Annotated in this window: 49 protein-coding genes (1 of these 49 running past the window's edge); 32 read left to right on the top strand and 17 right to left on the bottom strand. The window is 62.7% G+C overall.

Features of this window, described 5'->3' with window-relative positions:
* Window positions 1-1,135, bottom strand: the 5' portion of a protein-coding gene (gene dacB, locus ACX80C_RS15835) for a D-alanyl-D-alanine carboxypeptidase/D-alanyl-D-alanine endopeptidase (RefSeq protein WP_459327415.1). The gene continues 287 nt to the left of window position 1, outside the view; the window shows 1,135 of its 1,422 coding nt (coding positions 1-1,135); its start codon is at window positions 1,133-1,135; the stop codon falls past the left edge of the window.
* A gap of 175 nt (window positions 1,136-1,310) precedes the next feature.
* On the opposite strand from dacB, the gene ACX80C_RS15830 reads away from it, so the two are divergent.
* The 5 genes from ACX80C_RS15830 (at window position 1,311) to ACX80C_RS15810 (ending at window position 4,981) form a co-directional block, all read left to right on the top strand.
* The gene (locus ACX80C_RS15830) at window positions 1,311-1,877 is read left to right on the top strand and encodes an inorganic diphosphatase (RefSeq protein ID WP_459327433.1); all 567 of its coding nucleotides are present in this window, start codon (window positions 1,311-1,313) and stop codon (window positions 1,875-1,877) included.
* A 76-nt stretch (window positions 1,878-1,953) separates the two neighbouring features.
* Entirely contained in the window at window positions 1,954-2,448 is a 495-nt protein-coding gene (locus ACX80C_RS15825) for an RDD family protein (protein WP_459327414.1), read from the top strand.
* Window positions 2,449-2,546: 98 nt separating this feature from the next.
* Complete coding sequence (locus ACX80C_RS15820; protein ID WP_459327413.1) at window positions 2,547-3,509, top strand: hypothetical protein; 963 nt, start codon at window positions 2,547-2,549, stop codon at window positions 3,507-3,509.
* On the top strand, window positions 3,506-4,294 hold the full coding sequence (locus ACX80C_RS15815; protein WP_459327412.1) for a hypothetical protein: 789 nt from the start codon (window positions 3,506-3,508) through the stop codon (window positions 4,292-4,294). The genes ACX80C_RS15820 and ACX80C_RS15815 overlap by 4 nt, the downstream gene beginning before the upstream one ends.
* A gap of 42 nt (window positions 4,295-4,336) precedes the next feature.
* Window positions 4,337-4,981: a hypothetical protein gene (locus tag ACX80C_RS15810; RefSeq protein WP_459327432.1), complete on the top strand. Its 645-nt coding sequence runs from the start codon at window positions 4,337-4,339 to the stop codon at window positions 4,979-4,981.
* On the opposite strand, the gene ACX80C_RS15805 is transcribed toward ACX80C_RS15810, so the two are convergent.
* Window positions 4,978-5,760 (bottom strand): IclR family transcriptional regulator, encoded by a 783-nt coding sequence (locus ACX80C_RS15805; RefSeq protein ID WP_459327411.1) that lies wholly within the window; start codon window positions 5,758-5,760, stop codon window positions 4,978-4,980. The two genes, ACX80C_RS15810 and ACX80C_RS15805, sit on opposite strands and share 4 nt — an antisense overlap.
* A gap of 119 nt (window positions 5,761-5,879) precedes the next feature.
* A complete protein-coding gene (locus ACX80C_RS15800) occupies window positions 5,880-7,256 on the bottom strand; it encodes a hypothetical protein (RefSeq protein WP_459327410.1) in 1,377 nt (458 codons plus the stop codon).
* Between the two features lie 164 nt (window positions 7,257-7,420).
* Between ACX80C_RS15800 and ACX80C_RS15795 the strand changes: the two genes are divergently transcribed.
* The 5 genes from ACX80C_RS15795 to ACX80C_RS15775 all read left to right on the top strand — a co-directional run bounded on the left by ACX80C_RS15795 (window position 7,421) and on the right by ACX80C_RS15775 (window position 13,696).
* Window positions 7,421-8,176 carry a helix-turn-helix domain-containing protein gene (locus ACX80C_RS15795; RefSeq protein WP_459327409.1) on the top strand — a complete coding sequence of 252 codons (756 nt, stop codon included), beginning with the start codon at window positions 7,421-7,423 and terminating at the stop codon, window positions 8,174-8,176.
* A 293-nt stretch (window positions 8,177-8,469) separates the two neighbouring features.
* On the top strand, window positions 8,470-9,333 hold the full coding sequence (locus ACX80C_RS15790; protein WP_459327408.1) for an ABC transporter permease: 864 nt from the start codon (window positions 8,470-8,472) through the stop codon (window positions 9,331-9,333).
* Complete coding sequence (locus tag ACX80C_RS15785) at window positions 9,326-10,222, top strand: carbohydrate ABC transporter permease (RefSeq protein ID WP_459327407.1); 897 nt, start codon at window positions 9,326-9,328, stop codon at window positions 10,220-10,222. Before ACX80C_RS15790 ends, ACX80C_RS15785 begins: the two co-directional genes overlap by 8 nt.
* A 31-nt stretch (window positions 10,223-10,253) precedes the next feature.
* A complete protein-coding gene (locus ACX80C_RS15780; protein WP_459327406.1) occupies window positions 10,254-11,906 on the top strand; it encodes an extracellular solute-binding protein in 1,653 nt (550 codons plus the stop codon).
* Window positions 11,903-13,696 (top strand): glycoside hydrolase family 35 protein, encoded by a 1,794-nt coding sequence (locus ACX80C_RS15775; protein ID WP_459327405.1) that lies wholly within the window; start codon window positions 11,903-11,905, stop codon window positions 13,694-13,696. Before ACX80C_RS15780 ends, ACX80C_RS15775 begins: the two co-directional genes overlap by 4 nt.
* A 264-nt stretch (window positions 13,697-13,960) precedes the next feature.
* Here ACX80C_RS15775 and ACX80C_RS15770 read toward each other — a convergent pair whose 3' ends face one another.
* From ACX80C_RS15770 to ACX80C_RS15760, 3 genes are all read right to left on the bottom strand, one after another.
* Entirely contained in the window at window positions 13,961-14,089 is a 129-nt protein-coding gene (locus tag ACX80C_RS15770; protein WP_459327404.1) for a hypothetical protein, read from the bottom strand.
* Between the two features lie 66 nt (window positions 14,090-14,155).
* Window positions 14,156-18,295: an endo-alpha-N-acetylgalactosaminidase family protein gene (locus ACX80C_RS15765; protein ID WP_459327403.1), complete on the bottom strand. Its 4,140-nt coding sequence runs from the start codon at window positions 18,293-18,295 to the stop codon at window positions 14,156-14,158.
* A 148-nt stretch (window positions 18,296-18,443) separates the two neighbouring features.
* Window positions 18,444-19,301, bottom strand: a complete 858-nt coding sequence (locus ACX80C_RS15760; RefSeq protein ID WP_459327402.1) for an HAD family hydrolase — start codon at window positions 19,299-19,301, stop codon at window positions 18,444-18,446.
* A gap of 802 nt (window positions 19,302-20,103) precedes the next feature.
* On the opposite strand from ACX80C_RS15760, the gene ACX80C_RS15755 reads away from it, so the two are divergent.
* Window positions 20,104-20,685 carry a hypothetical protein gene (locus ACX80C_RS15755; RefSeq protein WP_459327401.1) on the top strand — a complete coding sequence of 194 codons (582 nt, stop codon included), beginning with the start codon at window positions 20,104-20,106 and terminating at the stop codon, window positions 20,683-20,685.
* 265 nt (window positions 20,686-20,950) lie between these two features.
* Here the strand turns inward: ACX80C_RS15755 and serS are convergent, their stop codons facing one another.
* Window positions 20,951-22,225 carry a serine--tRNA ligase gene (gene serS / locus ACX80C_RS15750; protein ID WP_459327400.1) on the bottom strand — a complete coding sequence of 425 codons (1,275 nt, stop codon included), beginning with the start codon at window positions 22,223-22,225 and terminating at the stop codon, window positions 20,951-20,953.
* Between the two features lie 67 nt (window positions 22,226-22,292).
* Between serS and ACX80C_RS15745 the strand changes: the two genes are divergently transcribed.
* Window positions 22,293-23,396: a diacylglycerol/lipid kinase family protein gene (locus ACX80C_RS15745; protein ID WP_459327399.1), complete on the top strand. Its 1,104-nt coding sequence runs from the start codon at window positions 22,293-22,295 to the stop codon at window positions 23,394-23,396.
* Here the strand turns inward: ACX80C_RS15745 and ACX80C_RS15740 are convergent.
* The 4 genes from ACX80C_RS15740 to ACX80C_RS15725 form a co-directional block, all read right to left on the bottom strand.
* A complete protein-coding gene (locus ACX80C_RS15740; protein WP_459327398.1) occupies window positions 23,393-23,770 on the bottom strand; it encodes a hypothetical protein in 378 nt (125 codons plus the stop codon). The two genes, ACX80C_RS15745 and ACX80C_RS15740, sit on opposite strands and share 4 nt — an antisense overlap.
* Window positions 23,771-23,856: 86 nt before the next feature.
* Window positions 23,857-24,828, bottom strand: coding sequence for a DNA topoisomerase IB (locus ACX80C_RS15735; protein WP_459327397.1), 972 nt, complete (start codon window positions 24,826-24,828; stop codon window positions 23,857-23,859).
* A 33-nt stretch (window positions 24,829-24,861) separates the two neighbouring features.
* Entirely contained in the window at window positions 24,862-25,809 is a 948-nt protein-coding gene (gene pheA / locus ACX80C_RS15730) for a prephenate dehydratase (protein ID WP_459327396.1), read from the bottom strand.
* Window positions 25,806-26,126: a rhodanese-like domain-containing protein gene (locus ACX80C_RS15725; RefSeq protein WP_459327395.1), complete on the bottom strand. Its 321-nt coding sequence runs from the start codon at window positions 26,124-26,126 to the stop codon at window positions 25,806-25,808. Before ACX80C_RS15725 ends, pheA begins: the two co-directional genes overlap by 4 nt.
* An 82-nt stretch (window positions 26,127-26,208) precedes the next feature.
* On the opposite strand from ACX80C_RS15725, the gene ACX80C_RS15720 reads away from it, so the two are divergent.
* The 3 genes from ACX80C_RS15720 to ACX80C_RS15710 all read left to right on the top strand — a co-directional run bounded on the left by ACX80C_RS15720 (window position 26,209) and on the right by ACX80C_RS15710 (window position 29,891).
* Complete coding sequence (locus ACX80C_RS15720) at window positions 26,209-26,961, top strand: Type 1 glutamine amidotransferase-like domain-containing protein (RefSeq protein WP_459327394.1); 753 nt, start codon at window positions 26,209-26,211, stop codon at window positions 26,959-26,961.
* On the top strand, window positions 26,958-28,361 hold the full coding sequence (locus ACX80C_RS15715) for an amidase (RefSeq protein ID WP_459327393.1): 1,404 nt from the start codon (window positions 26,958-26,960) through the stop codon (window positions 28,359-28,361). The genes ACX80C_RS15720 and ACX80C_RS15715 overlap by 4 nt, the downstream gene beginning before the upstream one ends.
* A gap of 63 nt (window positions 28,362-28,424) precedes the next feature.
* Window positions 28,425-29,891, top strand: coding sequence for a peptide MFS transporter (locus ACX80C_RS15710; RefSeq protein ID WP_459327392.1), 1,467 nt, complete (start codon window positions 28,425-28,427; stop codon window positions 29,889-29,891).
* A gap of 105 nt (window positions 29,892-29,996) precedes the next feature.
* Here the strand turns inward: ACX80C_RS15710 and ACX80C_RS15705 are convergent, their stop codons facing one another.
* Window positions 29,997-30,152: a hypothetical protein gene (locus ACX80C_RS15705; RefSeq protein ID WP_459327391.1), complete on the bottom strand. Its 156-nt coding sequence runs from the start codon at window positions 30,150-30,152 to the stop codon at window positions 29,997-29,999.
* Window positions 30,153-30,426: 274 nt separating this feature from the next.
* On the opposite strand from ACX80C_RS15705, the gene ACX80C_RS15700 reads away from it, so the two are divergent.
* The 4 genes from ACX80C_RS15700 (at window position 30,427) to ACX80C_RS15685 (ending at window position 35,486) form a co-directional block, all read left to right on the top strand.
* Complete coding sequence (locus ACX80C_RS15700; protein WP_459327390.1) at window positions 30,427-31,770, top strand: choice-of-anchor B family protein; 1,344 nt, start codon at window positions 30,427-30,429, stop codon at window positions 31,768-31,770.
* A gap of 120 nt (window positions 31,771-31,890) precedes the next feature.
* A complete protein-coding gene (locus ACX80C_RS15695) occupies window positions 31,891-32,424 on the top strand; it encodes a hypothetical protein (protein ID WP_459327389.1) in 534 nt (177 codons plus the stop codon).
* A gap of 75 nt (window positions 32,425-32,499) precedes the next feature.
* The gene (pgm, locus tag ACX80C_RS15690; protein WP_459327388.1) at window positions 32,500-34,131 is read left to right on the top strand and encodes a phosphoglucomutase (alpha-D-glucose-1,6-bisphosphate-dependent); all 1,632 of its coding nucleotides are present in this window, start codon (window positions 32,500-32,502) and stop codon (window positions 34,129-34,131) included.
* A 26-nt stretch (window positions 34,132-34,157) separates the two neighbouring features.
* Complete coding sequence (locus tag ACX80C_RS15685) at window positions 34,158-35,486, top strand: uracil-xanthine permease family protein (RefSeq protein WP_459327387.1); 1,329 nt, start codon at window positions 34,158-34,160, stop codon at window positions 35,484-35,486.
* A 1-nt stretch (window position 35,487) separates the two neighbouring features.
* Here the strand turns inward: ACX80C_RS15685 and ACX80C_RS15680 are convergent, their stop codons facing one another.
* From ACX80C_RS15680 to ACX80C_RS15670, 3 genes are read right to left on the bottom strand one after another with little or no spacing between them, the layout of a single operon-like run.
* Entirely contained in the window at window positions 35,488-36,948 is a 1,461-nt protein-coding gene (locus tag ACX80C_RS15680; protein ID WP_459327386.1) for an arylsulfatase, read from the bottom strand.
* A gap of 58 nt (window positions 36,949-37,006) precedes the next feature.
* Complete coding sequence (locus ACX80C_RS15675) at window positions 37,007-38,038, bottom strand: LacI family DNA-binding transcriptional regulator (RefSeq protein WP_459327385.1); 1,032 nt, start codon at window positions 38,036-38,038, stop codon at window positions 37,007-37,009.
* 10 nt (window positions 38,039-38,048) lie between these two features.
* Window positions 38,049-39,284 carry a Gfo/Idh/MocA family protein gene (locus ACX80C_RS15670; protein WP_459327384.1) on the bottom strand — a complete coding sequence of 412 codons (1,236 nt, stop codon included), beginning with the start codon at window positions 39,282-39,284 and terminating at the stop codon, window positions 38,049-38,051.
* 276 nt (window positions 39,285-39,560) lie between these two features.
* Here ACX80C_RS15670 and ACX80C_RS15665 point away from each other — a divergent pair, with 276 nt between their 5' ends.
* From ACX80C_RS15665 to ACX80C_RS15650, 4 genes are all read left to right on the top strand, one after another.
* Window positions 39,561-40,808, top strand: a complete 1,248-nt coding sequence (locus tag ACX80C_RS15665; RefSeq protein ID WP_459327383.1) for an ABC transporter substrate-binding protein — start codon at window positions 39,561-39,563, stop codon at window positions 40,806-40,808.
* A gap of 64 nt (window positions 40,809-40,872) precedes the next feature.
* Window positions 40,873-41,823, top strand: a complete 951-nt coding sequence (locus tag ACX80C_RS15660; RefSeq protein ID WP_459327382.1) for a carbohydrate ABC transporter permease — start codon at window positions 40,873-40,875, stop codon at window positions 41,821-41,823.
* Window position 41,824: 1 nt separating this feature from the next.
* Entirely contained in the window at window positions 41,825-42,676 is an 852-nt protein-coding gene (locus tag ACX80C_RS15655; RefSeq protein WP_459327381.1) for a carbohydrate ABC transporter permease, read from the top strand.
* 72 nt (window positions 42,677-42,748) lie between these two features.
* Window positions 42,749-43,441, top strand: coding sequence for an aspartate/glutamate racemase family protein (locus tag ACX80C_RS15650; protein ID WP_459327380.1), 693 nt, complete (start codon window positions 42,749-42,751; stop codon window positions 43,439-43,441).
* Between the two features lie 64 nt (window positions 43,442-43,505).
* Here the strand turns inward: ACX80C_RS15650 and ACX80C_RS15645 are convergent, their stop codons facing one another.
* The gene (locus tag ACX80C_RS15645) at window positions 43,506-44,288 is read right to left on the bottom strand and encodes an IclR family transcriptional regulator (protein WP_459327379.1); all 783 of its coding nucleotides are present in this window, start codon (window positions 44,286-44,288) and stop codon (window positions 43,506-43,508) included.
* A gap of 86 nt (window positions 44,289-44,374) precedes the next feature.
* Between ACX80C_RS15645 and ACX80C_RS15640 the strand changes: the two genes are divergently transcribed.
* The 4 genes from ACX80C_RS15640 to ACX80C_RS15625 are packed head-to-tail and all read left to right on the top strand — an operon-like array spanning window position 44,375 to window position 48,548.
* Window positions 44,375-45,415 (top strand): 2-dehydro-3-deoxygalactonokinase, encoded by a 1,041-nt coding sequence (locus ACX80C_RS15640; RefSeq protein ID WP_459327378.1) that lies wholly within the window; start codon window positions 44,375-44,377, stop codon window positions 45,413-45,415.
* Window positions 45,412-46,029, top strand: a complete 618-nt coding sequence (locus ACX80C_RS15635; RefSeq protein WP_459327377.1) for a 2-dehydro-3-deoxy-6-phosphogalactonate aldolase — start codon at window positions 45,412-45,414, stop codon at window positions 46,027-46,029. The genes ACX80C_RS15640 and ACX80C_RS15635 overlap by 4 nt, the downstream gene beginning before the upstream one ends.
* Before the next feature lie 45 nt (window positions 46,030-46,074).
* Window positions 46,075-47,226, top strand: coding sequence for a galactonate dehydratase (gene dgoD / locus ACX80C_RS15630; protein ID WP_459327376.1), 1,152 nt, complete (start codon window positions 46,075-46,077; stop codon window positions 47,224-47,226).
* A gap of 5 nt (window positions 47,227-47,231) precedes the next feature.
* The gene (locus tag ACX80C_RS15625) at window positions 47,232-48,548 is read left to right on the top strand and encodes an MFS transporter (protein WP_459327375.1); all 1,317 of its coding nucleotides are present in this window, start codon (window positions 47,232-47,234) and stop codon (window positions 48,546-48,548) included.
* Between the two features lie 70 nt (window positions 48,549-48,618).
* Here ACX80C_RS15625 and ACX80C_RS15620 read toward each other — a convergent pair whose 3' ends face one another.
* On the bottom strand, window positions 48,619-49,488 hold the full coding sequence (locus tag ACX80C_RS15620; protein ID WP_459327374.1) for a helix-turn-helix domain-containing protein: 870 nt from the start codon (window positions 49,486-49,488) through the stop codon (window positions 48,619-48,621).
* A gap of 237 nt (window positions 49,489-49,725) precedes the next feature.
* On the opposite strand from ACX80C_RS15620, the gene ACX80C_RS15615 reads away from it, so the two are divergent.
* The 5 genes from ACX80C_RS15615 to ACX80C_RS15595 all read left to right on the top strand — a co-directional run bounded on the left by ACX80C_RS15615 (window position 49,726) and on the right by ACX80C_RS15595 (window position 57,620).
* The gene (locus tag ACX80C_RS15615; RefSeq protein WP_459327373.1) at window positions 49,726-52,917 is read left to right on the top strand and encodes a DUF5107 domain-containing protein; all 3,192 of its coding nucleotides are present in this window, start codon (window positions 49,726-49,728) and stop codon (window positions 52,915-52,917) included.
* 65 nt (window positions 52,918-52,982) lie between these two features.
* Window positions 52,983-54,035 (top strand): substrate-binding domain-containing protein, encoded by a 1,053-nt coding sequence (locus tag ACX80C_RS15610; protein WP_459327372.1) that lies wholly within the window; start codon window positions 52,983-52,985, stop codon window positions 54,033-54,035.
* 81 nt (window positions 54,036-54,116) lie between these two features.
* Complete coding sequence (locus ACX80C_RS15605) at window positions 54,117-55,721, top strand: sugar ABC transporter ATP-binding protein (RefSeq protein WP_459327371.1); 1,605 nt, start codon at window positions 54,117-54,119, stop codon at window positions 55,719-55,721.
* Between the two features lie 4 nt (window positions 55,722-55,725).
* Window positions 55,726-56,763, top strand: a complete 1,038-nt coding sequence (locus tag ACX80C_RS15600) for an ABC transporter permease (protein ID WP_459327370.1) — start codon at window positions 55,726-55,728, stop codon at window positions 56,761-56,763.
* A complete protein-coding gene (locus ACX80C_RS15595; RefSeq protein ID WP_459327369.1) occupies window positions 56,763-57,620 on the top strand; it encodes an aldose epimerase family protein in 858 nt (285 codons plus the stop codon). Before ACX80C_RS15600 ends, ACX80C_RS15595 begins: the two co-directional genes overlap by 1 nt.
* Window positions 57,621-57,671 lie beyond the last annotated feature (51 nt).

The raw sequence follows: 57,671 nt of genomic DNA, 5'->3' as shown, positions 1-57,671 counted from the left end.
GGTTGTCGCTGCGGAGCAGGATCCGCACCACCCCGGCGAGTTGCTGCGGCGTGACCCGGTTGCGTGGGGAAAGGCCCGACGCGTCCCCGAACACCATGCCCTCGGTCTCCAGTTCGAGGCCGTTGATGACCTCCGCGATCGTCTCGAGTCCACCACCGAATGATGCCGGCCGCCCGCTCGCTTCCGCGGCAAGCCTGGCCAGGACCTCCGCGAGGTAGTTGTCCGAGGTGAGGAGCATGTGCTCGACCTGTTCCTCGACGGTGCCGGATTCAACTGCCGCCAGAAGCGTCGCCTCCTCGGAGGCAGCCCGGCGCTCAATGCCTTCAGCGACTTCGACGCCTTCGCTGATCAGCGCGTCCCGGAAAGCGGCGGCGGCCACCAGGGCGGCATCGTCTGCGCGCGCACCGCCCTGCTTCGACTCATCCAGCCAGGAGGAGTTGATGGCGAGCGGGTAAATCGGCGCAATCTCGCCGGCCTGGATGTCACCCTCCTGCCAGCTCGCATTCAGCACCGGGCCGACGAAGAGGGTGTCATCGAGGACCAGTTGATAGGGGCCGCCGCCCCCAAGCGCCTCGGCAGTCCTGGCCGCAAGCGTGGCAAGACCCGCGCGTCCCACAACGGCCTCCGGGTTGGACTCCCCCGAGCCCAGCAGGGTATCCCCGCCCGCCTTCAGCACCAGCACGTTGCCTGTGCCGGCGCGGTGAACTGAGGTGGTGAGGCGGCGGTCGGGATCGATCCTGGCAAGCACGGCGGTGGCCGTGAGCAGCTTGATGTTCGACGCCGGTAGCTGCAGTTCGGCACCGCCCTGATCAAAGAGGGACTCACCGGTTGCAGCGTCCAGGACAACGCCGGTCACCGGTGTGTCTCCCGGGACCTGCAGTGCTTCGTTCAGCAGCGGCGCGAGCACTTCCGGCGCCGGGACCGGCGCCCCGGAGTCGAGGCGGCTGACGAGCGTTGGCGCCGTGACGTCTTCGGGAGCCTGCTGGATGGCCGGAACGCTCGGTTCGGGCTCCGGGGCGTGCTCCTGGAGCGCCGCTGCGAGCTGGGGCCCATAGTGGACACCTAAGGGAACCGCGAGCACGCCTAGGACCACGACGAGCAACATCGCGGTGAGCACCCGCGTACTGCGCTTCAATGGAGTCCTCTCGGGGGCATACGCAATGGGCATGGGCGAACAGCGCGGTCACGGAATCGGTGATGTACGCGCGCGGCCTATATCTTTAACAGTAGACCGGGGCGTGTCCGGATATTGTTAAATCTCTCCCGCGCCCATCCAGTTCCTTTCCCTGACAGCAGGAGTTCCCATGTCAATGAAGCTCGACGTCACCATCGAGATCCCCAAGGGATCGCGCGTCAAGTACGAGATCGACCACGAAACCCACCGCCTCCGCCTGGACCGCGTGCTCTTCACCTCGATGCAGTACCCCACGCACTACGGCTACTTCGAGAATACTCTCGGCGAGGACGGCGATCCGCTGGACGCACTGGTGCTGCTGCAGGACTTCGACCTTCACCCGGGCGTTCTGGTGGAGTCCCGCCCCATCGGCGTGTTCAACATGGTCGACGACGGCGGCGGCGACGCCAAGGTGCTCTGCGTCCCGGTTGATTCCCGCTTCGATCACATTCAGGACATCAAGGACGTTTCGCAGTACCTGCTGGACGAGATTGAGCACTTCTTCCGCAAGTACAAGGATCTTGAGCCGGGCAAGTGGGTTGAGGCCGCGGACTGGGATGGCCGGGAGGCCGCTGAGGCCGAGGTGGAGGCGTCCCTGAAGCGCTTCGAAGCCCTCGGTGAAGCCAGCGAAGAGGACGAGCCCCAGGGCCGTTCGGTCGAGGCTGACGCTGACAACGCCGACAACGAGCCGCAGGGCCGCTAAAGACCAGTACGACGGCGCGCGGCCTGCGCAGGTGGGTGCGCGCCGTCGTCGTTCTGTGAAGTCCAGAAGGGGAACCATGAGCCAGTCCACCCAACGCAAGCCCCTTCCTCCGTGGCGCGAGGGAAAGTTCAAGGACGGCCGGCCGTTCGTTGAAGCGACGAGCGGCCAGCGGGTGGGCAAGTACGCACTGGACGTCCTGGTAATCCTGGTCCTCTTTGTGGTGCTCTTCTTTGTGCTCGCTGTCATCGCCGCCGCGGCGGGGCTTTCCGGTGACGCCGGCGCCGGAATTGCGTTTGGCGTTGCTTATGCGGTGAGTGCGCTCGGCTATGGATTCGTCGCCGGGTTCTCACGGACGCTCGGAGCGAAAGCAGCCGGTGTGCGCAATCTCCGCTATCGGGACGGCAAGGCCATGGGGCCGTTCCAGAGTGCCTGGCGGATGCTGGCACTTGCAGTGTTCTGGCCGTTCATCCTCTTTGGCGTGGTGGTGAGTCCGCTCAGCGGCTCACCTGGAATCGATGCCAACAAGACCCGCTTCCGCAGCTTCGTGGTGGCAGACGTCCGCACCCGCTGACTTCCAGCGGCTCCATGGGGAGCGCTGCCCATGGCACCGACCAGTGGGTGTTGGGTAGGTTCGAAACCTGTTCTCAGCAGTCTCACCAAAGGGCCTCCATGTCGGAATTACTCGGCGCCAACGTCGAAGAGCTTGAATCGCTCGCGGAGCGTTTCTCGCAATCGGCCGAGACTTTGCGCGGCATCCGGTCCACGCTGACCGTCGGCGTCATCAACAACACCGGATGGGCAGGCCCTGACGCCGAGTCCCTTCGCTCATCCTGGGACAGCCACCAGATGGCCATCATGCTCGCGGCCAACACCCTTGACCGCGGCTCACGCGACCTCCTGGAGCAGGCACGGCAGCAGGAGACCGCGAGCGACGCCGGCAGCGGAGCGATCGGCGGCTCATCCGGAGCGCCGGGGTTCCCTGGGACACCCGCGGGTCACACGGACGAGGACTTCAGCATCTGGGAAGCCCTCGGGCAGGTGGCCGGCTTCGGGATGGACATCAACAAAATGTTCAAGCTCTCCGACATCCAGAAGTTCATCGCGAACTCCCGCATCCTCGACATTACGGATATGCGGAACATCTCCCTGGCGAGTGAATTCCTCGATGAGGCCTCGAAGTTCACCAAATGGTCGCGGTTCGCCGGCCCACTGCTGGCACCCCTCGGCATTGCGGGCGGCATTCACGACGTCTTCAATCCCGATCACGAAGGTTGGCGGGGTGTTGGTGACCGGGTGGCCGGCGGCGTCGGTGCGTTCGCTTCGGGCGGTACCCTGCTCCTGGCCGCAGGAGCGCTGGGGCCGGTGGGGGCCGCCGTCGTCGTCGGGGCCGGCCTGGCGGCGGGTGCGTGGGCACTCGGCAATTATGTCTACGACAATTGGGACAACATCACTGAATGGACATCGAACGCTTGGGATGCAACCACAGACTTCGTCGGGGACACGTGGGACGGGGCTACCGACATCGCCGGTGACGCGTGGGAGGGTGCCACGGATCTGGCCGATAGTTTGAGTGACGGTGTCGGCGATTTCGTTGAGGATCCGATCGGATCAATTGGAGGACTGTTCTCATGACCACGCAGCCAATCGAGTGGACCACCCGCGACGTGGAGAGCGCGCGCAAGGTCCTGGCGCTCTCGTTCGAGGAGAGCGAGGATCTGCCCACGCTCACGGATGAGGAGATCGTGGCGCTGGATGGGATCGAGCGCGACCAGTTCGTTGCACTGCCGTTCCTCGAGAAGCATGAGGAGCAGAAGTACCTTGCGGCCACCGTCGCCTTGCGGTCCCTGATGTCGAAGGGCATCGCGTTCCCGGTGGTTGAGGAGGGCTACAACGAGCCCACCCGACTCAATGCCACCGAACCCGTCACCGGAATAATGACCCTGCGCCGCACGGCAAGCCGCATTGTCACCGGGCAGCGGACGTCCCAGGCTGGGCGGCACTGGCTTTTTGCCTACATTCACGACGAGATCGTGTTGGAAGAAGAAGTGAACGACGGCGGCATCCACGGCTTCGTGGTCTACCCCGCTTCCCGCCTGGCCGAGCGGCTCGCTGTGCTGGGCGACCCGGAGCAGGTCGCCGCGAACGACGACGAACCAGTAGTGCTTGCGCGCGAAGAGTTCGAGAAGTCCGGTGCGCCGATGCTGGAGCAGAGCCGTGCCGTTACGGTTTACACCGGCGCTTCGGGCGGTGCAGACACGTTCACCAACCTCACCGTGTACACCGGTGCGGACTCCGTAAAGACGCTCGCCGCTATTGAAAGAGACGGCGCTGTGGACTTCACCATCGCAGAGGTTTCCGGGGCATCGCTGCGGGCTGCACTGCAGTCCGTTGTGGACGACCCTTCCGAATCAACGTAAATCGGTTGATTCGGCGTTGCCCTCCGGCATACTGGGGGCATGCTGTTCGTGGTGACCATCAACCAGCGCGATTCCCGCGAGGTGGGTGATCTCGTGCCCGAGCTGCTGCGGGAGTTTCGGTTCCTTGACGCCGTCGTGCCGTTTCAGCGCTCCGTCGGGGATGAGCTTCAGGGCGTGGTGGACAACGCCGTTGCCGCAGTTGACGTGGCGTTGAAGGCGATCCGGTTCCGGCGTTGGCACGTGGGCATCGGCGTGGGCGAAGTACACATGCCCCTGCCGGAGCGGATTGTTGACGCTGAGGGTTACGGCCTGGTGTACTCGCGTCGGGCGGTGAACCGGGCGCAGAAGACCGGCGAGCGCATTCCCCTGGTAGTCGAGGGACCCGATTCTGACGTCGCGGCCGAAGCAGAAGCAGTGCTGCGGCTTCTGGGCCAGATTGTGTACACGCGCACGGAAGCTGAATGGAACGTGCTGGACCTGATGACGCCGGGCGCGCGCGGGCAGCAGAAGTTCATTGCGCAGGAGCTGGGCATCACCACGCAGGCGGTGAGCAAGGCCGTGATCCGTTCGCACTGGGTCGAGGAGTGGGCCACGCGTCCGGCAGCCGCGCGGCTGCTCGACCTCGCATACGGGCCGGTGGCGCTGCCCGTATGCGACGCTGGCTTACTAGCTTCCGGGTCGTATTAGCCGGTGCTCTTATACATTCCCGGTGATGCACCGTGGCCGTTTGAATCCTCAATGGTGTCTGCGACCGAACGCAACCGGACGAGCAATTCCGGCACCTCGCCGGTGCGAAAACGTCCAGCCACGCCTATTGCCGCGTCCTCGCTGTCGAGGGCGATTGCGAGTGTTCGCATACCGGCGTTGTCCGGCGTCTCGGTCAACGCGTATCCCTGCTCACGCACCAGAGCGAGGATTTGGATGAGCCCGCCGCGCCCTTCCAGTTCAACCCGGCGCCGAGGCACCGGAACAGCACGACGCCGCGCCTCGTTCGCGTAAAGGTCCTTCACCTCGTCTTCGGAAAGCCGCGCAAGCAACGCCTGCCCGAGGCCGGAGACTTCCGCCGGATAGAGGGGCTCCCGGCCGAGCGCGTCGCCCGGTCGGTCGCCGCGCCGACCATGATAGAGGTAGCAGACTTCGTCTTCCCACCGCACGCCCATCGCTACCTGCATGCCCGTGTCCAGAAGTGACTCGAGCGGTTCGAGGGAACGACGGATCAATCCGGACCCGCGCAAACTCTGCGCCGCAAGCACATGTACTGCCGGTCCTGGAAGGTACTTGCGCTGCTCGTTTTGATGGGCGAGGCCCACAAAAGCGAGCGTTTTCAAGAGCCGATTGACGCGTGTCGGTTCCATGTCGAGCATTCGTGCGAGCTCCCGTGAACCGATGGGTTGGGCGTGGGCAGCCAGTGCCTGCAGACAAACCAACCCGTCAATGAGTGATTGGTTCGGTTGCGCGGGCTTCACGCTGCCATCTTAGTTCTTCCAGCCAGGCTGGTTGGCCACATCAGGCACCGTGCCTTTAAATGGACTCCGGCCACCGCACCGGCAGTGTGCGCGGGTGCGGTGGCCGGCGCCACCGTCTGTTAGGTGTAGACCAGCTGAGCCGTGACCTCGCAGTCTGCTGAGGCCACCAGCCGAACCCAGTGGGCGCTGAAGCCGGTGGGAAAGGTGAATGCTTCATAGCCATTCGCGCCGACCGTAATTGTGCGGTAACGCTTGAAGGCTCCCGTGCCCATGAAGTCGACCTCAACATGGAAGTCCACCGGCTCGTTGTTTTCGTGGCTCAGGTGCAGGCACTTGTGCTCGAATCCGGTCATCAGATAGGGATCCGAGGGGTCATCAGCCTTGACCTCAGTCTCCCACCAGGGGCCGCCCCAGCCCTGCGGCTTTCCCCAGCTCCATAGATCGTCAGTCTTGCCGAACCACAGGTTCGCCTGCGCCTGTCCGGCTACCGGGTTGGCGTCGAAGATGGGCGTGGTCTGGTCGCCGGCAAGAACAAGCATGCCGTTCCACGACGTGAAATCGCCAATGATTCGTAGGTGCGAGGAGATCGGACGGATGCCCCACACCGCGTTACCGTGAACCAGTGAAGGCAGTTCGTAGAACATGCCGCTCGCGTCCATCAGCAGCCGCTCGGATTCCACCTCGCGGATGCGCGGCCATTCCGTGGTGAAAGCGTGGTCCTGTGTGTGAGTGGACTTCGGCAGCCGGTACACCTTCCACCCGGTCGCAGGAAGGTACACATGGAACAGGGCAGACGCACGGTCCTGCCCCACCGCATACAGAGCATCGCTCATGCCGTTCGCGCTGGCGAGGGTATTGAACTGCGTTTTCGCAAGGGTGGTCCAGGTGGTGCCATCCCACTCCGCGAGCCGCCCTTCGCTCTCGCCCGTGGGGAAGTCAGCCTCGTAATAGGAGTTGTTGACGACGACAACGCGCCCGTGCCGCGTGTAGGCATCCTTGAAGTGCGCGTAACCCTCCACGCCGAGCTCCAGGCAAAGGTTCGCCAGCTCCTTCACATCGAAGGTGTGGACGTCAACTTCGAAGAATTCGCCTTCCATACCGAGGACGTGCACCTTGTTCGCTGGGTCCGTCAAGTGCCGGCAAGTGGCTGTCAACCGCACGTCGACCAGTTCTTCAATGGTCTGCACGTTGCCCTCAGTGTCGATGACATGGGGGCCGATGAAGAGTTGGTTTGTTTCAGCGTGCACCATGCGGTTCGCATAGGTGCCCACAACGCTTTCCGGGTGCTTGGTGAGCGTCATGTCATCATCAACCGAGAACAGGCCCGTTCCTCCGCCCGTTTTCGCGGTGTGGGCAACATAGGTGACGAACCAGAGGCGATCAGCCCACGGCATCAGTGCGCCGATGCCCGTCTCGCTGCGCGGAACGTGATCCGCCTTGACGGCAAGGCGCGGCACGACGCCGCTGATTGCGCCGGAGATACCCTGCTGATTCATGCTGTTCAATCCTCTCGTCGCGGCTCGCGCCGTCGTCGTCATGGCCTCGCTGCTCCGCAAGGCGTGATGTTAGCTTCCACATGCGCGGACCGCTTTTTCAATCAGAGATCCGCTTTATGCAGGTTTTTATGCCTAACTATGCATAGAGCGCTTAGTATGCGTAGATGACGACGACGCGAATGCAGTCCCTCGGCAGGGGTCTGGCCGTGCTGTCCCAGCTTGTTCAGGCAGAAGGGCCACTCACGTCGACTGAGATCGCAAACAAGTGCGGCATGCATCAGACAACGGCGTCGCGTATTCTGGCGGACCTCATCGCTTCCGGTTTCGTCCGCAAGATCGGCTACCGGGAGTTCGCGCCGGATTACGGCCTGCTGGTGCTTGGCCTCGAGGCAGCGCGCCATTTCCCGGTGCTGTCACGTCCTCGGCTCGCGATGGAACGGGCAGCGGGCATGTGCGCGGGACTGACGGTCTCGTTGTGCATGCTGTGGCGTGGGCGCCTCCTCTACTTCGACCAGGCCGAGCGTGGGCTTGAGACGCAAATCTTCCATGGCAGCGGCTACGCCCTGCACCTGTCGTCACCCGGCCTGCTGTTCATGCTCGACCTGCCGCATGAGCAGGCACTCGCTGCGTTGAATGCTTCGCGCAGCCAGCACGGTTGGCAGCAACCGACCAGCGAAGTTGCGTCCACACCGGCGGGCGTACTCCATGCGGCTCGCGCACTCCACAGGGACGATTCGCTCGTTCTGTCGGGTTGGGCTGCGCCGGGACACGTGAGCGCCGCCATACGACTGGCTGACCATGAGGGCACTCCCCTTGCGCTCGCGGTTGCCGGTGCGGGGGACATCATGACGCCGGAATCTCTCCGACGGAGACTGCATGAGATACGTCGCTTGGTGGAGAGGTCGCTGCCGGCAGCCTAGTCCGTGCTCTCGAATCTATACCCGGGGGCTTGCAAGGCGCCCGCGGGCGCCGGCCGACCTTCACGCAGATAGATGTCTTCGACATCTCTCGCATGGGGTTGTAGGAATTCTCGTTGGTGCTATAGTTGCATCACTTTACTGCCATGTGAAATGCGACACGTCAGAGAGGGTTCAATGTGTTGACTACGAATACGCCGGTCCACGGTTCCCAAAGGACCCAGCCCGGCGCTAGGGACGACCGGCCGAGGCGGCGCAAGCTGGCGCGGATCGCGCGCGAGAAAACATTGTTGGTCATGATCCTTCCGGCAACTTTGTTGATTCTCGTATTCACCTACATCCCGCTACTCGGCAATGTGGTTGCGTTCATGGATTTCGTCCCGTACCTGCCGCTCACCGAGTCCCCGTGGGTCGGCTTCGCCAATTTCACGGCGATGTTCGAGGACCCGGCATTTTGGACTGCGCTCTGGAATACGCTGCAGATCAGCGCCCTGCAGCTGATGTTCTCGTTTCCGGTGCCCCTTTTCCTGGCCATCCTGCTGCACAGTGTCCTTTCACCATTCATTCGGGGCTTTGTGCAGTCGGTGATCTACCTGCCGCACTTTCTGTCCTGGGTGATCGTCGTCGCCATGTTTCAGCAGGTACTCGGCGGCACGGGCGCAGTGACCGACGTATTACGCGAACTCACCGGTGAGCCCTTGAATCTCATGACCAATCCAGAGACGTTCAAGGCACTGCTCATAGCTCAGGGAGTCTGGAAGGACGCAGGATGGGGAACAATCCTGTTTCTGGCTGCCCTTACCGCGATTGACTCCTCACTTTATGAATCGGCTGCCGTCGATGGAGCCGGCCGTCGTCGCCGTTTCTGGCACATCACCCTGCCGGGCATTCGACCGATCATCGTGCTGCTGATCATCCTGCAGCTTGGCACATCGCTCACCGTGGGCTTCGAACAGATCTTGCTGCAACGGGACAACGTCGGCGCACAAGCAGCGGAGGTGCTGGATACCTACGTGTACTTCAACGGAATTGTTGACGGCAACTGGAGCATCGGCGTTGCTGCCGGACTCCTGAAGGGCGTGGTCGGCCTCATCCTCATACTCGGAGCCAACAAACTGGCGCACAAACTTGGAGAGCAGGGGGTCTATTCCCGTGATTAATACAGCAACACGACCCATTTGGGAAGAACGGCCGCATCCCTTGGCGGTCCTCGCCAAAGGCGCTGCCCTGGTAGCGATCGTCGTCGTGATCGCCTTCCCATTCCTGCTGGTGGTTTCAACAAGTCTCGCCCCACAGGATGAACTCACCGCCAACGGCGGCTATGTCTTGTGGACCAACAATCCCACCCTCGATGCCTACCGTCAGATCCTCAGTGGCGGTGCCGTCTCGAAGGCTGTGATGGTGAGCCTGCTGGTAACTCTGGTGGGCACCGCCATCTCCCTGGGAGCCACCGTACTTGCCGCGTATGCCCTGAGTCAGCGCCGACTCCCCTGGCACCGGACGTTCCTTGGGATGGTGCTGCTCACCTTCCTGTTCACACCGGGAATGATTCCGCTCTACTTGATGGTCAAGCAACTGGGACTGCTGGACACCTACGCAGCGCTCATCCTGCCCACGGCGATCAGCGCTTTCAACATCGTCATCATGCGCGGATTCTTCATGACCATTCCCGGCGAACTTCTGGACAGCGCGAAGATCGACGGCGCCGGGCACTGGCTCTCCCTGACGCGCATAGTGCTGCCGCTGTCCCGAGCGGTAATCGCCGTAATCGGGCTCTTCTACGCAGTTGGATACTGGAACTCTTTCTTCAACGCACTGCTCTATCTGAACGACTCATCAATGTGGCCGCTCCAACTGGTGCTGCGAACCTACGTTCTCCAGGGTTCGCCTGTAGCGCAGGACGCCGGCGCAGTAGCTGACGTCCTTCCACCCACCCAGGCACTTCAGATGGCCGTGGTGGTCATCGCAATTATTCCCATTCTTTGCATCTACCCCTTCCTCCAACGCCACTTCAAGACCGGCGTCCTGACCGGTGCGGTCAAGGGCTGAAAACAACCATCACTCCCGAAAGGAACCATCAATGCCGATGTTCGAAGACCACCGTCTATCACGCCGCAGCCTCCTGGCTGCAGGTGGCATGGGCGCGCTCGCCCTTGCCGCCAGTCCACTCCTTACCGCCTGCACCCCTGGATCCACCGGTGCCGGATCCGGAGCCGCAGGCTCCGCCGCATTACCTACCTATGTACCCTTCACAGGGCTGACACCTGATCTTCCCGGCGACCCCGCCAAGGGCATCAACCCGGCTTTCCTCAAGTATCCAACGGACCGGGTGAGGACTGTCGAGGGAGAAGTCGGCACGGGCGGGGAGTTCTCCGCGTTCGTCGTCTCCTTCAGTCCTCCGCCGCCGCCCTATGCCGGAAACAGCTACTGGAAGGAGATCAACTCCGCACTCAACATCGACTTCAAGCCGACTCTTGTGCCGCAGGAATTCCAGGCCAAGTTGGCCACCATGCTCTCCAGCGGTGATATCCCCGACCTCGTGACCATGTACCTTGGCGAGGCGCAGGCCGTTCGCCGGTTCGAGGATGTGGCCAAGTCCCAGTTCGCTGACTTGTCCGAGCATCTGTCAGGCGACGCGATCGAGGAATACCCCAATCTGGCGCGGCTGGCCCCGGATGCCTGGAAGTCCACCTACGTCGACGGACGGATTTACAGCACTCCAACCCTGCGAATCCCTACCTCGGCGGTTCTGTACCAGCGCGCTGATCTCCTAGAGGAGGCTGGGGCGAACCCCAACCCCACCAGCGGCAAGGAATTCGAGGAAATGTGCGCAGCCCTCACCAATCCGGAGAAGAACCGGTGGGCCATTGCCGGCGAGACAGCCAGCAGCCTGTCCCTGGTCATCTATCCAATGTTTGGTGTGCCGCTGGGTTGGGGGCTCAACGACGGCAAACTCGTCAAAGACCTCGAAACCCCGCAGTGGGAAGAAGCTATCGCCTTCACCGCGAAGCTCTGGAAGAACGGCTACTTCCACCCGAACAGTGGCGCAAGCAGCGGCGCCGACGTTGATGGGTTGTTCCAGAACGGCACCGTTGCACTCATGCAGGACTCATTTGTCCGGTATGCCGTGCGGGCCGATTCAGAGTTCACTCCCAGCATCATGAAACCCTTCTCGGCCAACGGCGGCGAGGTGATCAGCCATGAGGGCTCAGTCATGGACCTGCTCACCTTCGTGAAGAAGGGTTCCCCTGAACGGGTCAAGGAGTCGCTTCGCGTTCTCAACTACCTCAGTGCTCCGTTTGGCAGTGAGGAACACTTCCTGCTCACGTACGGCGTGGGGGGAACTGATCACACCCTGACTGAAGGCCAACCGCTCCTCACCGACGTGGGAAGCAGCGAGGTAAAGAGTCTCTGCCTCCGCTTCATCGCCGGTGGGCCGGACGTGTTGCACGCGTCCAACGGCAACACCGCCATGGTCGAGCGTATGCACGCCCACCAGACCGAGGTTTCACCTCTTCGCGTAACGAATCCGACCAGCGGGATCTACTCGGCCGCTGCCTCCACATCCGGGGCCATCAACCAGAAAGTCGCCGACACGGTCAACGACGTCATTGTCGGACGGCAGCCGATCGGCGCCCTCAAGGACGCGGTTAAGGCCTGGAAGAGTGGCGGCGGCGACAAGATGCGGGCCGACTACGAGAAGGGCATTGAAGAGCAGGGGAAGAGCGCATGACGCTGAACACCAATGAGGTGATGGCGGCGCAACCCGCAACCGCCCACCCCACCCGGCTTAATGTTTCGGGAGCCATGCATTACCCTCGCACGCATCCGGGCCAGTGGCGTGCCCGCCTGGAAGCGCTGTGCCACATGGGTCTCAATACGATCGAGACCTACGTACCGTGGAACCTGCACGAGCCAAAGCCAGGGCAGTACCGCTTCGACGGATTGGCGGATCTGGAACGCTTCCTCGATCTGGTCGCTGAACTCGGCATGGACGCAATTGTTCGCCCCGGGCCCTACATTTGTGCGGAATGGGACAATGGCGGACTGCCGTCATGGTTGACGGGCCGCCCGGGCATCCGAATCCGCACGGCAGACCCGAACTACCTTGGCGCCGTCGACCGCTGGTTCGATGAGCTCATCCCGAGAATCGCCTCGCGCCAGGTAACCCGCGGTGGCAACGTCACCATGGTTCAGGTGGAGAACGAGTACGGCTCCTACGGCAGTGACGAAAAGTATCTCGTTCATCTACGCGACGGTCTGCGCAGGCGAGGCATCGATGTGCCCCTCTTTACCTCCGATGGACCGGAGGATCACATGCTCACCGGAGGTACGGTCAACGGTGCGGCCGCGACCGTGAACTTCGGTAGCAAACAGGTTGAAGCGTTCAGCACCCTCGCCCGACACCGGCCGAAGGACGCGCCGTTCTGTATGGAATTCTGGAACGGCTGGTTTGATCACTGGGGGCGTGAACACCACACCCGCGACGCCGGCGAGGTCGCGGAGGAGCTCAACGCGATGCTTTCCCGCGGCGCGTCCGTCAACTTCTACATGGCCCACGGCGGGACGAATTTCGGCTGCAGCGCCGGAGCAAATCATGATGGCGTCTTCCGGCCGACGGTGACCTCCTACGACTATGACGCACCGCTTGATGAGCGCGGAGCGCCAACAGAGAAGTACTGGCAGTACCGCGAAGTGATTGGCCGCCACGTTGAGCTTCCTGACACGAGCGCGCCCCAGCCAGCGCCCGTCCTGCCAGCCAGGCGTATCGAACTCACCGAGCGGTTGGATCTGCGCACGGTGTGGGAAAGCATTTCGACGCCGCCACGCAATTCACCGCATACCCCCACCCTGGAGGAGTTGGGCGTAGAGCACGGGCTTGTTCGCTACCGGGCACGTATTCCTGGGCCACGTAAGGCATACCCCCTGACCCTGCCTGGGCTGGCTGACCGCGCCCACGTGTACGTCGATGGGAAGCTCCTGATAACCATCTACCGGGACGAGGCTCCTGCTATCGATCTCGCCGTGCCTGAGGGCGGGGTTGAGGTCGAGTTAATCGTCGAATCGATGGGACGCGTGAATTACGGCCCGTTCATCGGCGAATCGAAGGGCCTGGTCGGCGGCGTTCTACACGGACCCCAGCACGTACACGGGTGGGACACCTCCGCACTGGTACTGCCGGACCTGCCCGCCGTGCCGTGGGAGCGTGCAGATAACGCGTCCGACCCCGCAGCTGCAGAGGGGCCGTCCCTCCTGCGCGGTCATCTGGACGTCGATGAACCCGCCGATGCCTTCCTCGACCTCGAAGGTTGGTCCAAAGGCTACGTGTGGGTCAACGGATTTTGCCTGGGGCGGTACTGGGATCGCGGGCCGCAGCGCACGCTGTACCTACCGGGTCCGGTACTTGTTCCCGGAAGGAACGAGGTGCTCGTACTTGAGTTGGACGGCGTGGACCGGCCGGTTGTGCCAGTCGTAGGGAAAGCTGACCTGGGAAGTACTGCGAAGGCTTCATCCTCCGAATAACCAAGCCTGCGGGCTGACAAAGCACCCTTGGAGCGCTGGCTGTGGAATCGTCCACAGCCAGCGCTCTTTCTGTGTGTAGCGGCGAAGTTCGCGGCACACAGAGCCCGGTGCCGCCGTCGTCGTTCGCGGTCCCGCTTCAAGTGCATTTAGAGGAGCTCAGATGGCAAACGCACCGGAGCCTGTTTGCCTAGGACATGACAAAGGCGGAGGTCCACGGCCTTGCGCCGCGAGCCTCCGCCCTTCGTCTAGCGTTGTGGGGCTTGATTAGCCGCCTACGGGTGTTCCCCAGACGTTGAGTTCATCGGCTCCACCGTGGACGGAGGTTCCGACGGAGCTCACGCCCACCAGCTTGATGAACTTGCCCTGCTTGGCCGCGAACTCGACCGGCTGCACAGCGGTGGTGCTGGCGAACCGTCCGGTAGCGACCGACTGGCCCCAGTTGGAGCCGTCGGTGCTGACCTACACTTCGTAATCGCCGAACGTGCGTGGGCCGGGCCGGACCTGGTAGTCCAGACGGTTCACGGAGTAGGCAGCACCGAGGTCGAGGCTGACCGAATGGGGGTACGGATCCATGTTGGTGATCGACGTATGCCATCCGGTGTTCGGATTTCCGTCAAGCACCCGCGACGCACCACTGCCACTCTGCTCCGAGCTCACATTGCTTATTCCGATCTGTGACTGCGGAATAGGCGTCTGGTCGGGTTCGGGATCAACTGGGTCATCGCCGCAGACAAACTTCGCGTCACCCCAGTTGGCGTGGTCGCTGTTGTTACCGTCTCCGGCGTTGCTAACGGCGAGGGTGACGTTATCTACGCCTGTGAGGTCCACCTCGAGGGCTTTGATCGGTGATGCCTTCGTAAGGACGCCGGTTTGAGCAAGAACCTTGCCGTCGCCTAGCACGCTGAAGACAACGGATCCTGCCGTACGTGAGTCGTCAATGCCGACCTGGGCGCTGAAGGTTGCGCACTGGCCGCCGAGATAAAAATTCACCGCACTTTCCGCATGAACCCCGAGGCCCTTGGCGAAGACCTCGCCGCGGATGGTCAAGGGGACACCGTCATCTGGTGCCTTTTCACCGTTGCTCAGGTCAAGCTCCACCGGCCCCCATCCGTTGGTGGCGCTCATCCACTCGTGATCGCTTGCAAAAACCGTGGACGTTGGCGGTGCGGGCGGTGTTTTAACTGTCACTTCGTCGCTCTTCGTGCGCTTCCCCACGGGATCGGTAGTAGTGGTGTAGGAGGCGTTCGCGCCAATGGTGTAATCACCATCCGCATCAGCCGGAGCAGTAACCTGCCACGTGGTTGTCAGGGAGTCGCCCGGAGCAAGCGTCGCCGCAGTTGAATCGTTCTCGGCTGTTGCCGTCCATCCTTCCGGCAATTCCAGACCGACCGCAACACCGGCTATATCCGCAGCCTCCTCAGAGACGAACGTTGTTGTAAATTCGTTCTCGCCGTCGGGCTTGATTGCGCCGCCGTTGAAATCAACAGAGAACTGGGCACACGGCGGGGTTGCTTCGGCCTCGCCGAGATCCTCGACCACGAAGTTGTCCATCACAAGGTCAGCTTCGTTGCCGCCACCGACCAGAGCACGCAAACCAACGTAGTAGTCACCGCAGGTTCCGGCGACGAACTCGGTCGAGAAGCGATCTGTGGTGCGCTGCTCATGCAACGGCACGGAGATCGTGTCAATCGCCTTCGGCTTGCCGTCAACTACCTTGTCGTAGCCCGTGACCCACGAGTAGTAGCCGCTTCGGCTGGACTGATGGTCAAAAGAGACACGGTAGCGGTGCCCCGGTTCGAACCGGACGGATTGCGGCACGGTCCGGTAAACCAGGCCAACTCGTTCCTCATGTGCTTTGAGCGACTCCTCGCCGTCAATCACATCGTCGATCAACTTGCCATTCCACCCCGTCTGCGTGAACGGAGCGTTCCGCTGCGCGATGTGGGTCCGCGGACCTGCGATTCCGCCGGTGTCACCCTTGATGAAGGGGTACCAGCCCTGCGTGACGTCCTCGAAGTTCTCGCTGACGACGACACCCTCGCCGCCCGCCCTCGGACCCTTGGTTTCGACCACCCGGAGATTGTCCAGCCGGACCGAAGCGTCGCCCGCTGCAGCGCCGATCTTCAGCATTGCAGTATCGGAACCCTCCGGCACCTCGAACCGCACTTCGACCGTCTGTGTGTAAGTGCCGAGCTTCTCGTCGGCGTTCAGATAGTTGTAGGCAGTCGACCGGTCAACAAAGGTCTCAGTAGTCTTGCCGCCCGAAGTAACAGCCAGGGTGGTGCGCCGGGTCTTGGCCGGCTCAACCTCAACCTGAAGGTTCGCAGCCCACGTACCGGGGGTCAGGCCGGAAATCTTCTGGCTGATGGACGTCTCAGCGCCAGGGCGAAGGATTGCCTCGTACTGGCCCTTTGCATTGATCTCAACCGCTGCATCACCAGTTGTTTCCCACGCATCCAGATTTCCGGCGTTGAAGCCCGGGTCCACGAGGTGCGAGCCCTCGCCCCACTGTGTCTTCGGACCAACTACACCGGAGATGGCACGGCGCTCAAGCACGTAGGCGGTACCCGCCTCAGCCTCCAGCGTTACGGCTCCCCCATTGACCCTAACTTCGCCCTTGTACTCTCGGCCCTGGTCGGTCAGTTCGTACAGTCCGAGCTTCTTCGCATTGGCCCACCGCTCGGTCAGATCCCAGGTGGTCGGGCCGCCGTCGGTGTTGTAGTGGTACAGCTTCTCCGGGCCGTTGTCAGTCTTCCAGGGCAGCAGGTAGGAATCTCCATCGAGCACCATGGCGTCGTCGACGTACGCCTTACGGTCCGCCATGTTGTCGCCCTCGTTCGTCGCACGGAGACCGCCCGTGAACCGGATCTCGTTGGCCTCCCAGTCCACGATCTGCTCCTGCTGAAGGAACTTCGTAGGCAGGTTGCGCTGCCAGACGTTGTCGTGGAAAACATTCCAGTCGACCTCGGCAGTCCAGCCCTCGAAATCGCGCAGTTCCGAGTTTCCGAGAATGGGATGCGGATTCCACGTGTCCTTCTGGCTGTTGCGCACAAAGCGGATCAGCTGCGAGTTCAAACCCTTGTTCGTCTGACCGCCATATGACTCGTCATTGGCCCAGTGGGACCACAACGAGTGCCGGTCAAAGTGGTCAGACCACTCGGTGGTGACCTGGAAGCCCATGTCGTTGAGCTCGTTACCCAGCCGGTTCTGCAGCCAGCCGTACTCGTAGTAGACGTCAAGGTAGAGGGCATCAAGTCCCGGAGCTTCAGTTCGCAACTGCTGGAACCGCTCCAGTACATCGTTGCTTACCATGTCCCTGCGCATGTCGATGAAGTAGCTCTGGTCCAGCCAGTTCCAGCCCTTACGGTTCTCATCGACCAACTCGTCGCTGAAGTTGTTTGCTACCGGATAGGCCTCAGTAGCATTGACGTGGACGCCGAAGTCAGCGCCGACCTTGCCTCCTTCCTCGATGAGAAGGTTCATCGCGTCGAGGCCCCCGGCACGTTTGTTGTAGTTTCCGCCATAGTCAGGATGCGCCGAATCATGGCCCTCGGACTGGTAGCCCTTGAGGATTGTGAGCTGCCCCAGGTTGTCGGTAGCCAGCGCGATGCGCTTCGTGTCGTCAAGAGTACGCAGGAAGGGGTGGGTGGCCATGCTGCCGAAGTTGTACGGGATGCGCTGGATCACCCGATCAGCCGTTTGATCAGCACCCAGCGGGGTTGCGACGACATCGCGGAGCGCAAGGGCGCCGTCCTGCCAATCGACGGTCTTGTCTCCGTTCGCATCAGGAGTAACGACCACCTTGGCCCACGGCAGTTCCTCAACAAATGGTGCGCCGTCAGCGCGATAAGTCCACTGGCCGCTCCACAACCCGATCTCGGTGTGGGTGCCGCTCTTGGTTGCCTGGCGCCAGACCCGGCGGTCATCACCGCCGGCATCGGAGGTGTAGTCGGATGCCGAGTTCGTTTCGAACGCTGCTGCCAATTGGTCGGTGTTGACCACGGCGTAGGCAGAACCCTGAGGTGCGGCATCGGCCGGGGTGGCAGCGGTAACGGAAGTGTGCGTATCACCGCTGGTGGTCCGATCGTTCGACAGAACGGCAGTGGTTACGGTGGCGCCGGGCTGGTCAGAGCCTATGGAGAGGAGATTATGTCCAGGAATGTCTATTGTGCCTACGCGAAAATTTTCGACGTCGGTGATCTGATCGACCGCGAAGGTGGTGGTGTTGCCCTCCAGGCTCAAGGAAGCGGACATCGACACCCCCTCAAGAGCCGGGAAGGTCAGCGCGTAGGACACCTTCGACCGGCTCTCCTGTTCCGCTTCAACTGAAACATCGTAGGTTTCTCCGTTGATCACCACCGAGGAGAGAGGGTCGCTACGACCCTCAAGTGCGCGGCCGCGGTTATCTGTGTACTCGACAACCTGTGGAAATTCTGAGCTGACTTCAACCTGCAGCTTCCCTGAGCTGAGCAGCAGCGTGTCCTCGGACGGAGCCGCAGTAGCGGGCCCGGGGACAGCCATCGTCGAGAGCAGCGCAGTCACTCCAAGAAGGGTGCCGGTCGTCGCCGCTATTCGGCGATTGTGCGTTTGCTTCTGCATGTAATTCCGATCGTCAGTGAACGGGACCGGCGCACTTGTGCGCGGTCGGGCACGACGGCACCTTTGCGGGCTGACCGATAGTGCTCAATATCACACAGTAGGGCAGTGGTGCTTCAATAGCAACGCATGAAGGCAGTGCGGACTGAGCCTAACGCTCCTTGGACCCGCGCTTGGTGAGCGAGCGCAGAACCTTGGCGGCGCCGTCGTCGTACACCGATCCCGTTACCTCCGATGCTGCGGCCTGCACCTCATCCGGCGCCTGCCCCATGGCCACGCCGCGGGCGGCCCAGGACAGCATCTCGATGTCGTTGCGCCCGTCGCCGATCGCGACTGTATGCGAAGGGTCGACGTCGAGGCGCCTGCGGACGAGCTCCAGTGCGCTCGCCTTCGTGACGCCCGACGCCGCGATGTCCAGCCACGCCGTCCAGCCCACCGAGTAGGTGACGCCGTGCAGGCCGATGGTTTCGACGGCATTGCCGAACTCCTCGGCGGTGCTGTCAGTGCTGAAAACCACCACGCGGACAGCGCGCGCCTGGAGCATGCGCTCGAAGTCGACACTCTCGGCTTCCGCTCCGAAGCTTGCGTCCTGGAAACGCTCGGTGGAGAGGAACTTGCCCTGGTCGTCCTCGAGTGCGAACTTGGCGGTCGGGAGGCTCTTGCGGAGTGCGACGAGCGCCGGTTCCGGATCGAAAACCACCCGATTGACGATCTCGTAGCCGTCGTCGAACGCGTCCACGTCGATGCGGAGGGTAACGCCGCCGTTGGAGCACACAGCGTGGCCACGGGTCAGGCCGATCTTTTCGATGATGGGAAGCGTGGCACCCAGGGACCGGCCGGTGGCGATCACTACGTCGTGGCCGGCGTCGACGACGGCGGCAGCGGCTGCGCGCACCTCGTCCGACATCTGTCCTTCGTGGTCAACGAGCGTTCCGTCGACGTCGAGTGCGATCATCTTCCGTGTTGTCTTCTGCTGGTCATCGATGCCAGCGTGAAATGTAGTTGTCATCATCTAAGTGAACCAGAAGTGGCCTACGCGCAGGTAGGGAACAGGTCACAGCTTGGCCAACGTGAGGTTACGGCTTGTGGCGCTTCCTGAGTTCACCCGCTCGGTCGTCGCCCCGGTCGGCGCCCCGTTTCCTGGCGCCGATGTCTTCCTGCGATGGGTTGCGGCTTGTTCGACGCGATACGGACCAGCGACACCGTAAGGACTGGGTCGGTGCGCCGAAACGCGTCAGTTGAGCCGTAGTGCTTCGAACGACGACGACGGGGCACCTTCCGGCCGCACCGCCGCCGCGCGTGCGCCTGGCCGCAGCACTATCGAGCGCGGCGCACCTTTCCTCAACAATCGGTGTATTTCGTGCGCCTTATCCACATGATCCCTCAATCCCGAGCGCCGGAGCAGCGTGTACCTCATCCTCGAGAACATGGATCTACCTCGGTTGCTGGTAAGTGCGGACCTCGAGAAGCTCGGTCAGGACAGCAAGGTGTTGCGGAGGCAACGCGACGCCGGAAAACTCACCCGAATCCGCCGCCGAGTCTATGTCACCACCGCATCTTGGCGGGAGCTTCAACCCGATGACAAACATAGGCTCCTCGCCCGCGCCCTAACGACGACGGCCATTCACTCACCCCGCTTCTCCCACGGATCCGCAGCAATCCTCCTCGGCATTCCCCAGCGGTCGGCTCCCCCTCGGCTTGTCTGTTCCCATACCGATCGGGGCGGCAGGAGCCGTTATGGCGTGGTCCGACGGTCGTCCCGTGAACATCAGCGATTTATCACGCTGGACGGGATCACTTTGACTGACCGCTTGACCACGCTGCTGGACCTCGCCAGCGACGGGGAGTTCGAGAATGCGGTGATCGCCTGGGACTTCTGCCTCAATCGCGAGCGCTCCGGCCGTTCCGGGGTGTCGAGATCGGTGCTGCAACGAGCGGTCGACAACTTGCCGGCCGGGGCGTTCAGTCGGCGATGCAGTGCCGTGCTCGACTTCGCCATCGACAATTCCGGCTCAGTAGGCGAATCCCTCAGCCGCGCAGCTATCTATAAGCTCGGCTTCCCGGCGCCAACCGTGCAACAGGTCTTCCACGACTCCGCTGGACGCCACATTGCAACGACAGACTTCTATTGGAAGCATGCTCGGCTGGTCGGCGAATTCGACGGCCGCGCCAAGTACGCACGCGACGAGTATCTACGCGGCGCGGCGCCCCACAGTGTGGTGGTGGCTGAGAAGATACGCGAGGACAAAATCCGTGCAAAGGGAGAACGTGTGGTTCGGTGGCTCTGGGAAGACGCCGATGATGCAGAGCGCCTGCGGTCGCTGCTGATGCAGGCTGGACTGCAGCAGTCCTACCGCCGCTTAGCACCCGGGCGCTGGCGACCGATTGCGTAAGCGCGGAGCTTCGGCGGACAACGGGCGGGCGGCGATCCGTCGTCGTCGTTCAAGCCTCGCTTCTGCAACGCATTACGGCGTCTTTGACGCGTTGCGGACCAGGGACACCGTAACGACAGGGTCGATCGGCCGAAACGCGTCAGGTGAGCCGAAACGCGTCAGGAAACCGAGTCGACACAGCGCAGGCCGAGCACCAACCCACGCCGAGCGGAACCCACCGCCGAACCATCCCGCGCCGAACCAATCCGCGCCGGGCGGAACTCGGCTAACGCCCCGCAAGGACCGGAAGCACGTCCATCCCACCGAGGTACGGACGCAACGCGGCGGGTACATTCACTGACCCGTCGGGGTTCTGGTGGTGCTCAAGGATTGCTACGAGCCAGCGGGTGGTCGCGAGCGTACCGTTCAGCGTGGCCACAGCCCGCGTGGACTTGGCACCGGCCACCCGCTCACGGATATTCAGGCGCCGGGCCTGAAAGCTCGTGCAGTTCGAGGTGGACGTCAGTTCACGGTAGGCGTTCTGGGTGGGAACCCACGCTTCACAGTCGAACTTCCGGGCAGCGGACATCCCCAGATCCCCGGCCGCGGTGTCGATAACCCGGTACGGCAGCTCGACCTTGGCCAGCATCTCCTCCTCCCAGGCGAGCATCCGCTCATGCTCTGCATAGGAATCTTCCACCGTGGTGTAGGAGAACATCTCCACCTTGTTGAACTGGTGGACGCGGATGATTCCGCGGGTGTCCTTGCCGTGGGATCCAGCCTCGCGCCGGTAGCACGATGACCAGCCCGCGTAACGCAGCGGGCCACTGCTCAGATCCACGATCTCGTCCGAGTGGTACCCGGCCAGGGCAACCTCCGAAGTGCCCGTCAGATAAAGGTCATCCTCGGCAACCCGGTAGATCTCGGCGTCGTGCTGGACATCAAAACCGGTGCCCTGCATGGTCTCTGGGCGCACCAGGGTAGGAGTAATCATCGGTGTGAAACCGGCTGCCACGGCCTGATCCATTGCCATGTTCAGCAACGCAAGCTCAAGCCGGGCACCAACACCCTTCAGGAAGTAGAACCGGGAACCGGAAACCTTGGCGCCGCGCTCCATGTCTATCGCGCCGAGCAGCTCGCCGATCTCGAGGTGGTCCCGCGGCTGAAAGTCGAACTCCCGTGGGGCTCCAACCGTCTTGACGACGGTGAAGTCGTCTTCACCGCCGGCAGGCACCCCATCGAGGATGGCGTTCGGAAGGCGCCGCAGCAGGGCCTCAGACTCAGTCTTCGAAGCCTCCGCCTCACCCGCAGCGGCCTTGACGGAAGCAGCCAGTTCCTTCACCTCGGCCAGCAGCGACTGCTTTTCCTCGCCCTGCGCCTTGGCAACGCGCTTGCCGTACGCGTTCTGCTCCGCCCTCAGTGTCTCGGCACTGGTGACCGCTTCACGACGCCTGGAGTCCGCAGACATGATCGCGTCAACAAGAGACTCATCCGCGCGCCGTGAGCGCTGCGAGAGGCGGAACTTTTCAGGATTGTCGCGAAGTTCGTTTACGTCGATCACCCACCAAGACTACCCAATTCGGCCTGCGCGCCCGGACCCGCGTCCGGAAGGATACTCTTGGGAAATCATGCCCCTCGAGTGGATCATCGCCGCCCTGGCCGTCATAGCCGCAGCCGCGTCAGCGTTCAGCTGGTGGGGGGTACGCAAGTTGCGCCGCGAACGCGTCCCGGCGCCGCAGGCCAACCCCGCATCAATCCAGACAACCGGAGACCGGCAGCGCGTTGCCCTCATCCTGAACCCCGTGAAGCTGGGTGCGGGCCTCGCGCGCGAGCAGGTCGAACAGGCCTGCTCCGACGCCGGCTGGGACCCCCCGCTGGTCCTTGAAACCACCGTGGCCGAGCCGGGCACCACCCAGGCGCACCAGGCGGTGAAGGAAGGGTACGACGTCGTCCTCGCCGCCGGCGGCGACGGCACTGTCCGCGCGATCGCGCCGGCTCTGGTCCATAGCAACGCCGCCCTTGGCCTGCTCCCGCTCGGCACCGGCAACCTGCTGGCACGCAACCTCGGCATCGCGGTGAACGACGTGCCCCGCAGCGTGCGCCAGGCGTTGCACGGCGCGGGACGGCGCATCGATATGGGCCGGGTTGAGCTGCGGAACGAACGCACCGGCGTCAGCGGCCAGCACACGTTCCTGGTCATGGGAGGTGTGGGCCTTGACGCCATTGTTGTCGCCGCCACCCGGGACGCGCTGAAGAAGAAGCTCGGCTGGCTCGCGTACAGCGAGGCCGGCATGCGGAGCCTGCCGGGCAAGCGTCAACGGATGACGATCAGCATCGACGGCGGCGCGTGGCAGACCCGGAAGGTCCACAGCGTGCTCTTCGCCAACTGCGGGAAACTGCCCGGTGGGATCACGTTCGTACCGGACGGAACAATTGACGACGGCTTCCTCGACGTCATCATCACCAGCCCCCGCAGCATCCTCGGTTGGCTCTGGGTTGCGGCGAAGATCGTGTTCCGGCACCCGGGCCCGATTCCCGTGATCACCTACCACCAGGTAAAGCGGGTGGACGTGAAAGTTTCCGAGGCGACCGGCACCCAGCTCGACGGCGACACTTCCGGCGACATGACTTCCCTCAGTGTCGAGGTAGTCCCCGGCGCACTGATGGTCCGGGTGCCTGGGAGGGCAACCGGACCATCAGTGGGAATGTTCAGCAGTTCAACGGAGCGCTAGCGGCGATCGCTTTCATCCGCTGCGCCATCCTGCAGGGACGGCACGGAGTCGACGTCGGTGTACTCGCCTTCCACATCGGCGTCATTGTCGGAAACGCCGTCGGCGTCGGTGTACTCACCTTCCGTCGGGGCGTCCTGACCTTCGGTGTAGCCGCCGTCGGAATTGGCAGTCTGCGCGCCGGTGTACCCACCGGTAGTGCCTGACGCCCCTCCCGCTTCGGGATCAGCGTTCTGGGCCTGGCTGTTGATGAGCTGCTGCTCCTCGGCGAAGCGCAGGTCATTCCCCTGGTCCCCGGCGTCACCGTGCCAGTTCGGGTCCGACGTAGCTCCGTCTCCCTTGTTGGGGTTCACGTTCTCCTGTGGCTGCTCACTCATGGTGCCTGCCTTTCCTTCAAGGTTCGCGCCGCTGGCCGGACGCTCACCATCAGCCTACTTACCAACCCGATGCAGCAAAAGGATTCTCACTCTTTAAGCAGCTCGCGAACAGCCTTCTCAGATGCCGAATAACTCCCCACCGGTATCACTTCACCGGACATGAACCTGTCAACCAAACGCGGGTCCACATATGAACTCCGCGCAATCGCGGGCGTATTCCCGAGATGGTCGGCCACGGAGCGCATGGTCGCCGCCACCGCCTTCTGCCTGGCCGTGCGGCTGGTTGCCTTGAGGTCCATTCGTGCCAGCTCCATTGCCGCAACTACGGTTGCCTGCCAGGTCCGGAAGTCCTTGGCCGTGAAGCCGCCGCCGGTGACCTGCCGGAGGAATTCGTTCAGCTGCGCTGCTTCGACGTGATGCCAGGAGCCATCCGACGTCCGATAGGCCAGCATGGTGTCTGCACCTTCCCGCCGCAGCATGGGGCGGAGCGCGGCTGCCAGGTCGGAGTCCTCGATGGTGCTGTCCCACTGCTGGCCGCTCTTGCCCGGGAACTGCAGCGTAATGACCGAGCCGCTGATCTTCACGTGCTCCACCTGAAGGGTTGTGACCCCGAAGGAACCGTTCTCCGCCGCGTACTGTGCGGATCCGATCCGAAGCGCTCCGGAGTCCACGATCCGCAGGGCGGCGGCGAAGGCGCGCTCCCGTTCACTGCCGTTTGCCCGCAAATGTTGGGTGATAACCCGCCGGGCGCTGGGGAGGCCCTCACCGAAGTCCAGCGCCCGGTCGAACTTCTCCCGGTCCTTCTTCTCCCGCCAGGCCTCGTGATAAATGTACTGGCGGCGGCCGGCGTCGTCGGTCCCCAAAGCCTGAATATGCCCGTTGGGGTATGGACTGATCCAGACATCCCGCCAAGCCGGCGGAATGACCAGGTCCTTTACCCTTTCCAGCTCATCAGGAGCGAGAGGCTCGCCCTCCTGATTCCGGTAGCTGAAGCCGTTCCCGTGACGGCGGCGCGTATACCCGGGCTTGTTACAGTCACTGCGGCGAAGTCGTGGCAAGTTACCTCCCGGGTTGGAGCACTGCAGGGAAAACTAGCCTATGTCCTCCGAGCCCGGTTCGGCGGAGCGCAAGAGGGATGCGACCCAGCCATGCGCGGCCTGGAACGCCTGATCGGTGGTGTGCCGTGCAACCTCGTATTCACGGCGGTCGGCCCGCGCGTAGGAGCCCAGGAACCGCAAACCCGGACTGATTCGGTGCAGACCCTGCAGGGCATCCGCCACCCGTGCGTCCGCCACGTGGCCGTCCGCATCGATGCTGAAGAAGTAGTCACCGAGGAAGAGGCCCGTAGGCCTGGATTCGATGCGGCTCAGGTTGACGCCGCGGGCGGCGAACTGGTCCAGGATTTCCATCAGCGCACCCGGATGGTCCTCCGGCAGCGGGATTACAAGCGTTGTCTTGTCGGCACCCGTGCGGGCCGGCAGGATGTCCGGCTTGCTCACGAGGATGAACCGGGTAACGGCGTCGCCAACGTCCCCGATGTGGTCAGCGATCACGCGTAGTCCCAACCGCTGTGCCACCAGGGGTGAGCAAATCGCCGCGTGGTGGCCGGCGTCGTCGTCGAGCAGGGCGTGTGCGGCGGCAGCCGTGGAGGAGGACGGAACGTATTCCGCTTCTGGAATGTTCTTCTCGGTCCAGCCCCGACACTGAGCCCAGGCGTGGCCGTGGGTCGCGACAAACCGAATGTCCTCCAGCTCGAGGCCCGGACGGGCCACCAGGACGAAGGAGATCGGCACCAGGACTTCGCGGATGATCCGCAGTGGGTCACCGCCGGCGATCGCATCAAGAGTTGCCGAGACTCCGCCCTCCACAGAATTCTCGATGGGAACCATAGCGGCTCGGACGCGGCCGTTCCGAACGAGATCCAAGGCGGCGTTCACCGTTGCCGCGGGGACGCGCTCGGCGGTATCGGCGCCGGGAACCTGCAGAAGTGCAGCTTCCGTGAATGTTCCCTCAGGGCCGAGGTAGGCGTAGGAGCTCATAGGACGCGTGGCTCGCTGTCGGTCTCGGAAACCATGGGTTTCGAGGCTTCAATCCAGGCGTCCATTCCGCCGCGGACATTGAACGCCGAGTACCCGTTGCCCACAAGCCACTCGGTCACGCGGAAGGACCGTCCACCGGTGCGGCAGATGACATGCAGGTCCTCGTCCGGGTCAAGTTCATCGAGGCGCGCCGGAATCTGGTCCACCGGGATGTGCAGTGCACCCTCGATGTGGCCGGCCTCCCACTCGTAGTCCTCCCGCACATCGAGCACGGTGGTGTTCTCGCCGATGGCGTCTACGGGCACGTCGTCACTCATGGTTTCCCTCGATCCTCTCAGAACTGCATCCAAGCCTATAGTGGAGGCGAACCCGGCCCACAACGATTGCATAGGGGTGCCCATGCCCGCTGACCAGCCGACCATCCTCGCGACCTCCGGCGGCTACCGGCGCGGGAAGCGCGTGGATGTGGAGTTCAACGCACTGATCCATCACGCCGTCGAACTGGCAGGGGTCTCCGGCAGAGCTCCCCGGATCACCCATATCGGCACGGCGGGCGGGGATTCGCGCGAGTGGAACTTTCGCTTCACCGAGGCAGCGCGTGTAGCGGGTTTCGAGCCGACGTGCCTTAACCTCTTCACCATGCCGAACGTCGAGGACATGGAAGCCCACCTGCGCAAACAGGACATGGTGTGGGTCAATGGCGGGTCAGTGGTCAACCTTCTGGCGGTCTGGCGGGCTCACGGCCTGGACGGGATGCTGCACCGGGCCTGGGAATCGGGGGTGGTGCTCAGCGGTGTGTCCGCCGGGTCGCTGTGCTGGTTCCAGGGCGGCGCGACCGACTCCTTCGGGCCGGAGCTGAGGCCGGTCACCGACGCGCTCGGATTCCTGCCCTACGGCAACGGCGTCCACTACGACTCCGAGGAGCAGCGGCGCCCGTTGATTCACAAGATGGTCTCGGACGGCCAACTCGGCGAAACACACTGCACCGACGACGGCGTCGGGCTGGTCTACGCGGGCACGCGCCTGGTGGAGGCGGTCTCTGAGGTGCCGGGCAAGGGTGCGTACATCGTCCGGGCGCGTGCGGGCGAGAGCGTGGACGCCGTCGCTGTGGAGGAACGCATCGAGCCCCGGCTGCTGGATGCACCCGCATGACTGAGCTTCACGAGCTGACAGGCCTCCAGCAGCGGGACGCCCTGCGCAGCGGCGAGCTGAGCGCTCGGGAACTGACCGGGCACTACCTCGATCGCATCGGTGCCCTGAATCCGACCCTGGGCGCGTTCATCACCGTCACCGCCGAGTCGGCTCTCGCCGAGGCCACCGCAGCCGACCAGCGACAGGTTAGCGGGAAGGATTTGCCCCCGCTGCACGGCCTGCCGCTCGCGCACAAGGATCTGGCCGACGTCGTCGGCGTCGTCACCACCCATGGGAGCGCTGCGCTGGACCGAGCGGTGGCGCCCTCGGACTCGCCGCTGGTTTCCGTGCTGCGGAGGGCCGGCGCGATCAGCCTCGGAAAGACGCAGGTTCCCGAGTTCGGCCTGAGCTGCTACAGCGAGAACCTGATAGCGCCGCCGTCGCGTAATCCGCTGGATCCCGCGCTGAGCTCCGGGGGCTCCTCCGGGGGGAGCGCCGCGGCGGTGGCGGCCGGCATGATTCCCTTCGCTCCGGCGACCGACGGCGGCGGCTCCGTCCGGATCCCAGCGGCGGCAACAGGGCTGATCGGCCTCAAGCCCAACCGCGGTCGCGTCCCGTCGGGAGCCGGGCAGAGCGACCTCGGCCAGTTCGTGGTGGCCGGGCCCCTGGCGAGGACGACGGCGGATGCCGCCCTGCTGCTCGATGCCATGGTGGATGAGCCGAACTACCACGCCACCAGTGCCGCCGCGCATGAGCCGTTCCTCGACGCGGTACTGCGGGCGGAGGGAAGGTACCGGATCGGCGTGAGCACCGCCTCCCCCTTCGCTTCAGCCTTCCCCATCGCGCTCGACGACGACGCGCAGGCCGGCTTCGAGGCGGGGCTGAAAGCGCTCACCGCCGTCGGGCACGACGTCACCGAAGCCGACCTGCGGTACGACGGGCGGTACCACGAAGCGTTCCAGACAGTGTGGACGGCGGGTCTCGCTGTTGCACGGATCCCTCCCAGCCGCGAACCCGACCTGACGACGCTGACACGGACGCTCCGTCGTCGTGCGCAGGAGCGGACCGCGACCGATCTTGCCGCCGCCGTCGACGTCCTGCGCCAGTTCGAACAGGACACGATCGAGCAGTACGCGGCGTTCGACATGATCGCGACGCCGGCGCTCGGCATGAGCCCGCGGCCCATCGGTTGGTACACCTCTGAAGATGCGGACACCGACTACCGGCTCCAGTGCCAGTACTCGCCCTACACCTCGATGGTGAATGTGTGTGGGCTGCCAGCGATTTCCGTGCCCGTATTCACCACGGCTGCAGGTCTGTCCATGAGCATCCAGCTGATCGGCCGGCCCAGTGCCGAAGCTTCCCTGCTTGCGGTTTCCGCGCAGCTCGAGGAGCACATTCGGGGGAACCAAAATCCATAAGCATAACTGTTCAGTCGGGGTTTGGATATGACAGTCCGAAATGTGACTGGCAACATGGAGTAAATGAGCACAACTCCAGGTAGTACCGCCAACCCGGCGGAAAGAACATTCTTCGGTCATCCCCGGATGCTTGCCCACCTCTTCAGCCTTGAGGTCTGGGAGCGGTTCTCGTTCTATGGGATGCAGGCCATCCTTGCTCTCTATATGTACTTCGAGGTCACCGACGGCGGCCTGGGTATTGACCAGTCACTCGCGCTCACCCTCGTTGGCGCCTACGGCGGAAGCGTCTACCTTTCCACAATCCTCGGCGCCTGGCTCGCCGACAGGATTCTCGGATCCGAGCGGGTCCTCTTCTATTCCGCAGTCATGATTATGCTTGGCCACATCTCGCTGGCAGTGCTGCCCGGCGCCGTTGGGCTCACAGTCGGTCTTGCCCTGGTGGGAATCGGATCGGGTGGCCTGAAGGCAAACGCAACCTCGCTCGTCGGAACCCTATATAAAGAGGGCGACGAGCGTCGCGACGCCGGCTTCTCGATCTTCTATATGGGCATCAATCTTGGTGCTCTCTTCGGTCCGCTACTCACCGGATACCTCCGAGACACAGCCGGTTTCCACTGGGGCTTCGGGGCTGCCGCCGTCGGTATGGCCATCGGCCTCGTCCAGTACTCATTCGCCCGGAAAGGATTCTCCGAGGACGCCCACATCGTCGAGAACCCACTTCCGCGCTCTCAGTACGGACGCTGGATTGGTGTCGCCGTAGGCGCCGTCGTTCTGATTGCGATCGCCCTCATGCTCGGCTGGATCTACCCGGGCAATCTCGCGACCGTTATGGCCTGGGCTGCGATCATTGCTGCGGTCGCCTACTTCGTGATCATCCTGACCAACAAACACGTCTCGCACGTCGAGCGTCGACGCACCACTGCCTTCATTCCGCTGTTCATTGCCGGCGCTGCATTCTGGGCGCTATACCAGCAGCTGTTCACGTTGATCATCGTGTATTCCGAAGAGCGCGTGGACCGTATTGTGTTTGGCCTCGAAATTCTGCCGGAGTGGATCATTTCGTTCGTGCCGGTGTACGTCATCGTGCTTGCGGCTGTCTTCGCTGCTCTCTGGACCAAGCTCGGCGACAGGCAGCCGTCTTCGCCGTTGAAGTTCGCCTTCGGCCTGATCGGTATCGGCATCGCCTACCTGATGTTCCTCCCGTTCGCAGGGGGCGGGGAAAACGCAACACCGCTCATTGCCATCGCGTTGATCCTGCTCGTCTTCGTGATCGCCGAGCTTCTGATCTCACCGATCGGCCTTTCCGTGGCCACCAAGCTGGCGCCGAGCAAGTTCCGTACGCAGATGGTCGCGTTGAACTTCCTCTCGATCTCGCTCGGAACAACACTGTCCGGCATACTCGCGAGTAGGTACGATCCGGAGAACGAAGGTGCCTACTTCTCGATCCTCGGCATCACCATCGTGGTGCTGGGCGGAGTCCTGGTTGCAGCGACTCCGGCCATCAAGAAGCTGATGAGCGGCGTTCGCTGACTTTCACCCATTACGACGACGACGGCGCCCCCCTTTCGTTTGGGGGGGCGTCGTCGTCGTTTTTGTGCCCGGTCGGTTGGGTGACCGGTCAGCTTTTGTGACCGGTCAGGAGCCGTTGTCGTCAGTCTCGTTCTCCGGGCCGGGGCCGCCGTAGCCGCCCTCGTTCAGGGCGCTGGACTTACCGGCGTCCTTGTTCTGGTCGTCGGCTTCGGTTTCTGTCTCGGTCTCGCCGATCTCGTCGCTGGTGGGGTTCTCGCTCATGACACAACCTTTCGTTGACGGTGCTCCCAACGTACCTCCGCCTCTGGTGCCCGCACTAGAGCGCTGTCGATGCGTAACGCTGCTATTTCTGCCCCCTTTGATGGGTGTCCGGAACGGCGTGGCACTGCCGATGTGGTGTGACGGGGTTCACAACAGTGCAGCCGCAACATAGGCTCGAAAGCGCCGTTCAAATCCCCAGTGTTCACCGGCAGCGCGGTCGGCGGTTCCGCGAATGACGTGTGCAACGCTCCAACTCCCCACGGAAGGTACGACTATGTGGTCTCGAATTGGCGGCGCACTCATGATGAGTGCGGTGTTGGCAGTAGGTATAGGAAGCGTGGCTGTCGCGCATGACGATGGCAAGGGAATCATCCATCCGCCGTCGATGGAAGCCCAGGAATGGGAGTTTGAAAACGTGGCCGGAGCCAGCGCCAACCCGGACGGCAATGCGCCACGGGGGCATGCGCCGTGCATCAAGGGGATGGCCGCCAAGACCTTCCCCTGTGACGGTGTCGACATGATGAGCCACCTCACCCGCGCCGACCTCGGTCTCAGTTTCGTGAATGACATCTGGGGCTGGACGGATTCTCAGACCGGAGATGATTACGCCATCGTCGGGGGCACCGAGGGCACTGTGTTCGTGAACATCTCGGATGCCAAGCGCCCTGAGGTTCTCGGAATCCTGCCAAGCCACTCAACAGTCGGCGGACAATTCTGGCGGGACATCAAGGTTCACGACGATCACGCGTACGTCGTATCGGAGCACACAGGACACGGGCTCCAGGTCTTCGACCTTACGCAGCTTCGCGACACTGACGCCGGTGACAACGTGTTCGAGGAAACCGCGCACTACGCAGGCTTCGGCAACGCTCATAACCTCAACATCAACGAGGATTCCGGGTTTGCCTACGTTGTAGGATCGCAGACCTGCGACGGCGGACTTCACATGGTCAACCTCAGCGACCCCGCAAGTCCCTCAGCTGCCGGGTGCTACTCGGAGGCGGGCTATATCCACGACACTCAGTGCGTCAACTACGACGGACCTGATGCCAGGTATCAGGGTCGAGAAATTTGCATCAACTCCAATGCCGAACCGACATCCTCCGGCCTGGAGAATACTGTGACTATCTCCGATGTCACGGACAAGGAGAACCCAGTCACTCTTTCGAGGGTTTTCTACGACAACGACGGGTACAGCCACCAGGGCTGGCTCACACCCGATCAGGGCTACTTCCTGCACGGTGATGAACTGGACGAAGTGAACAACGGAATCAACACCACCACTCGTGTGTGGGACGTTCGTGACCTGGAGAATCCGGTCATCATCGGAAGCCATGACAACGGAACCACCTCCATTGACCACAACATCTACACCAAGGGCGATCGGGCGTTCGCGTCCAACTACACCTCCGGCCTGCGGATCTTCGACACCTCGGATGTTGAGAGCGGAAACCTGGACGAGATCGGGTTCTTCGATCTCTACCCGGAGAACGACAACGCCACGTTCGAAGGCGGGACGTGGAGCAACTATCCGTACTACGAGCAGAACATCGTTGCGGTGGCCAGCATCGAGCGGGGACTCTTCCTGCTGAAGCCGCGGGGTAACGTCGGCGGCTAGCGCCAGCGCCTGACCGCAGGAAGTCAGCGGAAGTGATCCGGATCCTCGAATTTCCTGGTCGCTTCCGTTGACGGGCGGCTCGGGCTAGCCCTCACCGCACGCGGGAAGGAAACTGGAGTTATGGGGAAAGCTGCGCGTGCCGCCGTCGTCGTTCTGGGTTTGATGCTGCTCGCCGGGTGCGGCGCGCCGGGTGGTCCCGTCGGAACTCCCTGTCCGGCGATCGCCTGGTCCAATACCCTCACCGTTCAATTGGAAGGTGACGCCTCAGCGGTCGAAGAGGTGCAGGCGTGCGTAGACGGCGACTGCTCGATACCGGCGCCACGGCCGGTGCAGCAAGATACGCCGCCCGCGGAGATCCCAACGCCTCATCCGAGCGGCGGCGCCGCGACACCCGCAGACCCAGGCAGCGGTGCGGCCGAGCAATCACCACCGACGCCAGACTATCTGCGCTCTACGTCAACCCGCTTGGAGCAGGACCGCTGGGCGATCAACTACGACATGACGGCGCCGAAAACGGTGACCGTGCGCGCGCTCGACGCGGCTGGAAACCTCCTCGCCGAGGACGAGTTCGCTCTGGACTGGATCCGCGTGGGCGGTAGCGAAGAGTGCGGCGGACCGATGGAGGCTGGCCCGGTGACGCTCGCCCTCCCATAGAAACCACACCCAAGATCGTCACGTTCGAGAAAAGTGTGCGTCCCAACAGCACCCTTCAATGGCATGCTTGGTCCCATGGCTAATCGAGCAGGAACCGTTGCCCTACCCAGCGACCTCATTGACGTGAGCGCCCTCCTGGACGCGTATTTCGACGTCGCACCCGACCTCAGCGACCCGGCGCAACGCGTTGCCTTCGGGACATCGGGCCACCGCGGCTCTTCGCTGAAGTCCTCCTTCAACGAAGGACACATCGCAGCGATCACGCAGGCGATCGTCGAATACCGCGCAGGCCAGGGCATCACCGGCCCACTGTTCATGGGACGCGATACCCACGCACTCTCCGAACCCGCGCAGAACACCGCCCTCGAGGTCCTTGCCGCGAACAATGTTGCGGTGCGGATCGATGCGCGCGGCGCCTACACACCAACGCCTGCACTTTCCCACGCCATCCTGGCCCACAACGGAACGCGGACTGACCAGGCGGACGGCATTGTCATCACGCCGTCCCACAATCCCCCGGCGGACGGCGGGTTCAAGTACAACCCGCCCCACGGCGGCCCCGCCGACTCGGACGCAACAAACTGGATCGCCGCCCGTGCCAACGAACTCCTCGAAGACGGACTACGCGGGGTCAAGCGCATCCCGACCGCCCAGGCACAGCAGGCGAGCACGGTCAGCACCTACGACTTCCTCCAGCACTATGTCGAGGACCTCCCCAACGTGCTCAACCTCGAGGCAATCCGCAGCGCCGGCGTGCGCATCGGCGCGGACCCTATGGGCGGGGCCGCCGTGGACTACTGGGGCGCCATCGGCGAACGGCACAACCTGGACCTCACCGTCGTGAACCCCACGGTCGACCCGCAGTGGGCGTTCATGACCCTGGACTGGGACGAGAAGATCCGCATGGACTGCTCCTCCCGCTTCGCCATGGCGTCGCTGATCGAGAAGGCCGGCAGTTTCGACATTTCCACCGGGAACGACGCCGATGCGGACCGACACGGCATCGTCACCCCCGACGGGGGCCTGATGAACCCCAACCACTACCTCGCCGTCGCGATCGAGTACCTCTACCGCAACCGGCCGCAGTGGCGCCCGGACGCGATGGTGGGCAAGACCCTCGTGTCGTCGTCGATCATCGACCGCGTCGCAGCGGACCTGGGCAGGACGCTCGAGGAAGTGCCGGTTGGTTTCAAATGGTTCGTTCCCGGGCTGATGTCCGGTCAGGTGGCATTCGGCGGGGAAGAGTCCGCGGGTGCGTCCTTCCTCCGCCACGACGGTTCCGCCTGGAGCACAGACAAAGACGGCATCCTCCTCGCGCTGCTCGCATCCGAGATCACGGCAGTGTCCGGGCGCACTCCGTCCGAGCAGTATGAGGGCCTCACCCAACGCTTCGGTGCTCCCGTCTACGCGCGCATCGACGCCGCCGCCACGCGTGAGCAGAAAGCCGCGCTCGGCAAGCTCTCGCCGTCGGACGTTACCGCCACCACACTCGCCGGCGAGGAAATCACCGCCCGGCTGACAGAAGCGCCAGGGAACGGTGCTGCCATCGGCGGACTGAAGGTCACCACCGAGAACGCCTGGTTCGCTGCCCGGCCTTCCGGCACCGAGGACGTCTACAAGATCTACGCCGAATCCTTCCTCGGCGAAGACCACCTGAAGCTGGTGCAGGAAGAGGCGAAGGCGCTGGTGGACGGCGTCATCGCCTAGCGCACAGGAATACTAGGGTTGATTCCATGAGCAGACTCGGAACCAACTGGACGCTACACGGGGACGGCCGTAACGTCCGGCCCGGGCAGTACGTCGCACCGGATGAGCGGCTGAGCTGGCCACGGACCATCGGGATCGGCGCGCAGCACGTGGTCGCGATGTTCGGGGCCACCTTCCTGGTCCCGCTCCTCACCGGCTTCCCGCCGTCGACGACGCTGCTGTTCTCCGGCATCGGCACCCTGCTGTTCCTGATCATCACGGCCGGAAGGGTGCCGAGCTACCTCGGTTCCAGTTTCGCGTTCATCGCTCCGATCGCGGCGGCACAGAGCCAGCACGGCCCGGCCGGCGCGCTGGGCGGCGTGGTGATGGCCGGCGTCGTGCTCGCGCTCATCGGGCTGGTGGTGCATCGGGCCGGCGCACGCTGGATCCAGGTGCTCATGCCGCCGATCGTCACCGGCGCCATTGTGGCCCTGATCGGGTTGAACCTCGCGCCGACGGCCAAAGCCAGCTTCGAGCAGGCGCCCCTGACCGCGCTCGCCACAGTTGTGGCAATCCTGTTGGTCACGGTGCTGTTCAAGGGCATCCTCGGCCGGCTGTCCATCCTCATCGGCGTCCTAATCGGCTACCTGGTTGCGGCGATCAGCGGCGAGGTGGACTTCACCGCCATCAACGACGCCGCGTGGTTTGGCCTTCCTCCGTTCCAGACTCCTGAGTTCCACCTCTCCGTTATCGGACTGTTTGTCCCAGTGGTACTGGTACTGGTGGCCGAGAACATCGGTCACGTGAAGTCGGTTGCCGCCATGACCAACCGCGACCTTGATCCGATCACCGGCCGTGCGCTCATGGCCGATGGCCTCGCGACCATCCTGGCCGGTTCCGGCGGTGGTTCCGGCACCACAACGTACGCGGAAAATATCGGCGTGATGGCGGCGTCGCGCGTGTACTCGACGGCGGCGTACTGGGTGGCGGGCATTATCGCCATCCTACTCAGCCTCTTCCCCAAGTTCGGTGCGCTCATCGCAACCGTACCGGCGGGTGTACTGGGCGGGGCCGGCGTCGTTCTTTACGGCATGATCGGCATCCTCGGCGTGCGAATCTGGGTTCAGAACCGCGTCGATTTCTCCAACCCGATCAACCTCTCGACGGCGGGAGTTGCCCTGGTGGTGGGCATCGCCAACTTCACCTGGACGTTGGGCGATCTGACGTTCGAGGGAATCGCCCTGGGCACGGCCGCGGCCCTGATCATCTTCCACGGAATGAGCGCGATTGCCCGCGCACGCGGCAGCGAGCACGTCACGGGCCCGGACGAAACCGAGTCCGAGGACCATGGAAGTAAGCCCTCGAAGCTGGGCTGATTCAGAGCACAGGCTTCGGCACGCGGGAGAGGGCGCTGAGCGGGGTGCGGCCGGCGACCAACTGGCCGTCCTGCACGTAACCCTCTTCGCGATCCCGCAGGTAGTCGATCAACCGTCCGCGCCACTTCTGCACCTCCGGGGCGCGGGCCGGATCCCGGACCAGGTTCGTCGTCTCCTGCGGGTCTGCCTCCAGGTCGAAGAACTGCTCGCGACCCTCCCCGGACATCCAGACGAACTTGCGCTTCCCGTCGGTCACCCACTGCAGTGACTGCCCCAGCAGGGTGTGTTCCCCGTGCAGGTCCTCCCGCCACTGAACCCGCTCGCCCCGCAAGAAGGGCACCAGGCTCCGGCCATCCACGGTGTCCGGGATGTCCGCGCCGGCGAGTTCCAGCACGGTGGGCATAATGTCGCGAAGTTCGACGACGTCGTCAACCACAGTCCCGCGCTCGCCGTACCCCCGCGGCGCTGAGACAAGCAACGGCACGGAGGCCGAGCCCTCGTAGGGGAAGCCCTTCCGGTACATGTCGTGGTCCCCCATCATGTCGCCGTGATCCGAGGTGAACATGACCACCGTGTCCTCCCGTAGGTCCATCTCCCACAGCGCCTCAAGGAACCGGTTGACCTGCTGGTCGATGTGGGACATGTGACCGTAGTAGCCGGCTTTCGCCCGGTGGTGGGTCTGCGGGTCCTGCCGCCCGACGAAGGCGTTGTGCGCGCCGTCGCGCCGATGCTCGGCATAGTCTTCCGTCCAGTCCCCCGTGACCGGGTTCGCCAACGGACCATGAACGTACTGGTCGAAGGCCCACTGGGGTGGATCGAGCGGAGAATGCGGACGGTGGAAGGACAGATAGAGGAAGAACGGCGCCGTGGGGTCCCGCCGATACATCCACGAGATGGCCTCTGTAGCGATCCAGTTGGTTGGGTGCAGCGCTTCCGGCTTATCCCAAGGGCGCGCGACGACGGAATTACAGTTCAACCCGTTGTCGGTGTAATCCTCTGCCGCCGTGGCTCCGGCCTGGGCCTGCAGCCAGGGCAGGTAGTCGTCAATCTCACGGAAATCACGCTCATTACGACGGCGGGCGGCATGGAGATAGCCGTCATGAAGCCGAACGTCATCGAAACCGATCCGCGACCGCTCAGGATAGACGTGCATCTTGCCGATCGCCTCGGTCTGGTAGCCGGCGTTCCTGAGTTCACGGGGCAAGGAGACCGGATGCGCTTCGTCGAAGTTTACGCCGTCGCTGTAACCGACCCGCCCGTGGGCCTCCTGGGACTGCCCGGTCATCAGCGCCACCCGTGCCGGCACACAGGTTGGAGTCGCCGAGTATGCGCGGCTGAACCGCGTTCCGCCGCTGGCCAGTTCGTCGAGGTATGGGGTGCGGACCACCGGGTGCCCAGCTGCGGACAGACAGTCACCGCGCCACTGGTCGACGCAGATCAAGACAATATTGGGACGGTCCACGGTGCTCCTCGCGCTCAGCTGATGAGATTCAGCTTACGTCGGTGGAAAACTGGAATGCCTAGAAGGCGCATCCGCAGGAGCGCCGCACGACGAGCTCAGTCCCGTAGACGTGGTGGCCCTCTGGAGCGGGCTGCCCCCGGCGCGCTGAGCCGAGAACGGACACTGCTTTTTCCGCCATAGCGCGGACTGGCTGCTTCAGCGTGGTCAAGGGCGGCCAACTGAACTCCGACTCCGCCGAGCCGTCAAAGGAAACTATCGCCACGTCGTCGGGCACTGACAGTCCCAGCTCGTGAATAGCCCTCAACATGCCGACCGCCTGCATGTCAGAACTGACAAAGACGGCTGAGGGCTTTCGCTTGCCCTCGAACATCCGGCGCCCGGCTTCATAACCACCCTGGCGGTCGAAGGTGGTCCGGACGATCGGGCCCTCAGCCAGACCGGCTTCGGAGAGCGCATCCAGCCAACCCAGTTCACGCTTGTCAGCAACGGCACCTGCGAGATATCCGATCACCAGGCCGATTTCCGTGTGACCGTGGCCTATCAGGTGCCGCACCCCTGCCGCCGCGCCGGACTCGAAGTCCACGCCGATCGTTGTGACACCCGGATGCGGGCCGAAAGCATCCAGCAGCACGATCGGGATGTCGCTGCCCTGAAGCTGGCTGAGATCAGGCTTCGCCGCGCCGGTCGCCAGAAGCACACCGTCAACCTGCCTTGATCGGAAATTGCGGAGCGGACGGGCTTCCGCGCCGGTCTCAGCAGAGGAATTCGCAGTCAACAACGCAAATCCGTTGTCGGCAGCCGCCTCCTCCACCGCACGTGCCATATCTGCGTAGAACGTGTTCGTGTTGCTGGGAATGACTAGCCCCAGCATCTCAGCAGAACCGAGTTTCAACGCGCGGGCCGCGGCATTGGGGCGATACCCCAGCACCTCAATCGCGTCAACAACTTTCGCGGTTGTGCCGGGCGATACCTTCTTTGGTCCGCCGTTGACGACGTAGCTTACGACAGCGGAACTGACGCCCGCGTAGCGCGCGACATCCTGTCTTGTTACCCGGGGACGTTGAGTACGTGCGGGCGCCAATTCCGTCATCACTTTCCTGTCAGCTGCCTGCGTATGCTGGCTCTACCCTATCCAACGGCTGCGACGGAGCATCACCGAAGTCCGGGATGTCCAGGCGGGCACCACCCTGCAGCGCGGACTGGTGGGCGATGATGCCGGGAAGCGTGTAGCGGGCGGCAACCCACGCGTTGACGGTCGGCAGCGAGCGGCTGTTGACCGCGTTGACGAAGTCGTCGACGAGGAAGTGGTGGCTGCCCTCATGCCCGTTGGGGACTCCCCGGAACTCCTCGGGGAGGCGCCCGGCGTCGTGCACCTTTGCCAGACCGGACATGAAAGCGTCACGCAATTCGGGCGCCACGTTTTCCAGCGCCGGATCATCCTCAGCCATGGTGGCGTGGGATTCCACGAGATCCGAGACATCCTCAACGCCGGTCTTGTCCTGCCACACCGAAACCTTCGCAAGCTGCTCGAAGCTCGCCTCCGTACCGAAAAAGCGGAAGCGCGATTCGCGGATGTGGCTTGGATACCCGACGCGGCGCATTTCGTTCACGCGCATGCTGCCGCCGTCGGCGAGTTCAAAGAGCGCTGACGCGTTGGAGAAATCATTCTCGAACATGCTGACCGACTTATCGAAGACGCCGTCTCCACGGTTGTCCTTCACACCGAGGCAACTCACGCTTACGGCGTGGGTGGGAATGGCGCCCAGGACGCCGCCGATTGAGTGGGTCGGGTAGAGCATTGGCGGGTAGCTTGCGGTCTTCTTCCACTCTGCGCCGCCGGAGTACTGGTACGCCTTGTAGAACCCGAGGTCCATGTCGTGGACGTAATCGCCCTCGGAGTAGAACACACGGCCGAACTTGCCTTCAGCGAACTGGTTGCGCGCGTAGACGGTTGCCGGATTGTAGTAGCTGGTTTCACCCATCATGTAGGTGAGCCCCGTCTCCCGGACCGCCTCGATAATCCGACTGATCTCTTCCTGGCTGACGGCCATGGGAACTGCCGAGTAAACGTGTTTCCCGGCGCGCAGTGCCGCCTCAACCAGGGGCCCGTGGGTCCAGCGCTGGGTGAAGATGGCAACGGCGTCGACGTCGGAAGCCAGCACTTCATCGAAGCTTCCGAATACGCCGTCCAGTTCAAGGCGCTCGTTCAGCTTCTCTGCGCGCTCCGGAAGGACATCGGTCACATGGACACGCGACACCCCCGGGTGCAGTTTGAACAGCTTGGCGAACTGGCCAGCAAACTGACCTGCGCCAATGATTCCGATTGAGGTGGGCATGGTTGCCTTTCGGATTGTCCGGCTGTGCTGCCGGTGACAGATGGGATACGGCTCAACAGCCTTCGATGGAGTCTTTCACCGTTATCTACACGAGTCAATACTTTTCGATTCTTGCCTAGAAACTCTTGTAAAGCGATAGTTACACGTGTAGATTCAGTGCAACTTATTACAAGTGCGAGGTTCTCGCAGACCCTCCAACTGAATTACCGTCCGCACAATCCGGCGCCTCCTGAGGGGCCGGCGAATACCTATCCAACCAAAGTGAAGGATCAGACAATGAAGTCACGCATAGCTCTTATCGGCTCGGCAGCAGTCTTCGCCCTTACCGCTTCAGCATGTGGCGGCAGTTCCGGAGACTCCTCTTCAGCCGCGATCGAGTTCCAGACCGGCCTGTCAGTTGATGCAAGCCAGCTGCCGGTTCTCGAGGAAATCACAGCAGAGTTCGAGGACGCCAACCCGGACATCGACATCGACCTCCGCCCGACCACTGGTGAGTTCGAAAAGGACATCAAGGTGCGCCTTGCCAGCGGGGACGTTCCAGACATCTTCTGGACTCACGGCTGGTCCCGGGACCGCTACAGCGAGTTCCTTGAGCCTCTCGGCGAGCAGCCGTGGGCCGAGAACTTCAACCCCTCCCTTGAAGCTGCGATGAAGAACGACGACGGCGAGTTCTTCGCGCTCCCCGTCGACACCGATATTGCGGGCATCATCTATAACGCCACCGTTCTCGAGGCTGCCGGTGTCGCCCCTGAGGACATCACCACCTGGGAGGCTTTTGACGAGGCCGCCCAGAAGGTGCTGGACAGCGGAGCCACGCCGATCTCAGTAGGCGGTAAGGACGAATACTCCGGCAACGTTGCCGACTGGATCGCCCCGGGGGCCTTCAACGAAGAAGAACTTGCACAGATGGAAGCGGGCGAGTTCGTCGCCGAGAGCTACACCAACGCGATGCAGCCCATCGACGAATGGCGTGAGAAGGGGTACTACAACCCTGACTACGTGTCTGCTACGGGCGACGATATGGCGCGCGCCTTCGCAGAGGACAAGGCAGCGTTTGCCTTCACCTCCAACTCACTGGTGAAGAACGCGCTAGCCTACAACCCTGACGCGCAGCTCGGCTTCATCCCGGTGCCCTCTTTGAACGACGAAGGCCCCTACCTCATCGGCGGCGAGCGCAACGCCTACGGCGTCGCCAAGGATTCGGATCAGAAAGAAGCAGCTCTGAAGTACCTCGAGTTCCTTGCCCAGCCTGAGAACGTGTCCAAGCTCGCCACAGCCTTCTCCGCAACTCCGGGCCTCACCAACGCAGAATCCGACCTCGGCGCCCTGCAGTCCAGCTTTGAAACCTACGTCGACGGCGGCGAATTCCCGCTCGTGCCCTACTTCGACCGCGTCTACCTGCCCAACGGCATGTGGGACACCATGGTCACCACCACCGATGCGCTGATTACCGGCCAGAGCGATCCTGCCGGCGTCACGGAACAGATGGCTGCGGACTTCAGCAGTCTGTTCGGCCAGGAATAACCGATCTGCCGGGTAGGGGCAGCCCGTCCCTACCCGGCATGCAGGCAGGAACATCGGAGACTCAATGACTGAACTACTACCGGGAACCGCCAAGGCCGCTCCCAGCACCCGGCAGGCGCCCGCGCCTGACCTGCCCCGCCGGAAGAAGCCCTTCAAGGGCATTGCCGTCAACTTCCTCTATCTGCCGGCCGTGATCCTCATGGCTGCGTTCACCGTGTATCCGCTCATCGCCGGCATCGGGATCTCATTCACCAACTGGAATGGCTACAGTGCCGCCCGGGATATCGTCGGCATCGAGAACTACCTGCGGTTGTTCGAGGACGAGATCTTCCGTACGGCGCTTCTCAACACCTTCATCTACGGTGTGGGAAGCACCGTGATTCAACAGGTCCTCGGACTTGCGATCGCCGTCGCACTCGACCGGAAAATGCGTGGGCGCAGTGCCGCACGGGCAATCATCTACCTGCCGGTCCTCGTATCCCCCGTGATCATGGGCACCATGTACTACCTGTTGTTCCAGTACAACAACGGCGCATTCAACGACATCGTGGTGGGCTTCGGTGGAGAGCGGGTGGCGTGGCTCAGCGACGCGAACACCTCGATTTTCATCATCGTCGCAGTGAACTCACTGCAGTTCGTCGGAATCTCGATGATTATCTACCTGGCGGGTCTGCAGTCCATCCCCGGCATGTACTACGAGGCGTCAACCCTTGACGGCGCCACCAAGACGCAGCAGTTCCTGCACATCACGGTTCCGCTTCTGCAGCCTGCGTTTGCAACGAGCATCGTCCTGAACCTCATCGGCGGCCTGAAACTGTTCGACGTGATTCAGGTAATGACCGGCGGTGGGCCCGGCTACGCCACACACTCGGTCTCAACGCTGATCGGAAAGACCTATTTCGATAACCAGAGCGCGGGTTACTCCGCTGCGATGGGTGTGGTCCTGTTTCTGATCATCGTGGTGTTCACGCTGATCCTGAACACCCTGCTCAACCGTCGCCGAGTGGAGGCCTGAGATGATCACCCAAGAAGACCGGAGTGTCACCAAGAAAAACCGGCCAGCCGCCGTCGTCATCGGCGTTGCGCTGATCCTCATGGCGCTGCTGCAACTGCTGCCCTTCTACGTGACCCTTACAACCGCCCTGAAGGACCGCACGGATCTGAGTTCACAGTGGATCCTTCCCTTCAACAATCTGTTCTTCGAGAACTTCGCTACGGCGATCGAATCCGGGAACATCCTCCAGTCGATAGGCAACAGTGCCTTGATAACGCTGGTGTCGACTGCCCTGACCTGCCTGATCGGCGCGCTCGCGGCCTATCCCCTTGCCCGCCGGCGGACGGCGTTCAATAAAACGGTCATGTTCCTGATCGTCGGGCTCATCATGATTCCACCGTTGAGCATCCTGGTGCCCCTGTACACGCTGCTCAGTGACCTGGGCGCCCTGAACACCTACTGGGGTGCGATCCTGGTGATGATCGCCTCGCACCTACCGCTGAGTGTCTTCCTTTATGCGGCGTTCATGCGCACCATCCCCGTCTCACTCGAAGAAGCAGCGACGATCGACGGCGCGGGCATCCTCCAGGTGTTCTTCCGCGTAGTTTTCCCCCTGCTGAAACCAGTGACAGCCACGGTGGCCATCCTCACGGGCGTAGGGATCTGGAACGAGTATGCGCTCTCGGTGTTCATCCTGCGGGAGCCCGAGATGCAGACGATTGCGCCCTCCATCGCTGCGTTCTTCTCCGCACAGTCGAACAACTTCGGTGCAGCAGCTGCAGCCTCCCTCATGGCGGTGCTACCTGTGCTGGTGGCATACCTCTTCCTTCAGAAGTGGTTCATGAAGGGCATGGTTGCCGGCTCGGATCGTTAGCCATCCCGAGCGAAAGGGCGTCTCACAGCGTGAGGCGCCCTTTCGTCGTCTGAGCCCTGCCATGATGGGACCATGTTGCGAATCGGCCTGCTCGGCGGCATGAGTTGGGAAAGCAGTGCGGAGTACTACCGCCTGATCAACGAACTGGTGAAGGACCGGCTCGGCGCCCTCCACTCAGCTGACTGCCTCCTGCGCTCCGTGGACTTCGCCTCCATCGAGGAACTGCAGGCGGAGGGCCGCTGGGAACAAGCCGGCCGGGTCCTGGCATCCGCTGCCGCTGACCTGGAAGCCGGCGGGGCTGAGCTGCTGGTGCTGTGCACCAACACCATGCACAAGGTGGCGCCGGAGATCGAAGCCGCCGTGGACATCCCGTTCATCAATCTGATCGACGTCACGGCGCAGGCCGTGCGGTCCACCGGCACGACGACGGTCGGCCTGCTCGGCACGGCGTTCACCATGGAGCAGGACTTCTACCGCAACGGGCTCGCGGCGCACGGACTGACAGTGCTGACACCAGGTCCGGACGACCGCGCCGTGGTTCACCGCGTGATCTATGAAGAGCTCTGCCGGGGAATCATTTCGGATGCCTCGCGCCGGGAGTACCAGCGCATCATCAAGGACCTGGGGAAGCGCGGCGCCGAGGGCGTGATCCTCGGCTGCACCGAGATCGAGCTCCTGATTTCGCAGGACGACGCCGACCTGCCGCTTTTCCCGACAACGTCGCTTCATGCCCGGGCCGCAGTGGACGCAGCGATCGCAGGGTGAGGCGGCGCGTCGGCGCGGTCAACCCCTATTTCTCGTTGGGCTAACGATATTGCGGGTCTTTGAGTCAGAGGCCTCCGTAGCCCAGCGACTGTGAGACCTGACGGGCTGCTTTCTGCATCACGGGGATCAACGCGCGCATGCGCTGCATGGGCATGAAGGGGCGCGTAGCCGACACGCTGACGGCTGCCACCACGGAACCGCTGGCATCGCGGATCGGTGCTGCCACACAGCGGATTCCCGGCTCGTTCTCTTCGAGGTCCATTGATGCCCCCACTTTGGCGTATTCCCGCATTCGCTTGAGGAAGTCACCCGGGCCTGAAGTTGACGGGTGCTCGGCTTCGAAGATGCGGTCCCAGTCGTCCTGACGGTCGAGAATGAGGGCTTTGCCGATCCCGGTACTGGTCAGCGGCATTCGATGTCCAATGCGGGAGCGCATCTCGGCGCCGCGGCTACCCGGAATCTTGTCCAGATACAGGACCTGCCCCGTTTCTTCAATGGCCAGGTGCACCGTGTCCTGGACCCGTTCGGCGAGTTCCTCAATGACCGGCCGGGCCACCACCGGGAGCGGGTTCTGGTGTAGGGCCTGGAAACCGTATTCGATCAGCGTTGGCCCCAAGGAATAGCCGCGTCCATTGGCGACGCGCACGTAACCATAAAGCTCCAGCAGCTGAACCAGGCGATGGGCGGTGCTCCTACCCAACCCCGTAGCCTCGGCCACGGCCCGCAAATCATCGGCGCCTTGCGCCACGGCACGAAGGACATCCAACCCGCGCGCCAGAGTTTGTGTGCCTGGCGGTTGACGGGAATCAAGTGAGCGGAAAAGGGGTTCGGGAATGTTCGAAGACACAGTCAGAGCATATCCATAAATCTCTCATATCCCTATATGTAGGACAGTATTCGACATAATGAGACGGGCTGCACATACTTTTTCCTGTGACATACCTCTCCACTCAGGGCGCGGGACTTCAGAGCACGCCTGACCTCAAGACCCCCCAACTGATTGCCTTGGACTGGGGCACATCCTCCTGCCGTGCGTATTTGCTTGGCCGCGACGGGTGCGTCCTAGATAGCCGTGCGGGCGACAGGGGAGTCATGACTGTCACGGACAAGGTGATAGGAGAAGCCGATCGAGTTGCCGCATTCGCATGTGAACTCGGAAACCTGGCCGGCGACTGGCTGCTTGACGCCCCTGATCTGCCGCTGCTTGCTTGCGGCATGATCGGTAGCAATCAGGGATGGGCGGAGGCAGGTTACCGCCATCTGCCGGTAGACCTGGTCGTCCAGCAGGCAGGCCTGACGGCGGTACCTTCTGACAGCGGTCAACTTTGGATTGTTCCGGGGCTGCTTAAGGATGGAGGCGCCACCAAGCTCCCGGATGTGATGCGTGGGGAGGAAACGCAACTGCTCGGCGTCATGCCGGAAAGACCCGAAAAATCCACGGAACAAGTAGTTGTACTTCCAGGAACCCATACTAAGTGGGTCCGTTTGGAAGGCAGCGTGGTGACTGATTTCAGCACCTCAATGACCGGGGAACTATACGCACTGCTGGTCCGGGACAGCATCCTGGGCAGGCTCGCAGAACATCCCAAGGAACAGGACCAGGACGCGTTCCAGCGAGGACTGGACGTTGCGTTCGAGACAGCAGAGCAAGCAGGCGGCGTTCTGGGGACATTGTTTTCGGCGCGCACCCTTGTCATGACCGGAAAGTTGCTGGCCACGGGGGTCCAGGACTACATCTCAGGACTCCTGATTGGAGCCGAGGTGGCAGCCTTCACCCAGCAGCAGGCGCCAACGCAGCGGGATAAGACGAATCCGGGCATCACTGTCTGCGCCAATCCTACCCTTACACCCCGGTACGCCCGCGCCCTGGGGCAAGCAGGCTTCACCACTACGCTCGCCCCGCCGGACGCCGCCGCCCGCGGCCTATGGCGAACAGCTGTATCGGCCGGACTCATCACTAAGGAAACACTATGAAAACAAACCCCTCCACAGGATTGGTCGCCATCCTGCGCGGCATTAGCCTCGCTGAGTCGGAATCCGTGGCCAAATCGCTCTACGCGGCAGGTTTCCGATCCATCGAAGTCCCGCTGAATTCCCCGGAACCGTTCGAATCCATCCGGAAGATCCGCAGTGTGCTTCCGGAGGACTGTTCCGTCGGTGCCGGCACTGTACTTACGGTCGAGGATGTTGAGCGGGCACGGGAGGCCGGATCGAACATCATCGTTTCACCAAACACCGACAGCCAGGTCATCGAGGCCGCGGTCAAAGCCGGGATGCGAAGCTACCCAGGCGTCACAACCCCGAGCGAAGCTTTCGCTGCCATCAAGGCCGGCTCCACCAGCCTGAAGCTATTCCCCTCCAACGCCGTCGGCATCGACGGGATGAAGGCCTGGCTCGCTGTACTGCCGGCAAACGTGGAACTGCTGCCCGTCGGTGGCGTTGACAGCTCCAACCTCGCGGCCTGGGCGGCCGCAGGCGCAGGTGGTGCCGGCATCGGCTCCACCCTCTACAACCCCGGGCGCAACGCAGAAAACGTCGGCGAACGAGCCGCTGAACTTGTCTCTGTCTGGCAGAAAGCCACCAACTGACCCCAACCATCCTTCGCCTCTTAGCTGAAGCGAATCGTAGGAGAAATGATGAAAATCACGTCATTGACGACGTATGAAGTGCCCCCGCGCTGGCTCTTCCTGAAGATCGAAACCGACGAGGGCATCACCGGCTGGGGCGAACCTGTGGTTGAAGGCCGCGCAGCAACCGTCGCTGCCGCCGTCGCGGAACTCTCGGACTACCTGATTGGCCAGGACCCACGGAACATCGAAGACCTCTGGACAGTCATGTACCGCGCGGGCTTCTACCGTGGCGGTCCCATCACCATGAGCGCCATTGCCGGCATCGACCAGGCCCTGTGGGATATCAAAGGCAGGGCTCTCGGCGTTCCCGTCCATGAATTGCTCGGCGGCAAGGTTCGCGACAGCATACGAGTGTACTCATGGATCGGCGGCGACCGCCCGGCCGAAACGGCAGCGGCCGCCAAGGACGCCGTCCAGCGCGGATTCAGCGCCGTGAAAATGAACGGTACTGCAGAGCTGCAGTACGTCGACACCTGGGACAAGGTTGAGCAGTGCTTGGTCAGCGTGCAGGCGGTCCGGGACGCCGTGGGTCCGAACATCGGCATCGGCGTCGACTTCCATGGCCGTGTCCATAAGCCCATGGCAAAGGTCCTGATCAAGGAGCTCGAGCCCTACAAGCTGATGTTCATCGAAGAGCCAGTTCTTTCCGAGCACGCCGGGTCGCTGCTGGACGTCATGCGTAACACCCCGACCCCCATCGCGTTGGGGGAGCGCCTCTACTCACGTTGGGATTTCAAAGACATCATCGCCAGCGGCGCCGTGGATATCATCCAGCCGGACCCGTCGCATAGCGGAGGCATCACGGAAACCAGGAAGATCGCCCACATGGCCGAGGCCTACGACGTCGCGTTGGCCCTGCACTGCCCGCTGGGTCCCATCGCCCTGGCCAGCTGCCTCCAAATTGACGCGAACTGCTACAACGCGTTCATCCAGGAACAAAGCCTGGGCATCCACTACAACGAGTCCAACGATCTCCTGGACTACATCAAGGACCAGTCCGTGTTCGCCTACGAGGCAGGCATGGTCAAGATTCCGGGCGGTCCTGGCCTGGGCATCGAGGTCAACGAGGAATACGTCGCCGAACGCGCTGCCATCGGACACCGCTGGCGCAATCCCGTCTGGCGGCACACTGACGGCTCCTTCGCAGAATGGTAAGGATTATGAAATCAGCAAAGATGCTACAGCGCTCCACACCTGCTTCCACCTCAAAGGCATCCAAGGCGCGTGTGCTTATCGCCGTAATGCTGTTTGTCACGGTGGTCATCAACTACATGGACAGGGCCAACCTCTCCATTGCCCTCCCGTCCATTTCCCAGGAGTTCAGCCTCAGCCCTGCAGAACAAGGCCTGCTGCTCTCTGCCTTCGGCTGGACATACGCCGCCCTGCAGTTGCCCGGTGGATGGCTGGTTGACCGCGTCCGGCCCCAGGTGCTCTACGCCTCCTGCCTCATCCTGTGGTCCCTGGCTACTGTTTTCATGGGCATTGTCGGCGGCTTCGCGGCTCTCATCGTGTTGCGACTGCTGGTGGGTGGATTCGAGGCGCCGGCCTACCCGATCAACAACAAAGTGGCCACGTCCTGGTTCCCCGAACGCGAACGTGCCATGGCCATCGCGTTCTATACCTCCGGCCAGTTCATCGGGCTGGCGCTGCTGACACCCGTCCTGTCCTGGCTGCAAACCGTCCTCAGCTGGCATTGGGTCTTCATCGTCACCGGCGCCATAGGCATCATATGGGGTGTTACGTGGTACCTGACATACCGGGCACCCAAGCAGATGAAATTCGCTAACGACGCCGAAATCGAGCTGATCAGCTCCGGCGGAGGCCTCGTCGAACTGGAAAACACTGCGGCTGAAAAACGCAAGTTCTCCTGGACCGATGCACGGATCGTCCTCTCCAGGCGCAAGCTCTGGGGCATCTACCTTGGTCAGTTTTGCCTGACCTCGACCCTCTGGTTCTTCCTGACCTGGTTCCCCACCTATCTGGTGAGCTACCGCGGGATGGACTACATCAAGTCCGGCTTCCTGGCGTCGCTTCCGTTCATAGCGGCCCTGATCGGTGTGCTGGTCAGCGGGGTACTCTCCGACTGGATGGTCAAGCGTGGCAAGAGCCTGGGCGTCGCTCGCAAATCTCCAATCATCGCCGGTCTGCTCCTCACCACAGCTATGATCGGCGCCAACTTCACGGATAACACGGCCTTGGTCATCGCCTTCATGTCCATCGCGTTTTTCGGCAACGGGCTTGCATCGATCACGTGGTCACTTGTCTCCGCACTGGCACCGCAGCGGCTGATCGGTCTGACCGGCGGTATGTTCAACTTCATCGGCAACTTGTCATCCATCGCCACCCCGATTGCCATCGGACTCCTGGTGTCCAAGACCAGCTTTGCCCCCGCATTCATCTACATGACCGTGATCACCATCCTCGGCATCGTTTCCTACGTACTGCTCGTCGGTAAGGTGGAGCGCGTTCAGGAGTAGGCCACAAACTCTTAAGCGGCACATGCCGCCGTCCAGTACGACGGCGGCATGTGCCGCTTGTCTGTGAGGGCTACCCCTTGTGCTGTTCCCGGTACTGCCTGGCTGTCATCCCGTGCACCTCCCGGAACTGACGGGAGAAGTAGAAGCCGTCCGGGTACCCCGCCAATTCACCGACCCGGGCGATGCTGTATCCCGTAGTATCGAGCAATTCGCGTGCACGCGCCATCCTGAGTTGGGTCTGGTAGCGGAGCACCGGTACCCCGATCTGCTTCGCAAACAGCGCGGCAAAGTGGGACGGGCTGAGGTTTGCACGGACAGCGAGCCTGGCAACGCTCGTGCGTTCGAGGAAGTGCGCGCGCAAATACGCCGCTGCCTCATCTATGACTTCGTTGCGGGTCGAGGATGACGTGCTTCGGGCCGAGGCAAGTAGCGCCATCACGTGCCATGCGGCGCCGGCAGCCGCGAGGAGACTTGCGTTCGTCGTGTCCCTTTCCATGCGTTGCACTACTTCTGCAACCAATGCGACGATCCCATACAGATCGGGCAGATCGCGCACAGGAGCGCTCATTGTCATGTCCGCGGCATCGAGAAATTCGTCTAGGTCCCTACCAGTCACGTGTAGCCACCACAGTGTCCACGGTTCCTCCTCGTCCGCGCCGTAGGCGTGCGGATGCCCCGGCGGCAGCACCACCACCTGGCCCGCCCGTACTGGAAAGCGGCCGGCCGGGGTTTCGCACCAACCTGCTCCTTGGGCGCATACGAGTATCACTGCGTGTGTAATGGGCTTGGCCCTGATAAAACCATGTGATTGTGCGTGAGGGAAGAACCCGCAAGCCGTTACTACCAGATGGGAAGTGCCCGGCTGCTCCAAGGCCGCCGACACCTGAGGATTGGGTAAAACTAGGAGGCGCTGCCCGGGGAATCCTTCAGCTATACGCATACCAACAAGGATTTCCGAGAATCATCGTTTTGTCCAAAAAGATCACGCTTTCGTCCTACGCGGTCTTGTTATTCGATCCCTACCATTGAATTTATGCTCAACGTCGACATCCCAGTTACGCGGACTCAAACTCTGCCAAGCGTACCTCCAGCTAATTCTGCGAGTGAATCTAGGATCACACTTCCGCCGGTTCCCGTCAGCGAAAAGGACAAACCGGTAGCTTCTTGGGTAGAGCCCATGATCATCGATTCGTATCTTCCGGACGATCCGAGCGCCTATCCAGCCTTCCTTGAGAACCGTGTCTACCAGGGCTCGTCGGGGCGGGTATTCCCGCTGCCGTTTCATGAGCGGATTAGCCAGGTAAAGGTACCCCACGAGTGGCAGGCCGTTCACCTGGAGAACCAGTGGGTTCGGCTTGTGATCCTTCCCGAACTCGGCGGCAGAGTTCACATCGGCTACGACAAGGTGGCCGACTACGACTTCTTTTACCGCAACAACGTCATCAAGCCTGCCTTAGTGGGTCTAGCCGGCCCTTGGATTTCCGGCGGGGTGGAGTTCAATTGGCCGCAACATCACCGCCCGGCAACCTTCCTGCCCACCGACTTCCACATCGAGGAGGAACCCGACGGCGCAGTCACGGTCTGGTGCAGTGATCACGATCCAATGAACCGAATGAAGGGCATGCACGGCATCCGCCTGACACCTGATTCGTCCGTCATTGAGGCACGCGTCCGTCTCTACAACCGGACGCAGGACACGCAGACCTTCCTCTGGTGGGCGAACGTGGCGGCGGCAGTGAACGACGATTACCAGTCCTTCTTCCCCACCGACGTCGCCCACGTTGCGGACCACGCCAAACGCGCCACCGCAACCTTCCCCGAGGTCGAGGGCACCTACTACGGCGTCGACTACGCCGCAGAAATGAGCGAAGAAACGCCTGATCGCCACCGGCTGGACTGGTACCGCAACATCCCCGTACCGACGTCGTACATGGTGACCGCCACAAGGGATGACTTCTTCGGCGGCTACGACCACGGCCGCAACGCAGGGTTCATCCACTGGGCCGACCGCCATGTGGCACCGGGCAAGAAGCAGTGGACCTGGGGGAACGCCGAATTCGGCTACGCCTGGGACCGCAACCTGACTGACGACGACGGCCCGTATGTTGAGCTCATGGCCGGCGCGTATACCGACAATCAACCGGACTTTTCCTACCTGCAGCCGGGCGAAACCAAGACCTTCAGCCAGTACTGGTATCCCATCCAGGGTATCGGCCCCGCGCATCAAGCCAACCTCGAGGCCGCAGTCCGCTTCGACGTCATTCCACAGGACAGCACCACACGCCTGGGCATCGGCATCACGACTACCCGCCACCGTCCGGAGCTTCGCGTCACCGTGACCGGACCGGAGGCAGAAGCCCTTTACACGGAAACCATCGAAGCCCGGGTGGGTGAACCGGTGATCCTCACCCCTGACTTGGGTGCTCGGTACGACACCGATGAGCTCACCGTTACCCTCACAGAAGCCGGCAGTGAACTCCTTTCGTGGAGTTCCAGGCCCGCCGCCCAGCCCCTACCCGCGCCCGCTCTTGCAACCGAGCCGCCGGCACCGGGGGACATTCACAGCGTGGACGAGCTCTTCTACACCGGCCAGTATCTTCAGCAGTACCGCCATGCAACCCGCTCCCCTGAACCCTATTGGCTGGAAGCGCTGCGCCGCGACCCGTCGCATGTCGGCGCGAACACGGCTCTAGGTGCGCTGCGTGACCGGGCCGGTCGCTTCATCGACGCAGAGCGCTTTTACCGGACAGCCGTTGACCGTCTCATCGCCCGGGTGCCCACCCCTGCAACCGGTGAGTCGCACTATCGGCTCGGGCTGAACCTCACGCACCAGAAGCGCGACGACGAGGCTCGCGACTTCCTTGAGAAGGCGGCCTGGGACGCCGCATGGGTAGCGCCTGCGTGCTTCGCCCTCGCACAGATCGATGCACGGGCCGACAAGTGGAAGGCGTGCGAGGAACACCTGCGCAAGACCCTCGCGCACGACGCCGGGCATTCGCAGGCCCTGTGCCTGCTGGCCCTCGCGCTCGACGAGGCGGGCAGGCCAGAAGAGACTGCAGCGCAAGTGGACGCCGTGCTGTCCAACGATCCGCTCGACCAGTGGGCGCGCCATATCGCAGGGCTGAAGCTCACAGAGGATGCTCCGACCCTGCTCGACGTCGCCATGGAATACGCCGCCGTCGGCCTCATTGACGCCGCACTGCAGGTACTCGATGAAGCGGCCGCCGCGGCTGAGCACACCGCAACCGGTCAGGTCAATGTTGCGCCGCTCGTTCAGTACCACCGTGCCTATCTGTTCGCCCGCTCCGCGCGGACACGCGACGCCGCGGCAGCCGCTGCCTCCGCACTAGGTACCGATGCCACGCACTGCCTGCCCTCGCGGCTTGCGGATATCCAGGCGTTAGAGCACGCTGCCACCGAATACCAGCGCGACGGGCTTGCTCCCGCACTGCTGGGCCACTGGTATTACGACGCCGGCCGGCACGACGACGCAATTCTCGCCTGGACGCAGGCCATCACAAGGCAGCTCGATCCCGGGCAGCTCAAGGTGGTCTACCGCAACCTCGGTGTTGCAGCCTTCAACGTGCGGCATGACCCGATTGCCGCCGTCGGATTCTATGCCAGGGCGCTTGAGCTTGATTCGGAGGACTCGAAGCTGGTCTTCGAGTATGACCAGCTCATCCTTCGTGCCGGCCGCACCCCGGCCGATCGACTGCAGTTCCTTGAACATCGCGCGCACCTGATCTCCGAACGCGATGATCTCACCGTTGTCTACGCACGCCTCCTCACCAAAGCGGGCCGGGCAGCCGAAGCCCGGGAGCTCTTGTTGAACCGCTCATTCCAACCCTGGGAAGGCGGTGAGGGCCAAGTCCTCACCGCATGGGAAGAGACACTCGTTGCCCTCGCCGGGTCTGCCCCGAGCCCGGAGGAGTCGGTCGACTTCCTGCAACAAGCATTGCGCATTCCCCGCAACCTCGGAGAGGCGAGGCATCCGCTGGCCAATACCGCGCGGCTGGTCTGGCTTCTCGGTGAAGCACACCACAGGGCGGGGAACGACGACGACGCCCGCCGGGCCTGGGAGCAGGCCGCCTCAGCGCGGGGTGACTTCGTCGATATGGCCGACCTGCCCTACAGCACCCACACCTACTACTCCGTTCTGGCATTACGGCGGCTGGACCGGGAGGCGGCGGCCGCCGAGCTCACCCAAGAGCTCACGAGGTTCACCGACCAGCTGGCGGTAACGCCGGCCAAAGTGGATTTCTTCGCCACCTCCCTACCGAGCATGCTTCTCTTTCATGACTCGCCGCAGGAGCACCAGGACCGCCTAGTCAATACGCTGCGGGTTCAGTTGCGCCAGCTACGCACCTGAACACCCAATATCAGTCCCCTCCGGCAGAGACGCTGAGGGGAGCCACCCGGAAAGAAGGAATCTCCATGAGTAACGCTCTCACCACTCGGATGCCCCGCCGCCGAGGCTTCTCCGCCCTCGCAGTCCTGGGCATCACGCTTCTGGGCCTGACTGCCTGCTCCTCCGGTATGGAGGAACCTGCTGGAAACGCGGGCGGTGGCCAGGAAGCAAATGACGGCCCCCTGACGATTGCCTACCTGCAGAAGCAGGGCGACCAGCAATACTTCGTCGAACAGGCTGAAGGTGCGCGGGAGGCAGCGGAAGCACTGGGCGATGTCGAAGTGCAGGTCGTGAACCTCGGAACCGACGCCAACAGGGCGATTAGTGAACTTGACTCCGTGATCGCTCAGCAGGTCGACGGCATCATCATCGTGGTTCCCGACCAGCAGATCGGTCCCCAGGTCATCGGCGCAGCTGAGGCCGCGGGCATTCCCATCATGGCCTCGGATGACGTCATCGCCGATGCCGAAGGAACCGTGGCGCCATTTGCCGGCTTCGACGGAACCGCGATGGGCAGGGAGGTTGGCGCTGAAGCAGCCAGGCTCTACACCGAGGCTGGCTGGACTCCGGAGAACACCCGCATCCTCTCCGCTTATAAGCAGGACCTGTCGGTGTGCCAGCAGCGTGTCGAAGGAGCCAAAGCCGCCTTCACCGAAGCGATCGGATCCGAAGTACCAGAGATAGTGGAAATCGGAACTGACAATTCGGCAACTGATGCACAAAACAAGGCGGGTGCCGTGATCACGGCGAACGCCAACGTTGAAAACTGGGTCGTTTGGGGCTGCAATGACGAAAGCGCCACCGGCGTCGTAACCGCCCTTCAAAACTCCGGCGTAGCCCCAGCCAACATTGCCGGCGTCGGCTTGGGCGCATACCTGGCCTGCAAGGACTGGGCTGCAGGCCAAGAGACAGGCAATAAATCAGCCCTGTTCATCTCGGGCGCCGAGGTCGGAAAGGCGGCAGTAGAAGCGATGGTAGAGCACCTACGCAGTGGTGAGCCACTGCCTCCCGAGACCATCGCAAATACCGAAATCGTCAACGCGGAGAACTGGGAATCCGCTGGCGTCGTTTGCACCTAAACGAAGCATCCCTGCCCGGCTAGGACTATGACCTGTAGAAGCCGGGCAGGGTTACCCCATCAACCGAAGAAGGTGACGTCAATGTCGACCAGCCCAGCACGCTCACGGCAGAAGCGAAAAGTCAGCCCAGGAAGCGTTGTACTTCACGCGCAAAACATCGGCAAGCAATTCGGTCCGGTGACCGCCCTTGAAGGTGTATTCGTTGAGCTCCGGGCCGGGGAAGTGACGGCACTCATGGGCGAAAACGGAGCCGGCAAGTCCACCCTGCTGAAAATACTCACCGGTGACTACCAACCCGACTCCGGCTCGCTCCTCCTCTTCGGGGAGGAAGTTCATTTCACTGAGCCGAAGCACTCCCGCCAGGCAGGCCTAAGGGTCATCGCTCAAGAGCCGGAAATCGTCCCGCATGTCAACGTTGCCGAAAATATCTTCATCGGCGCAGTTGGCAGTGACGGCCTGCTCTTCAAGCAGGCAAAGTTGCAGGCGCTAGCGAACGAAGCACTATCCCGCTTCGGACTCGAACGGGTCATCTCTCCAGCAACCCTCGGAAGCGACCTCTCACCAGCGCAGCGGCAGGTTGTCGAGATCATGCGAGCGCTGATCGACAATCCAAGTGTCATCTGCTTCGACGAGCCAACCTCATCACTCGGTGATGAGGAGACCGCGGTCCTGTTCAGCGTGATTCGGAAGCTGCGCGATGAGGGCGTGGCGATCGGCTACGTATCCCATCGCATGCCGGAGATCTTTGCACTGGCTGACCGCGTGACCATACTTCGCGACGGACGACTCGTTGGAACTCGCCCTACTGCCGAGACTGACCACAACGAACTGGTGCGCATGATGGTGGGCAGAGATTTGAGCCAGTTCTTCCATCGCGACCCTGTCCCCGCAGGCGACGTCATTCTCGACCTGCGGGCCGTCAGCAACGAACATTGTCATGACGTGTCGCTGACTGTGCGGGCGGGCGAAGTTGTCGGCGTCGCCGGTCTGGTGGGCTCCGGCCGAAGTGAGCTGATGAAGACCATCGTCGGTGACGTGCGAGTTGATGCCGGCGAGCTGCGAGTCGGCGGCAAGTCGGTCGTCTTCCGCAGCCCAGCCGACGCCGTTGCTGCGGGCATTGGTTTCGCGCCGGAGGAACGCAAGGCCGAGGCGCTCATCATGGAACGCAGCGTCCGTGACAACACGGCCCTGGCCGTGTTGTCCAAGCTCGCCCGAGGGATTTTCGTCCGCGCGAAAGCCGAACAAGATCTGGCCAGCGACTACATCTCCCGGTTAAGGATCAGGACGCCCTCCGGCGACCAACTGGTCAAGAACCTCTCCGGCGGCAACCAACAGAAGGTCGTTCTAGCCCGCTGGCTGGCGACCAATCCCCAGTTGCTTGTGCTGGACGAACCTACGCGAGGAGTCGACGTCGGTGCCAAGGCAGAGATCTACAAGATTATCGACGACCTCGCACATCAGGGTGTAGCCGTCCTGGTAGTTTCCAGCGAGCTTCCAGAAGTCCTGGGACTGGCTGATCGTATCTACGTCATGGCGAACGGCCGCATTGCAGGCGAACTCGCGCATTCCGACGCATCCGAGGAGGCGATCCTCGCCCTTGCCATGGACGACGCCGCCACCCACGCGCCCGTCGAAACCCCCACTTCCGCGGGATCGCCCGCACCCTTCCCCCAGTCGAAAGGCTAAGACGATGTCCACAACGCAAGCCTCTACGCCCATGAAGAAGCCCGAAGGCCGTTCCGCGACCGCCAGGACCAGTCCGTTGCGCGCTGTTGTCGAACGCGTGGGCGTCCAGAACATCTCACTATTGATCGCCATCGCGCTTGTAGTTGCCATCATCGGCAGTCAGGACCCGTTGTTCTTCACAGTCGGCAATCTAAAGGTGATCGGCACCGCGGTCGCCATCGCCGGGCTACTCGCCGTGGTGCAAACCCTGGTAATTATCATGGGCGCACTGGACATCTCCGTGGGCTCCATCGCTGGGCTGACATCGGTAACCTCGGCAATGATCTTCACAGCCGCCGGACCTGTGCTTGGCGTCGTCGGTGCCATAGGGGTTGGTATCCTTTGCGGCTTGATCAACGGTTGCATCATCGTGTTCGGGCGGGTCAACCCGGTCATCGCCACCCTTGCTACATTGGCGGCGTTCAAAGGTGTCGCCCAGCTCATCTCCGACGGACGGGCGCAGGGTTATACCGGGGCCGATCCGTTCTTTGTTTTCCTTTCCCGCGGCTCCGTCCTCGGTATCCCAACACTCATCTGGGTACTGGTGATCGTCGCTGCCCTCTGCCACATTGTTCTGCGCTATACAACCATCGGCCGGAACATATATGCCGTTGGCGGGAATGATATTGCTTCACGCCTCGCGGGCATCAACATCAACCGCTACCTCCTGGGCGTCTATATGGCGACGGGAGCGGTCGCTGCTATCGCAGGGATCCTGATTACGGCTCGAACCGGCTCCGGGCAGCCAGTATCCGGGTCGGAAGGGCTCGAGCTTGAAGCGATTACAGCAGCTGCCCTTGGCGGGGCCGCTCTCAAGGGAGGCAAGGGCACAATCGCAGGAACCATCCTCGCCGTCATCCTGCTCGGCGTACTGATCAACGGGATGACTCTGCTTGGCGTGAACACCTTCTGGCAAAACGTCGCAAAGGGCGCCCTCCTGGTCGCCGCGGTAATCATTCAGCAGCTCCGTTCCGGCGAGCGCCGTATCGGTCTGCCTGGATAGTGCCCTACACAATCCGCTCCGGGGCGGCGACAGTTGTCATCGTCCCGGAAAGCGGCGCCCGGGTCGTGTCACTTCAGGGTGCAGGACGTGAATGGCTCCTACCCTCCGCACCGAGCCCGGATCGCTGCTTCTATGCTGAGTTTCTTCACGAAGGAATGGGTGGCTGGGACGAGATTGCGCCCACTATCCAGACCTATACGAGGGCTGATGGTTTCCAAGTTCCCGACCACGGCGAATTGTGGAACGCTCCGTGGTCGGTGCTAGAACAGACGCCCTCCGCTCTAACCACCCAGCTGGCTTTACGTAGTATTCCCATCACCCTTACGCGTCGAATCACCGCAACAGACGATGGCGGGTTTATGTTTTCCTACACGGCAGTCACCGACCATGACGTACCCTTCCCGGTTTTCTGGTCCGCGCATCCACTTTTTCGGGCGGAAAGCGGTTCAGCCATTAGTTTGCCCGACGCGGCCGAGACTGCCCTGCTGCAGGAGTACCCCGACAAACGCGTAGTTTCATGGCCTCGGGATGGCGTATTGGGCGCCCTCTCTAAAGGCACCGCGGTGAAGGCCTTTATTCAGACGCCCTCCGCCCACTCGCGTGCGGCGCTCACCCATCCGGATGGGTCACGACTCACCCTTACTTGGGACCCGAAGGCCCTTCCCTATCTCGGCTTGTACTGGGATAACTCGCATCTCTCCGCCGTACCAGCCGTTGCAATCGAGCCGACAACCGCGCAGGGGGATCATCCCCTCCTGGCCGAGTGCCGCAATCCAATCCAAGCAATCAGCGCCAAGGGTCAAGTCCCGTGGAGTGGTGTAGCCGTTCTGTGGCTTTTCGAGGTTGTTGAGGTTTAGAAGTTGTGGTTCTCGGATGGTGTGGCGGGTTCGGGTTCCTCCTCTCGTGCG

This window comes from Arthrobacter tecti (assembly GCF_054511355.1).
Note: the sequence above shows the minus strand (reverse complement) of the source record. Positions and strands in the feature narration are given on the sequence as shown.

Coding starts and splice junctions, on each gene's coding strand:
- ACX80C_RS15830 (WP_459327433.1), top strand. CDS start 1,311: ATGAAGCTCGACGTCACCATCGAGATCCCCAAGGGATCGCGCGTCAAG.
- ACX80C_RS15825 (WP_459327414.1), top strand. CDS start 1,954: ATGAGCCAGTCCACCCAACGCAAGCCCCTTCCTCCGTGGCGCGAGGGA.
- ACX80C_RS15820 (WP_459327413.1), top strand. CDS start 2,547: ATGTCGGAATTACTCGGCGCCAACGTCGAAGAGCTTGAATCGCTCGCG.
- ACX80C_RS15815 (WP_459327412.1), top strand. CDS start 3,506: ATGACCACGCAGCCAATCGAGTGGACCACCCGCGACGTGGAGAGCGCG.
- ACX80C_RS15800 (WP_459327410.1), bottom strand. CDS start 7,256: ATGAATCAGCAGGGTATCTCCGGCGCAATCAGCGGCGTCGTGCCGCGC.
- ACX80C_RS15795 (WP_459327409.1), top strand. CDS start 7,421: ATGACGACGACGCGAATGCAGTCCCTCGGCAGGGGTCTGGCCGTGCTG.
- ACX80C_RS15790 (WP_459327408.1), top strand. CDS start 8,470: ATGATCCTTCCGGCAACTTTGTTGATTCTCGTATTCACCTACATCCCG.
- ACX80C_RS15780 (WP_459327406.1), top strand. CDS start 10,254: ATGCCGATGTTCGAAGACCACCGTCTATCACGCCGCAGCCTCCTGGCT.
- ACX80C_RS15775 (WP_459327405.1), top strand. CDS start 11,903: ATGACGCTGAACACCAATGAGGTGATGGCGGCGCAACCCGCAACCGCC.
- ACX80C_RS15765 (WP_459327403.1), bottom strand. CDS start 18,295: ATGCAGAAGCAAACGCACAATCGCCGAATAGCGGCGACGACCGGCACC.
- ACX80C_RS15760 (WP_459327402.1), bottom strand. CDS start 19,301: ATGACAACTACATTTCACGCTGGCATCGATGACCAGCAGAAGACAACA.
- ACX80C_RS15745 (WP_459327399.1), top strand. CDS start 22,293: ATGCCCCTCGAGTGGATCATCGCCGCCCTGGCCGTCATAGCCGCAGCC.
- ACX80C_RS15740 (WP_459327398.1), bottom strand. CDS start 23,770: ATGAGTGAGCAGCCACAGGAGAACGTGAACCCCAACAAGGGAGACGGA.
- pheA (WP_459327396.1), bottom strand. CDS start 25,809: ATGAGCTCCTACGCCTACCTCGGCCCTGAGGGAACATTCACGGAAGCT.
- ACX80C_RS15725 (WP_459327395.1), bottom strand. CDS start 26,126: ATGAGTGACGACGTGCCCGTAGACGCCATCGGCGAGAACACCACCGTG.
- ACX80C_RS15720 (WP_459327394.1), top strand. CDS start 26,209: ATGCCCGCTGACCAGCCGACCATCCTCGCGACCTCCGGCGGCTACCGG.
- ACX80C_RS15715 (WP_459327393.1), top strand. CDS start 26,958: ATGACTGAGCTTCACGAGCTGACAGGCCTCCAGCAGCGGGACGCCCTG.
- ACX80C_RS15710 (WP_459327392.1), top strand. CDS start 28,425: ATGAGCACAACTCCAGGTAGTACCGCCAACCCGGCGGAAAGAACATTC.
- ACX80C_RS15705 (WP_459327391.1), bottom strand. CDS start 30,152: ATGAGCGAGAACCCCACCAGCGACGAGATCGGCGAGACCGAGACAGAA.
- ACX80C_RS15700 (WP_459327390.1), top strand. CDS start 30,427: ATGTGGTCTCGAATTGGCGGCGCACTCATGATGAGTGCGGTGTTGGCA.
- ACX80C_RS15695 (WP_459327389.1), top strand. CDS start 31,891: ATGGGGAAAGCTGCGCGTGCCGCCGTCGTCGTTCTGGGTTTGATGCTG.
- pgm (WP_459327388.1), top strand. CDS start 32,500: ATGGCTAATCGAGCAGGAACCGTTGCCCTACCCAGCGACCTCATTGAC.
- ACX80C_RS15685 (WP_459327387.1), top strand. CDS start 34,158: ATGAGCAGACTCGGAACCAACTGGACGCTACACGGGGACGGCCGTAAC.
- ACX80C_RS15675 (WP_459327385.1), bottom strand. CDS start 38,038: ATGACGGAATTGGCGCCCGCACGTACTCAACGTCCCCGGGTAACAAGA.
- ACX80C_RS15670 (WP_459327384.1), bottom strand. CDS start 39,284: ATGCCCACCTCAATCGGAATCATTGGCGCAGGTCAGTTTGCTGGCCAG.
- ACX80C_RS15665 (WP_459327383.1), top strand. CDS start 39,561: ATGAAGTCACGCATAGCTCTTATCGGCTCGGCAGCAGTCTTCGCCCTT.
- ACX80C_RS15660 (WP_459327382.1), top strand. CDS start 40,873: ATGACTGAACTACTACCGGGAACCGCCAAGGCCGCTCCCAGCACCCGG.
- ACX80C_RS15655 (WP_459327381.1), top strand. CDS start 41,825: ATGATCACCCAAGAAGACCGGAGTGTCACCAAGAAAAACCGGCCAGCC.
- ACX80C_RS15650 (WP_459327380.1), top strand. CDS start 42,749: ATGTTGCGAATCGGCCTGCTCGGCGGCATGAGTTGGGAAAGCAGTGCG.
- ACX80C_RS15635 (WP_459327377.1), top strand. CDS start 45,412: ATGAAAACAAACCCCTCCACAGGATTGGTCGCCATCCTGCGCGGCATT.
- dgoD (WP_459327376.1), top strand. CDS start 46,075: ATGATGAAAATCACGTCATTGACGACGTATGAAGTGCCCCCGCGCTGG.
- ACX80C_RS15625 (WP_459327375.1), top strand. CDS start 47,232: ATGAAATCAGCAAAGATGCTACAGCGCTCCACACCTGCTTCCACCTCA.
- ACX80C_RS15620 (WP_459327374.1), bottom strand. CDS start 49,488: ATGCGTATAGCTGAAGGATTCCCCGGGCAGCGCCTCCTAGTTTTACCC.
- ACX80C_RS15615 (WP_459327373.1), top strand. CDS start 49,726: ATGATCATCGATTCGTATCTTCCGGACGATCCGAGCGCCTATCCAGCC.
- ACX80C_RS15610 (WP_459327372.1), top strand. CDS start 52,983: ATGAGTAACGCTCTCACCACTCGGATGCCCCGCCGCCGAGGCTTCTCC.
- ACX80C_RS15605 (WP_459327371.1), top strand. CDS start 54,117: ATGTCGACCAGCCCAGCACGCTCACGGCAGAAGCGAAAAGTCAGCCCA.
- ACX80C_RS15600 (WP_459327370.1), top strand. CDS start 55,726: ATGTCCACAACGCAAGCCTCTACGCCCATGAAGAAGCCCGAAGGCCGT.